This window comes from Microbacterium sp. 22215, assembly GCF_052045655.1.
GTDB lineage: Bacteria > Actinomycetota > Actinomycetes > Actinomycetales > Microbacteriaceae > Microbacterium > Microbacterium phyllosphaerae.
Window position 1 is genome coordinate 1 of record NZ_JBQEPC010000014.1, and the last position, 55,067, is coordinate 55,067.

Consider the following 55,067-nt stretch of genomic DNA (forward strand, 5'->3'; position numbering starts at 1 on the left):
ACCGAGACCTCGGTGTTCGCCGGCCATCCCGTGCCCGTGACAGGGAGGCTGGTGCCCGCCTGCACGGTCGCTGCCGCATCGATCGCGGCCGCCGCGGTCACCTCGGTCGTGTCGATCGCGGTGACCGCCCCTGCGGTCGCCGTGACGGTGTACGCCGTGCCGGGAACCGCTGATGCCGGAACCGGATAGCTCAGTGTGAACCCACCCGATGCATCCGTCGTCGCCGTCTCAGGACCACCGACGTCCGCACCGCCACCGGGAGCGGTCAGCTGCACCGAGACCTCGGTGTTCGCGGGCCAGTTCGATCCGGAGACCGCGAGGTTCGTGCCCGCCTGCACCGTCGCCGCGGCATCGATCGCCGCGACCGGAGCATCCGTCACCTCGGTCGTATCGGTCGCCGTCTGCGTGCCGACGCTCGCCGTGACCGTGTAGCCGGTCGCGGCGGGGGTTCCGGCAGGCACCGGGTAGTCGAGCGTGAACGAACCCGAACCGTCGGTCGTCACGAGCTCGGGGCCGCCGATGTTCGCGCCGCCGCCGGGCGCCGTGAGCTGCACCGAGACCTCGGTGTTCGCGGGCCAGTCGGTTCCGGAGACGCCGAGGTCGGTGCCCGCTTGCACGGCGGGTGCCGCGTCGATCGCCGCCGCAGCGGTGACCTCGGTCGTGTCCTCCGCGTCGCTCGTGCCGTCCGTCGCCGTCACCGTGTATCCGGTTCCCGGCACCGTGGAAGCCGGAACCGGGTAGTCGAGAGTGAACCCGCCCGTTCCGTCCGTCGTCACGACCTCGGGGTCGCTCACCGGAGCACCCCCTGGCGCGGTCACCTGCACGGTGACGTCGGTGTTCGCCGGCCAGCCGGAGCCGGTCACGGGAAGACTGGTGCCCGCCTGCACGGTGGCTGCCGCATCGATCGCAGCGACGGCCGCAGCGGCCGCCTTGACAGTCGAAGACCCGAGGTCGAGCGAGACACCGCCGCCCACGGCAGGCAGCAGGTCGATGCCGAGTGCACGCACGGTGAAGCTGTCACCGGGAATGTCGCCCGGCGCGGACTGCTCGTTGATCGTGATGGTCGCCACGCCCGACAGCACACCCTGCAGCACAGGGTCGAGGGTCGAGAGCACGGGTCCCGTCAGCGCGGCGAGCGCCGGCTGCACGAGCGGGATGACACTGTTCAGCGCCGTGTTCACCAGCGGTCCGGTCGTCGTGGCGACGGCCGTCGTGACGGCACTCACCACCGGGTTGAGCAGCACGCCGATGTTGAGCCCCGCCAGTGCGATGTCGGTGGTGACGGTCGGCGCCGGGGTCTGAGTCCCCGCGAACTGCGCGAGGGTTCCAGCCACCGTGACGTCGCCCGAGACGAGGTCGATGCCCGTGAGCGGGTTGGTGAGATCCACCCCGACCGTGATCGTGACGCCGAGCGAGTCCAGCGTGGAATCGAGGATCGTCGCGACCTTGCCGTTCAGGCTGTTCGGGTGCGTCCCGGTCAGCGCCGAAGTGATGCCCTGCTGAACGGCCGCGATCGTGGTCGCGGACAGCACCGGCGTGTTCGCCGGGAGCGAGTTGAGGTCTGCGCCTGCGCCCGTCTCGACGAGGATCTTCGCGAGGTCGACCGAGATCGTCCCATCGTTCAGGTCGACGAGGACCGAGCCCGTGGTGTTCTCGACCGGCTCCTCGAGCAGTTCGGTGACGACCGTGTCGCCGACCGTGTCGATGCCGGCGATCGCGACCGTCCCACCGGTCGCCTCGAAGGCCGCGACGAGCGGCACGTCGGGAATCGCATTGATCGTGTTCACCAGTGTCGTGGCGAGGCCGGTGAGCGCTCCGCCCGGGCCCGCGAGGTTGCTCACGGGGGTCACCGTGCCCTGGATCGCCGACCCCAGCGTGGTCGCGAGTCCTGCGACCAGGTTGCTGTGGAGGTCGAGGGTCAGATCCGCGACGCGATACTCGGACGCGGTCGTTCCCGCGACGGAGGTGGCCCGTGACGCGAGAGCCCCGATACCGACCGACGCCTCGTCGAGCACGGCATCCGTGAGGCCGGCGACGGCGAGCTGATCGAAGAGATCGGTCAGCTCGAGGGTCGCGGGGTTCGTGCTGCCGTCGATCGCACCCGTGTCGATCGCACCACCCGAGGTGATCGTGCCCGAGGAGGCGACCGATTCGGTCTGCGACGGCGAAGAGCTGAAGCTCTGCGTGGCACCCAGGTCGCCCAGCTGCAGCAGACCGCGCGTGGTGCCATCGGTGAGCAGCGGGATGTTCAGCGTGCCGACGTCGATGCTGAGAGCCTCGAGCAGGTCCACATCCAGGCCGCCGAGCTCAGAACCCGGTGCTGCCGGATTGCTGGTGATCGTGTGGCCGAGTGCCGCGATGTCCAGCCCGCCGAGCAGAGCGGCAGGCAGCTGGATGATCTGGCCCTGCGCGACCGACGGATCGGTCGGCTCCGCCGCGTCCAGCGCGTGGGCCGCCGTCGGCACCAGCACACTTGCGAGAATCACCGCTCCGGCTGTTGCGCCGGCGATGCCCCCTCCGATGGCTCTGCGTCGCCGCAGAGTCTTCCCCCTCGTGATTTCCATTCGCCTCTCCCGTGATGCAGATGTTCCGCGTCACAAGGCCCTCCCCAGGCGTCAACACTTGTCGACCGAGCGCATGTCCAGACAGTATTGCGGGATTTCGAATGTTAAGTCCAGCGGGCGTCCAGAGATCTCTCAGGACTCGTCGCTATCTGAGACATTTTGTCACGCCAGAACTCAACCACCCCACAGGTATGCGCTGCGGGGTGGTTCCGCCGGACGAATCTGCGTCCGGACGAGTCGCGGGTGAGGCGCCACCGGAGCCCGCGGACGCACTCCCCGAAACGGCCTCCGACAAGACGCGAAAACGCCCCGCAGGTCGATGCCTGCGGGGCGTTTCGGAGCGTTGCCTGGTTGCTAGAGCGTGAGCCCGTGACCGAACCGGAAGAGCGGGTCGGCCGTGTCGAATGGGACATCGGGGCGGGACGCCTCCACTGCCGCCATCGACCGCGGAAGGTCGAACGGCAGCTTGCCCTGCGCGCTCGCGACGCCGCTGAGTACATCGAGCAGTGCGGCCGCCGACACGCCCCAGTTGACCGTGACGGCCGCAGCCGCATCCGTGATCGGCTGGAGGATCGGCGGACGATCGGCCAGCACGTCGACCACGGTCGGCACCGCACTCGCCACCTCGCTCACGTGGGCGATCACGTCGTCTGCGAAGTCGAGCGAGCCCGCGTGGAAGAAGTTCTCGAACATGGTCTCGCGCTGCTCGAACGGCGCCTGCAGCCGGATGACCGCCAGGTCGGCCTCGGCCGGAGTCGCGACCACGGTGCCGTAGGCCGCAGCTGCGTCGGCGTCGATGCCCTCCACGTAGAGCTTGAGCCCCACCGAGAAGGGAAGCGAGCCGTCGTTCGTCAGCACGGTGACGGATGCACGCTGAGCCGCCTCGCCGGCGGCACGGAACTCCGCGCGCCCGACGACCTCATCCGCGGCATCCTCGTCGACGAACGGGTTCTCGAAGAGCCCGAGTTCGAACTTCTCGCGGAGGATGCGGCGGGCGGAGACGTCGAGGCGCTCCTCCGACACCGACCCGTCCGCGACGAGCTCGAGCAGCAGCTCGGGGCAGTCCTCGCCGCCGAACTGATCCGCGCCCGCATCGATCACCTTGAGCATCCGCTCGCGCGGCGTCAGGTCCTCGACGCCCCACGCCCTGGCGGGGAAGGGCTGGCCGAAGATCTCGGCGTCGTTGATCAGGCCCCAGTCGGTGCACACGAGGCCGTCGAAGCCGTAGCGCTCGCGCAGCAGCCCGGTGATGACGGACTTGTTGAACCCGAATCCGACCTCCTCGTACTCGGTGCCGACGGGCATGCCGTAGTACGGCATCATCTGCCGGGTTCCCGCCGCGAGAGCATCCTCGAACGGCTTCAGGTGCAGTTCGAACTGCCCTCCCGGGTAGACCTGCTCACGACCGTACGGGAAGTGCGGATCCTCGCCGTCCTTCTGCGGTCCACCGCCCGGGAAGTGCTTCGTCATGGTCGAGACGGAACCGGGCCCGAAGCTCTGGCCCTGGAAGCCACGGATATATGCCGCACCGAGAATGCCCGACAGCTCGGCATCCTCTCCGAAGGTCGCGGTCTGGCGAGCCCAGCGCGATTCGGTGGCCAGATCGACCTGCGGATGCAGCGCGACGCGCAGTCCGACGGCCGTATATTCCTGGCGCGCGATATCCGCGAAACGCTCGACCAGCTCGGGGTCGCGCGTCGCGGCGAGCCCCAGCGTCTCGGGCCACTGGGAGAAGGGACCGGCGAGGATCGATGCACCCGGGTTCTCGCTGAACGAGTGGCGCGGATCGGTCGACAGCGTCACCGGGATGCCGAGCCGGGTGTCTGCGGCGAGACGCTGCAGGGCGTTCTGCCATGCGGCGATCTCGCGTCCGGTCGGAGCCGCACCCAGCAGGTTGAAGTGCGTCATGTTCTTCGCGTGCACGAAGTCACGCGCACTCGGGGTCGCGAAGATCGGGTTCGCCTCGTCGAGGTCGCCGATCGCGATCATCGTGTGGAAGAACAGCCCTGCCTTCTCCTCGATGCTCATCTCGTCGAGGAGAAGCTGCACACGGTCGTCGACGGGAAGGCTCGTGTCGAGCCACGGTCTGGCGGTGGTCACGTCTGTCATGGTCACTTGACTCCCTTGATGCGGTAGACGAGGACGGCGCCGGCGAGTGCGACGAGCGCACCGAACAGGTACCAGGTGGTGTATCCGCCGAGCGGGGTGGCCGCTCCGAGGGCGATGATGCTCGGGGCGATCGCAGGAGCGATCGACTGCGGGAGGGCGTTGGCGATGTTGAGCACGCCGAGGTCCTTCGCCACGTCGTCGGGATTGGGGAGCACCTCGGTGGCGAGAGCGAGGTCGACGGACAGGAACGACCCTGCCCCGAGGCCGATGATGGCCTGCGCGACGATGACGACCGCGATCGACGGCGCGAGGGCGAGGATCACGAGCCCGACGACCATGATCACTCCGGCGATCGCGACGAACGGGCGGCGCTTGCCGATCTTGTCGGACAGGAAGCCGCCGAGCGGGGCGGAGATCGCCATGGCGGCCATCGAGGCGAGGTTCGCGATCAGGATCGTGCCCACCGCCGCCTGCTCGTCGAGCGCGAACTTGTTGACGAGGTAGAGCGGCAGGAAGGTCGCGATGCCGGCGTAGCCGAACATGACGAAGAACTTGGTCAGCCAGGTCCAGCCGAAGTCGGGGTGCTTGCGGGGGTTGAAGACGAACGAGCCGAAGAACGTGCCGATCGTGAAGGGGGTCGCGGGCTTCGTCGTCAGACGGCGGTCCTTGAGTGTCAGCACGAACACGACGACGAGGATCAGCGCGATCGCGCCGGGCACGACGAATCGCTCGAAGTCACCGGGGAGGAAGTTCACGATGAAGCTTCCGGCGAGGATGCCGATGGGAGTCGTGATGCCGATGATGCCCGAGACCTTGCCGCGGCTGGACACGGGCACCTGGTCGGGCAGCGTCGCGTTGGCGGCGGCGAGCACGGCATTCATCGCCGCCTGCACGAGGCACCACGCCAGCATGACGACGAGCACCGAGGTCGCGGCGCCGATGATGACGAAGCCGCCGAGTCCGACGATCGCACCGCCGAGGATCCACGGGCGACGCATGCCCCACTTGGAGGTGGTGCGGTCGGAGAGGCGGCCGACCAGCGGGTTCGCGATCAGGGCGAAGGCGGCGCCGACACCCATCACGAGGCCGAGGCTGCCCTCGGTGTTCACCGGGTCGAGGCGCTGGATCTTGAACGCCATCGACACCATCACCGGCGTGAGAAGCGCCAGGTAGACGCCGAAGTTCACGGCGGCGAGTCCGGGAGTGTAGCCGCGCGGGGTCTTGAGGGGCGTGGTGCCGGGGGCTTTGAAGCCGGTGGTTCCGACGGCCGCCGCGGTGGCGGCCGATGACAGCTCTGTCATGGGGGGTCCTTTCGGGCAAAGGGTGCGCCGGTCCTCCGCGACTCGGCGTCGAGAGATGACGATACACGAATCTCGACCGTTTGGTAAGTGAATGTCTACCGATTGGTAATGAGAGAGAATGGGACGGAAGGGGGCAGCGATGACGACAGTGGCGACAGGCTCCCGTCAGGCGCGCGCGGCCGAGACCCGTCAGCGCATCGTGGACGCTGCCCGCGAGCTCTTCATCTCGAACGGCTACCGGTCGACGTCTCTGCGCGACATCGCGGCGGCGGCCTCGGTCAGCCACCCCGGCCTCCTCGGCCATTTCGCGTCGAAGGACGACCTTCTCGCCGAGGTCGTCGCGGGCTTCGAAGCCGACAACGAGAAGGACTTCGACCTGATCGCCGCGGCATCGGAGCCCGGCGGGCTGATCTTCGCAGACGTCGCGCGCCGCAACGCCCGCACACCGGGCTACCTCGAACTCTTCGCCGCGCTCACCGGTGAGGCCTCAGCCCTCGAGCATCCCGCACACGAGCGGATGCAGGCACGGTACGCACGCCTGCGGTCGCTGAGCTCCGAGGTCCTCGAGGATGCGGCGCTGCACGGTTCCGTCGACTCCGACCGCGACGTGTCGGCGGAGACGACCCGCCACATGGCCGGCTGGGACGGTCTCCAGCTGATCTCGCAGTACCTCCCCGACCGCGTCGACGTCGTGGACATGCTCGAGGAGCGCGAGTCGCTCTGGGCGATGCCGTTCGGCTGGCGCGATCCCGACCAGCCCGCTCCTGCCGCGGAGTCCGCGGGCCCGCTGCCCGCGCTCGACGGCACGACCGTCGACGGAGCCCCCGACAGCGATCCCGGTTATGCCGTCGGGCGACGACGGCGAGCGCAGATCCTCGCCGATGCGATGCGACTCTTCTCCCGCGCCGGCTACGGCGACACGAGCCTGCGCGACATCGCTGAGGCCGTCGGGGTGTCGAAGTCGACGCTGCTGCACCACTATGCCTCGAAGGAGCTGCTGCTCAGTGCCGTGCTCTCGGAGCGCGACCGGTCGATCCAGGAGCGCACGAATGCTCACGGGAAGGAGCGGGCCGCCGACGTGCTCCGCGCCGTCCACCAGGGCGCCCTCGTGAATGCCCTCGACGAACCGGGGCTGATCGAGGTCTACGCGGTGCTCTCGTGCGAGGCCGTGCCCGCGGGCCACCCCGCCCACGAGTACTTCACCGAGCGGTTCCGAAAGGTGATCGACCATTTCGCGGAGCTGTTCCGGCTCGCGCAGGTCGACGGGGACCTTCCCGATCACCGCGACCCCGAGCACGAGGCCGTCTGGCTTCTCGCGCTGTGGGACGGGCTGCAATACCAGTGGCTGTACGACCGCGATGCCGTCGACGTCGCGGCGCACCTGCGCGCGCACATCGATGACGTGCTCCCCCGAGCATGAGCGACGCCCGGGATCAGGATGCGGCGATGACTGCCAGCACGCCCTCGCCGTAGCCGTCACGCTTCTTGGCGCCGATTCCGGTGATGCCGTCGAGGTCGGCGAGTGAGGACGGACGATGCTCGGCGAGCGCGCGCAGCGTCGCGTCTCCGAAGACCATGTACGCCGGCTTCCCCTCCTCGCGAGCGGTCTCGGCGCGCCACGCGCGGAGCGCCTCGAACAGACCGCGGTCGGCCGCATCCAGAGCATCCGCCGCGCTCGCCTTGCGTGCCCGCGGGCTGGAAGCCGGTCGCCCGATCGTGTCTTTTCGCAGCGGCACGGGCGTCTCGCCCTTGAGCACCCCGGCCGACTGCTCGCCCGGGGCGAGCGTGCCGTAGTCGCCCTGCGCCACGATGATCCCACGCGCGAGGAGCTGCCTCACGACGCTGCGCCAGTCCTGATCCGAGAGGTCGGCGCCGATGCCGTAGGTCGCGATCTTCTCGTGGCCCTGCTGGCGGATGCGCTCGGTCGACGCGCCGCGGAGGATGTCGATCAGATGCCCGGCGCCGAACGACTGGTTGCGCTCGCGCTTGAGACGAACGATCGTCGAGAGCAGCTTCTGCGCGGGGACGAGTCCGTCGAAGGTCTCCGTCGTCTCGAGGCAGGTGTCGCAGTTCCCGCAGGGCTGGGAGTCCTGACCGAAGTAGCCGAGAAGGTTCTGCCTGCGGCATTCGACCGTCTCGCACAGGGCGAGCATCGCGTCGAGGTGCTGTCCCATGCGCATCTTGAAGGTGCGGTCACCGGGGCTCTGGTCGATCATGCGGCGCTGCTGCACCACGTCGCCCAGACCGTAGGCCATCCACGCGATCGACGGCTCGCCGTCACGACCCGCACGACCCGTCTCCTGGTAGTACCCCTCGACCGACTTCGGGAGGTCGATATGGGCGACGAAGCGCACGTCGGGCTTGTCGATGCCCATGCCGAAGGCGATCGTCGCGACCATCACGACACCGTCTTCTCGCAGGAAGCGCGACTGGTTCTTGGCGCGCACCTCGGCGGGGAGACCCGCGTGGTACGGCAGGGCATCGAACCCCTGCGCCGCGAGATAGGTCGCCGTCTGCTCGACGGATTTGCGGCTGAGCGCGTAGACGATGCCCACCGAGCCCTCGGGCTGCGCGCGGATGAACGCGACCAGCTGCTTGCGCGGGTCGACCTTCGGCACGATGCGGTACTGGATGTTCGGGCGGTCGAAGCTCGCGACGTAGTGCTTCGCGTCGTCGAGGCGCAGCCGCTCGGTGAGCTCCTTGTGCGTCGCCCGGGTCGCGGTCGCCGTGAGCGCCATGCGCGGCACACCCGGGAACCGCTCGCCGAGGTCGCCCAGAGCGAGGTAGTCGGGGCGGAAGTCGTGGCCCCACTGCGACACGCAGTGCGCCTCATCGATCGCGATGACGCTGAGGGTTCCCCGCTGCAGCAGTGCCGTCGTCTGCGGCGATGACAGTCGCTCGGGCGCGACGTAGATGAGATCGAGCTCGCCGGCGACATACGCACGCTCGACCTCACGCCGCTCGTCGATCGACTGCGTGGAGTTGAGGTACGCCGCACTCACGCCGTTGGCCCGCAGCGCGTCGACCTGGTCGTGCATGAGCGCGATCAGCGGGCTGATCACGAGCCCCGTGCCCTCGCGCACGAGCGCGGGCACCTGGTACGTGACGCTCTTGCCGCCACCGGTCGGCATGAGCACGACGGCATCGCCGCCGCCGATCACGTGCTCGACGATCGCGGCCTGGTCGCCGCGGAACTCGTCGTAGCCGAAGACCGTGTGCAGCGCCTCACCCGCGCTCGGGTACCGGCTGGGGGCAGCGCGCCGCACTGCGGGAGCGGACGGAGGCCGCGACGACGTCACCGGCGTGACCGGTCCAGGGCCCCAGTCGAGAGGCGGCTCGTATCCCTCACCCTGCGGCACCCAGTCCAGGGGCTCCGGCGGTTCGGAGGGCTCCCACTCGGCGCCGTCCCAGGGCTCGTCTGCGTACGGCAGATCCTCGTACGGGTCACGGGGAGTCTGCGGCATCCCTCCAGCGTAACGACCCCCGCCGACGCCGGCCGGACCTTCCACGCTTCTCGCGGGCGTAGGTTGGACGCAGACGCCCGAAGGAGCCTCCGATGACCGACATCACCGTCACCCGCAACGACGACGAGTCCCGCTACGAGATCCGCACCGACGGAACGCTCGCCGGCTTCGCGGAGTTCGACCTGCGCCCGGGCTCGATCCGCTTCATCCACACCGAGCTCGACCCCGCCTTCCAGGGTCAGGGCCTGGCGGGCATCCTCGCCGAACGCGCGCTGACGGATGCCGTGGCCTCGGGCGAGGCGATCGTGCCGCTCTGCCCGTACATCGCCAAGTACCTCACGACCCACGAGATCCCCGGGGCGGAGATCCGCTGGCCGAAGCGCCCCGGCACCGCACCGACGGAGGCGTGATGATCGGGGAACGACGCATCCTGCTCGAACCGCGCGAGGTCCCACTCGGCGGTGTGCGCGGGATGAACGTCCTGCGCGTGCTGCCGCATCGCAACCTTCCGACGATCGGAGCCTGGTGCTTCCTCGACCGGTTCGGGCCGGCGGACACCCGGATGCGGGTCGAACCGCACCCGCACATCGGGCTGCAGACGGTCACCTGGCCGCTCGTCGGCGAGATCCGCCACCGCGACTCGCTCGGCAGCGACGCCGACCTGCGACGCGGCCAGCTGAACCTGATGACGGCGGGCAACGGCATCTCGCACTCCGAGTACTCGATCGGCGACGACCCGATCCCCCTCGACGCCCTGCAGTTCTGGGTCGCGCTCCCCGAGGGCGCCCGACAGGGAGCCGGTGGTTTCGAGCGCCACACCGACCTTCCCGCCGTGTCGCTCGCGGCCGACGAGGGAGCGGATGCCACCGCCACCGTCGTGCTCGGCGAGTTCGCCGGCACCGTCTCGCCCGCGACCGTGCACACCCCGATCGTCGGCGCCGAGATCGTCGTCCCCGCCGGAACCCGCGTGAGGCTGCCGCTGCGCACGGACTGGGAGCACGCGATCATGCTCGTCGAGGGGGACGCGTCCGTCTCGACGCACGAGATGACGCAGAACGACATGCTCTACCTGGGCGATTCGAGGGATGCCGTCGAGGTGGCCAGCGCCCAGGGCGCCCTGCTCTTCGTGATCGGCGGCGAGCCGTTCGACGACGAGATCGTCATGTGGTGGAACTTCGCCGGTCGCACCCACGACGAGATCGCCGAGGCGCGCACGGAGTGGGAGGCGGCATCCGCTCGTTTCGGTGTCGTCGAGGGGCACGACGTGCGGATCCCCGCGCCACCGCTGCCCGACGTGCGCCTGATGCCACGCGGCCGCCGGATCTGACCCGCACCCGCACCCGCATCCGCACCAGCACCCGCGGACGGAGCGGCGCCCCGCGCTCNAAGAGCACGGGGCGCCGCCCCTGATCCCTACTCTGCGTCGACCGTGACGATCGTGCGCACCTGCGACTCGCCGTACTGCACGAGTCCGAGGTAGCGGGTGCCGGCGGTGAGGTCGGTCCAGCTGAGGTCGTAGCTCGTCGCCTGGCCTCGCACCGCGTCGATCGGGTTCGGGTTCGCGGTGAACGCCCCCTCGCCCTCGGGCTGCACGTTGGCGTAGGTCATGTCCCACGTCATCGGAGCAGAGGTGGCATAGACGTTCGCGACCACCAGGTAGGTGCCGGCCGTCGGAGCAGGCAGCGTGACCTGCTCGTCGGCCGAGCCCGTCGCCGACTGCCAGCGCTCGTAGTAGCGCAGGTCGTCGGGGCTCACGACCCGGTAGACCGTGAGGTCGAGGTCGCTTCCGGTGTCGTCCGACGAATCGAGGTCGAACCGCGAGAGCGTCGTGCCCTCGGGCACATCGACGATCCACGACACGTCCTTGTTCTCGTCGCCCGAGGCCTCGTCACCCGAGTGACCGGTGACGCGACCGTCGGGGTCGTCCAGCAGCGTGAACGGCGTCAGACCCGACAGACCGAGAGCGAGCTGGCCGTCGACACCGGGCGTGATCTCGACCGTGGTCGAGCCGTCGACACCCGTGCCCTCGACCTCGGCGGGAGCATCCGCCGTGACCGGGAACACCGCGATCGGCGAACGCACCGTCTGCTTCTTGTTCGACCAGGTGAGCGAGCCGGTCGCCCACTGCTCGACCGGCGCGCTCTGGTTGTCGAACGTGACCGTGTAGGTCGCCTTCTGGCCCGCCTTGGTGAACTTCAGTGTCGACGGCTTCACCGTCACCTTGACGCCGGGCAGATCGACGGATGCCGTGAACGTGCCCTTCTCGGTCGCGGTGACCGTGCGGGTGACCGTCTGCGCGCTGGCCAGCGATCCGATCGAGAACGATGCGACGTTGAGGTCGCTGCCGTCGATCGGCTCGACGCCGTCGAACTCCGCGAGCCCCTTGCCCTCGAGGAACGCCGCCCAGTCGGGCACGTCGTTCAGATAGAGCAGACCAGGGTTGAAGTAGCGCTTCGGGTCGACCTGACCCGCGCCCTGCTGGAACGGGTCCTTGTTCTTCGAGCCGTCGGCGTTCACGGTGTCGTACGCCGTCGTCATCATCGCGGACTTGATCTCGGCGGGCTTCGCCTTCGGGCGCTCACCGAGGTAGAGCGCTGCGAGGCCGGCGATGTGCGGTGATGCCATCGACGTGCCCGACAGGATGCCGAACGTCGGCTTCTCACCCGGGGCGTTGTTCGTCGCGGCGAGGATCGCCACACCCGGAGCCGCGATGTCGGGCTTCATGATGTCGCTGCCGTCGGCGAGCATCGGCCCGCGGCTCGAGAATCCGGCGATCTGGGGCACGGGAGTCACCACACCGGTCGTGTTCTTGCCGACGAGCGTGATCGGACGATCGGTGCCGCCCTTGACGTACGCCAGCACGGCGGCGCGGTATGCCGACGCGAGGTGCACGGTCGGCACGGCGTGGAAGTCGTTGTCGAGAGAGTCGGCGCCTCCGGGGACGTTCACGAGGACGACCCCCTTGCCGCCGGCATCCTTCACGACCTGGGACTTCTCGGCGCGGGCGTTGCCGCCGCGGTCGCAGACCACGATGTGGCCGGTGACCTTCGCCGGGTCGATGCTGCCGGGCAGGCACAGCGCCGCGTCCGCGGCAGTCTTGCCCGCGGCCGGTGCGTCGCCCGCGTAGATCGAAGGCCCGGTGACGGTCGTGCCGAACGGCACGCTCACCGATGCTCCGGCCTGCGCGAAGCCCGGGAACTGCACGGTTCCCTCCCAGGTCGGGATCGTGGATGCCGCGACCGTGGTGTACCACGGGGAGGCGTGGTCGGCGGTGACCGGGTCGGGTCCGTCGTTGCCGGCGCTGGCCGCCACGAAGACGCCTGCGGCTGCCGCGTTGAAGAACGCGATGTCCTCGGGGGCGAGGACGGTCGACGCCGCTCCACCGCCGATCGAGTAGTTGATCACGTCGACCCCGTCGGCGACGGCCTGGTCGATCGCAGCGATCAGGTCGCTGCCCGCGCAGATGTCGTCGGTGGTGACGGTCTCGTCGGGTCCGACGTAGCAGGCCTTGTAGGCCGCGACCTTGGCGCCGGGCGCGACGCCCGAGACCTTGCCGAAGTCGACGTTCTCGATCGACGCCTTCACGCCGAAGTTGCCCGCCGCGGTGCTCGCGGTGTGCGAGCCGTGGCCGTCGCCGTCACGCGGCGAGAGGTAGTCGTACTGGAAGTCGAAACCGGCAGCCGCGGCGCCGGAGGAGAAGTACTGGGCGCCGATCAGCTTGGTCGAGTAGTCGCTCTTGTCCCACTCCTGCCCTTCGACCATCGCGCCGCGGAACTGGCCGCCGTCGGACTTGTCGAAGTACACGTAGCTGCCGTCGGTGTAGGGCTGGGTGCCCTTGTGTCGCTTGTCGCTCTTCTTCTGCTTCTTGAGCTTCTTGCCCTCGAACGAGGGATGCTCGGGGGCGATACCGGTGTCGATGACACCCACCACGACACCCTCGCCCGCCTTGTCGACGCCGCCGGTCTGCTGCCAGACACCGCCGCGGCCCTTCTTGTCGTCGCCGAGTCCGAGGAAGCTGGTGGACGTCTGCGCGTCGGGGTGGCGGATGAAGTCGGGATAGACGCCGTAGACGTCCTTCGAGGCACGGAGCTTGTCGACCTGTGCGCCCGAGAGTTCGGCACTGAACCCGTTGAGGACGACCTGGTACGTGGTCTCCGGAGTGACGCCTGCCTCCTCCGCGACCGTCTGCTGCTCGGTCTCGAGGTGCTGGACGTAGCGCTGCGAATCCTTCGACTGCGTCTCGAGCTGCTCGCCCTCGGCCGGCTTCGTCGCCTTCAGACCCTTGACTTCGCCGGTGTAGCTGGCGAGCGGGTCGGACTTCAGCACGACGATGTAGTGTCCGGGCGTGCCTTCGACCGGTGTGGGGTGTGTCACCCCCTCTGCTGCATAGCCTGCGGTTGCCGTCGATGCGATGAACAGCGTGGCCAGGGTTGTGGCCGCTGCCATCCGGAGGGGTGTTCGACCCATGTGCTTCTCCCGATGATCTCCGTGCGACTGCGTTGCCGCACCGCCGCTCAAGCTACGCCCGCCTTCCGTCTACACACCAGGGTCGGGGGAGATTCCTAGACGAACGGCCAGCACAGTCGCCATTGGTCGACCCGGCGAGCGCCGACCTGTCTCAGAGTCGTTCCGGGGAGTGCACGCGGGCGAGGAACCGCGAGGTGCGCGGCGAGGGTCCCCGCGGATCGAGCAGCGACACGATCACGGTGACGGCGGCCGCGAGCGGGATGGTCCAGGCTGCCGGCTGCGCGAGATAGGGAGCGGCGACGCCGACTCCTCCGATCGCCCCGTGGATCAGCAGCGCCAGCCCCGCGGCGAGTCCGCCTGCCGCCATGCCGGCCACCGCACCGCGTGCGGTGAGGCCTCGCCACCAGACGCCCAGCAGCACCACCGGGGAGAGGGTGGATGCCGCGACCACGAAGACGACTCCCACGCTCGACACGAGTCCGGCCGGCGCCGTCATGAGCGCGACCGCGAGGGGCACCAGGGCGCAGAGGACGGCCGACACCCGGAACGAGCGCACGGAACCGGAGAACACGTCCTGGCTGATCACCCCGGCGAGCGACACCACGAGGCCCGCCGAGGTCGCCAGGAACGCCGCGAATGCGCCGGCGACGATCAGAGCCGTCAGCAGCTCGCCGAAGACCCCGGGGAACACCCGCGACGGCAGCAGGAGCACGACGGTGTCGGCGATGCCGGGCACGGCGAGATCCGGCGCCTCGATGCGGGCGAGCAGACCCATCGCGCTCGACACCGCGTAGAAGGCGCTGACCATGGCGATCACGATCACGGTGGTCCTGCGTGCCGAGACCCCGGTCGGGCTCGTGTAGAAGCGCACCAGCACGTGCGGCAGGCCCATCGTGCCCAGCAGCAGAGCGAGCAGCAGGGATGCGGATTGGTAGGCGTCGAACCCCGAGGGCCCTGCTTCCGCCGGGAAGACGAGACCGGGGTCGAAGTCGTGCGGTCCCCCGCTGAGCGCGAAGGCGATGCAGATGACCGGCACGAGAAGAGCGGTGAGCTTCAGCCAGTACTGGAACGCCTGCACGTAGGTGATCGCGCGCATCCCTCCTGCAGCCACGGCCGCGGCCACCAGCACGGCGACCGTCACCGCGCCCACCCATTCGGGCAGCCCCGCGACCACGACGAGCGTGATGCCGGCTCCGTGCAGCTGCGGCACGATGTAGAGCCATCCGATGATCAGCACGGCCAGGCTCGTGACCCGACGGGCGGATGTCGATTCGAGCCGCGCCTCGATGAAGTCGGGGATCGTGTACGCGCCGCTTCGACGCAGAGGGGCGGCGACGAACACCAGCACGAGCAGGTAGCCCGCCGCGTAGCCGATGGGGAACCAGAAGCCCCGGGCGCCGTCGAGCAGCACGAGACCGGACAGACCGAGGAAGGTTCCTGCCGAGAGGTACTCGCCGCTGATCGCCGAGGCGTTCCACACGGGGCGGACGGTGCGCGAGGCCACGAAGAAGTCGCCGGTGGTGCGCGAGACCCTGAGCCCGTACACGCCGATCAGCAGCGTCGCCAGAATGACCAGGGCGACACCGACGAGGTTGGCGACCGCGTTCACTCGCGGTCCCTGAGTGCGCGATAGCGACGCTCGTTGCGGCCGGCGGTGCGCGCGTAGAGCAGGGCGAAGACGAGGATGATCGGATAGAACGCGAAGGCCTGCAGCAGCCATGACAGCGGCACGCCCCACAGGGTGACGCTCTCCATGCCGGGAATCAGCGCCACGGCCAGGGCGAGCACCACCACGACGACGACGAACCCGGCGACGGTGCCGAGCGCCAGGCGCAGCTGGCTGCGCATGAGAGCACGCGCGTAGACCGCATCGGCCTCATCGACGGGGGATCCTGGGAGCGCGATGCCCCGGGTGAGGGTCTGCGGGCGTCGGGGCGGCAGGTCGGCCGTGACGCGCACCCTCTTGGGGGTCTCCGCCCTCTTGGGGGTCTCGGTCATGGCCCGACCTCGCCGCGCAACAGCGCCTCACGCACCGTGGGCACGAGGCGTCTGCTCACCGACAGCGAGACGCCGTCGATCACGAGCGACGGATCGGAGCCCGACAGCCGCGCCTCGGTGACCGCCGAGATCCGCACGAGCACCGAACGATGGATGCGCAGGAACCCGGCATCGGCCCATCTGCTCTCGAGCTCGGAGATCGGGATGCGCACCAGATGGCCGGTGCCGTCGTCGGTGTGCAGGCGCGAGTAGTCGCCCTGGGCCTGCGCCCAGACGACGCTCTTGCGATGCACGAAGCGGACGGCGGATCCGACCGTCACCGGGATCACCTCGTCATCGCCGGATGCCGCGCTCTCGCCGAGCTCGAGCACGCGATCGACGGCTCGACGCAGCCGCTCGGTGCGGACCGGTTTGAGCAGGTAGTCGGCGGCGCGGAGCTCGAACGCCTCGACGGCGCGTGCCTCGTCGGCCGTCACGAACACGACGGCCGGCGGATCGGCGAGGGCGAGGAAGGCGCGGGCGAGCTCGGTGCCGAGCAGCCCCGGCATGTGGATGTCGAGGAACGCGATCCGCACGGCTCGCTCCGAGAGCTGACGCAGTGCGTCGGCACCGGTGCGCGCGGTGAGGATCTCGCCGATCCGGTCGTCGGTGCGCAGGAGATGCACGAGCTCATCGAGCGCGGGCTGCTCGTCGTCGGCGACGAGGACGTCGATCATGAGCGCACCTCAGTCGTTGTCCGGATCGTGGAGCGGTTGCGACTTGGGCACCCGCATCCGCACCAGGGTACCCGCGCCGGTGTTGGTCTCGACCACGAGTCCGCCGTCGGTGCCGTACAGCTGGCGAAGACGCGTATCGACGTTGCGCAGACCGATGTGCAGCCCTTCGGCTCCGTCGGTGAGCAGCTCGCGAAGCGCCTCCGGGTCCATCCCGATCCCGTCGTCTTCGACCGTGATCTCGGTGTGCGTGCCGTCATCCCTCGACGCGATGCGGATCTCGCCGCCTCCCTCCCCCGGTTCGAGGCCGTGACGCACGGCGTTCTCGACCAGAGGCTGCACCGAGAGGAAGGGGATGACGGTGGCGAGAGTCTCGGGGGCGATCTGCAGTGTGACCCTCAGTCGGTCGCCGAACCGGGCACGCTCGAGCTCGAGATACGAGTGGATGCTGCCGAGTTCCTCCGCCAGCGTCGTGAACTCGCCCTGCCTGCGGAACGAGTATCGGGTGAAGTCGGCGAACTCCAGCACGAGGTCGCGCGCGCGCACCGGGTCGGTGTGGATGAAGGAGGCGATGGCCGTGAGCGCGTTGTAGATGAAGTGCGGTGAGATCTGGGCCCGGAGCGATCGCAGCTCTGCCTCGGCCAGCTGCGTGCGCGAGCTGTCGAGGTCACCCAGTTCGACCTGGGCGGCGCACCAGTCGGCGACCTCTTCGGCCGCGCGGACGAGCGAGGCCCGCACCGGTGCGGCGAACGCGACCACTGCTCCGATCACCCGGCCGTCGACGAGGATCGGCGCACCGACCCCTTCCAGGTCGTCATCGGCACCCGGCGAGGGGAACACCTGTCGACGCCCCGGCGCCGTGACCTGCTCGGCGATGCGCACCGCGGCCGATTCCAGCCCGTCCGAGGGGCCGTCGAACGACAGGGTGCCGTCGGCATCGACGATCGCGACCGCCGCGCTGCCGAGCAGCACCCGAAGGTGGCGGGCAGCCTTGACCACGTCGGGGCCGGCGAGGCCCGCGCGCAGGTGCGGCGCCGCCAGACTCGCGTGGTGCAGGGCGGTGAGCGCCGCCCGCTCGGCATCGCTGCCGAGGTCGGCCGCCCCGCGCGCGAGCCGACGGGCGAGCAGCAGCAGCACCGTGAGCACGACGCCGCCGAGCACGCCGAGCACCGCTGCGAGAACGACGTCGGTCATGCTCTCAGCCTAGGCACTCGGCGGTCGGCGACGACCGCGCCTCAGCAGCACCGTGCGCCCGGATTCCGATCCTGATCGTCCATCCGCTGCCGCCAGAACTGCCGCTCGGTCATCGGCTCCTCATTCGGATGCTGCCGCCGGTGATGCGCGACGTAGGTCGCGTAGGCGCTGTCGCCCATCAGGGTGGTGATGTACCAGCGGATGCCGCGACCCACCCGTCCCGCGCCGCTGAGAAGCGTGCGCAGGAGGGTGGTCGCGGCATCCGCGCGGTTCACGATGTCGGCCATCTCAGTGGGTCGATGCCTTGCGCTCGTCGGCGAGGATCGGCTCCCACTCCTTCTCGAGCTCGCGCTCGGCGGGGCTCGGCAGGAACCCGGCCGGGGCGAACCGCCGGGAGGCGACCGGAGTCTCCTCGGTGTTCTCGCCGCCCCGGTTGCGGATCGCCTTGATCGTCACGACGACCGCGGCGACCATCACGATGATGGCGAGCGTCACGAAGATGATCGACAGGGTGCCCTGCACGGCCGTGTTGCGGATGACCGCGTCGAGCACCTCGGGCGCTCCGAGCGAGGTGTCGCCGCTGTCGCGGGCCTCGACGTAGCGGAAGTGGTTCGCCCAGTAGCCGATGGCCGGCACGGGCGAGGCGATCTTGTACAGCGACGCGGTGATCGTGACGACCGCCGTGAACGCGAGCGGCAGACCGATGATCCACAGCCACTTGACGTAGCTGCGTCCTCTCTTGGCCACGATCGCCATGACCACGGCGAGCGCGATCGCCGCGAGCAGCTGGTTCGCGATGCCGAACAGCGGGAAGAAGGTGTTGATGCCGCCGAGCGGGTCGGTGACGCCGAGGATGAGGATCGCTCCCCAGCCGGCCACCATGATCGCGGTGCAGATCCACACGCCGGGGCGCCACGAGACGTCACGGAACTTGGGGTACCAGGCGCCGATCGAGTCCTGCAGCATGAAGCGGGCGACGCGGGTGCCCGCATCCACCGCGGTGAGGATGAACAGGGCCTCGAACATGATCGCGAAGTGGTACCAGAACGCCATGAGCGCCTGCCCGCCGAGGGCCTGCTGCATGATGTGCGCGAGACCCAGGGCCAGCGTCGGCGCACCGCCGGTGCGGGAGACGATCGACTCCTCGCCGACGGCCTGCGCTGTGCCGGTGAGTATCTCAGGCGTCAGATTCACCCCCGTCAGCCCCAGCGAGTTCACGAAGGCGACGGCCCCTTCGACCGTGCCCCCTGTCGCCGCCGTCGGCGCATTCATGGCGAAGTAGATGCCCTGGTCGATCGAGATCGCGGCGACGAGCGCCATGATCGCGACGAACGACTCCATGAGCATGCCGCCGTAGCCGATGAAGCGCGTCTGGCGCTCCTTCTCGATGAGCTTCGGCGTGGTGCCCGACGCGATCAGGGCATGGAACCCCGACAGCGCGCCGCACGCGATCGTCACGAACAGGAACGGGAAGAGGGGACCCGCAAACACCGGTCCCATCCCGTTCTCGCCGAAGATGCTGACCGCGGGAACCGTGATCTCCGGGCGCACGAGGATGATCGCACCGGCGAGCATGACGATCACGCCGATCTTCATGAAGGTCGACAGGTAGTCGCGCGGGGCGAGCAGCAGCCAGACAGGCAGCACCGCGGCGATGAAACCGTAGATGATGATGCCCCATGCGATCGTGGTGCGGTCGAGGTGGAAGATCGCCTGGCCCCAGTCGGTGCCGGCCACCCAGCCGCCGCCGATGATCGCGGCCATCAGCAGCACGAAGCCGATGATCGAGACCTCGGTGACCTTTCCGGGGCGCAGGAACCGCAGGTAGATGCCCATGAAGATCGCGATCGGGATGGTCATCGCGACCGAGAACACGCCCCAGGGGCTCTCCCCGAGAGCGTTGACCACGACGAGGGCGAGGATCGCGACGATGATCAGCATGATGAGCAGCGAGGCGACGATCGCCGCCGTGCCGCCGATGCGTCCGAGTTCCTGACGCGCCATCTGGCCGATCGTGCGGCCGCCGCGGCGCATGGAGAAGAAGAGCACCGTGTAGTCCTGCACAGCGCCGGCGAGCACGACGCCGACGATGATCCAGATCGTTCCGGGCAGGTACCCCATCTGCGCGGCGAGCACCGGGCCGACGAGCGGTCCGGCACCGGCGATGGCGGCGAAGTGGTGGCCGTAGAGCACGCGGCGGTCGGTGGGGACGTAGTCCTTGCCGTCCTGCTTGACCTCGGCCGGGGTCGCGCGGCGGTCGTCGGGGCGGGTGATGTACTTCTCGATCACCTTGGAGTAGAACCGGTAGCCGATCAGATACGTGCAGACGGCGGCGAACACGAACCAGATCGCGTTCACGGTCTCGCCCCGCACGATCGCGAGCATCGTCCAGGCGACGGCACCCAGCAGGGCGATCGCCGACCAGATGAGGATCTTCGGCCAGGTCCAGCGGTTCGCCTTCTCATGGTGCTCGTCGCTCAGGGCGACGGGGGGAAGAGAGGGGTCGGTGGTGATCACCGGTTCGTCGAGTCCGGTGCGATCGCGGCCGGTCCCGTCGCGGCGATGCGACGAAGGTGCAGTCATGGGGGTCTCCTCGGGGTGCGCGTCTTTGCGTTCACCCACGCTAGAAAGCATCCGAGTGACCCGCGGGCGCATCTCGGGATGGATGCGACGAACGGCGCAGACCACGCGACGAACGGATGCCGGAGAGGCCTTTTGCACGGCGACCGACCGCATCCCGTCGACCGGTGCGCAAGTAGGCTGGAAGGGTGGCATCCTCCCCCGTCCTGACGACTCGCGTGCTGCTCGTCTGCGCCGCGATCGGCGTCGCCACCGGCATCCTCGGGGGGATCGCCGGGCTCATCACGCCGGGTGTGCTGCTGCTCACTCCCTATCTCTACGGGCTCGTGCTCGGCTCGCACGTGCTGCCGGGGATCATCGCGCAGGAGGTGCTGCGCCGACCGCTCGTCGCGCTCGTCACGCACGTCATCGCCGCCCTCATCTCGAGCGCGTTCAATCCGGCGTGGGCGCTGCGCTTCATCGGCACCGCACTGCTGTTCGGCGCCATCCAGGAGGGCATCGCCGCGCTCACCCGCTACCGGTCGTGGGGTGCCTGGCGTTTCTTCATCTCCGCCGGCGTGATCGGTGTGATCGTGGCGGTCGTCGTGTTCTTCGCCGCCCACCTGGCGGTGCTGCCCCTGTGGGCGCAGATCGCGTACCTGGTGATCTCGGTGCTCGGCCCCATCGCCTGGACCGCCGTGGGCCTCGCGATCGGCTCGGCACTCAGCCGCGCCGGCGTCGCCCGGCGCTGATCCGGCGCCCATCCCGCCCCGATCCTGCGCCGATCCCGCCCCGATCCCGCGAATGCGGATCAGGTAAGGCTCAGCTAAGTTAGAGCTGTACCGATCCGCCGAAACCCGGGGTTATGCCGTGCGCTCATCTGCGCCTCTCCTCCGCGTGCGTGACCTCTCGATCACGCACGCCGATGCCGCGCACCCCTCCCCCGACGACGTCACCTTCGACATCCGTCCCGGCGAGGTCGTGCTGCTGCTGGGTCCGTCGGGTTCGGGCAAATCGACCCTGACGCTCGCGCTCAACGGACTCATCCCGCACGCCGTGCCGGCGACCATGACGGGGTCGGTCGAGGCCGGCGGGCTCGACACCGCCGACACTCCCACCGCGTCGCTGAGCACGCACGTCGCGATGGTGTTCCAAGACCCGGATGCGCAGATCGTCACCGGCACGGTCTACGACGAGGTGGCGTTCGGCCCCGAGAATCTGCTGCTGCCGCTCGACGAGGTGCGCACGCGCACCGAAGACGCACTGCGTCGAGTCGCGCTGTGGGAGCGACGCGACGAGAACCCCGACCGGCTCTCGGGCGGTGGCCGCCAGCGCCTCGCGATCGCCTGCGCCCTGGCCATGGGCTCACCCCTGATCGTGCTCGACGAGCCGACCGCCAACCTCGACCCGCAGGGCATCGACGACGTCTACGCGGCACTGACCGACGTCATCGCCGCGGGCGACCGCGCCATCCTGCTGGTGGAGCATAACCTCGACGCGGCGATGGGGTTCCTCACCCGCACGATCGTGCTCGACCGCGCGGGGCACGTGGCGTTCGACGGTCCGCCCGCCGAGATCATCCGCACGCACGCCGCCGACCTCGTGGCGATGGGCGTCTGGCTGCCGGGCGCGACCCTGGCCGCACTGCGGATGCAGGATGCGGGTACGCACTTCGCCGAGCTGCCCCTCACGCCGGACGAGCTCGCCGCGGCGCTGGCCGCAGCCACGAGTCACCACGTTTCGACTCGCTCGGCTCTCTCTACGACCGAGGAGCGCGCCGACGACGGCACTCGCTCGACGCCCGACGGCGGCCGCCGCTCGCTGAGCGAGGAGCGCAGCGACGAGCGCAGCGACGAGACGAAACGCTCCGGCACCTCGATCATCACCGCTCGCGGCCTGACTGTTCGCCGCCACCGCACCGAGATCCTGCACGGCATCGACCTCGACATCGCCCCCGGCTCCCTCACCGCGATCGTCGGCACGAACGGCGCGGGCAAGACCACGCTGCTGCAGGCGCTCGCCGGCGTCGTTCCGCCACCGAAGCGGCAGGTCACGGTCGACGGCATCGATCCGGGGTCGGCGTCACCCAAGGAGCTTGCGAGCCGCATCGGCTTCGTGTTCCAGAACCCCGAGCACCAGTTCATCGCCCACACGGTCTTCGATGAGCTGGCGCACGGGCTGCGGCTGCGGCACATCCCGGATGCCGAGATCACTGAACGCGTCGATGCGATGCTCACCCGGTTCGGGCTCGAGGCCAAGGCCGAGGTGCATCCGTTCCTGCTCTCCGGCGGCGAGAAGCGCCGCCTCTCGGTCGGCACGGCACTGATCACGCGACCGCGGGTGCTCGCGCTCGACGAGCCGACGTTCGGGCAGGACCGCGCCCGCGCATCCGAGCTCCTCGCGCTGCTGCACGACCTGCGCGACGAGGGCACCACGATCCTCATCGTGACCCACGACCTGCAGCTGGTCGCCGAGCACGCCTCGCACACCGTGATCCTCGCCGACGGCCGTGTGCACGCCGCCGGGCGCACCGAGGCGCTGTTGCGTGATGAGACGCCCTTCGTCGAGGCCGGGCTGCGGCTTCCGGCGCTCCAGCGCGTGCTCGCCGCGGCAGGACGTGCGATCGCATGACCGCGCAGACGTTCGATCCGTACGCGACGGTCGTGGCATCCTCTCGGCGTCAGTTCCTCCACGCCCTGAACCCGCTCGCGAAGGTCGCGGGCGTCGCGCCCGCCATGGTGGTGCTGATCTTCGTGCGCGACCTCGCGACCCCCGCCGCCTTCCTGGTGCTGTCGCTCGTGCTGATCGTCGTGGGGGCGCGACTCACTGTCCGCTCCGCCGCGCTGCTGTTCCTCGCGCTGCCGGTGGGCATGCTCGCGATCGGTCTCGGGTTCTCGCTGTGGGTCGATGCCGCGCACGTCGGCGACACCCCGCCCGCGGTGCAGCTCGGCGACTGGACGCTGTACCAGGGCGCTCTCGCGATCGGCTTCGCCACCGCCCTCCGTCTCGGCGCGATCATCTCCCTGGCGCTCATCGGCGGACTCACGACCACCGGCCCCGATCTCGTGCGCGCCAGCGTGCAGCAGCTGCGGGTGCCGTACCGCATCGGCTACACGGCGCTCGCGGCCTTCCGATTCGTGCCGCGGTTCGGGCACGAGCTGTCGGTGATCCGCGCCGCACATCGGGTGCGCGGCCACCACGGTGGCAGCGGACCGTTCGCGCGGATCGCCCGCGGGTGGGGCTACATCGTGCCGCTGCTCGCCGGAGCGATCCGTCACGCCGAGCGCGTCGCCCTCGCCATGGACTCCCGCGCCTTCGGCGCCCACCCCACACGCACCGAACGTCATCTCGTGCCGTTCCGCGTGCGCGACACCGTCTTCATCGTCGCCGCGATCGTCGCATCCGCCGTGATCTTCGCGGTCTTCTTCCCCTGGCAGCTGCCCTGAAAGGCGCCCGCATGGCATTCAGCAAACTGGTCAAGCCCGAGTCGTCCGAGCTCATCCACCTCAGCGTGCTCCGCACGGAACGGCTCTCCGAGCACTGGATGCGGGTCACGCTCGGCGGAGGCGAGATCGAGAGGTTCCGCCCGATGGGCTTCGACCAGTGGTTCCGGCTGTTCCTGCCGATCGGCGGGGACGCCGGACTCGAGCGGGTGCCGGCGAAGGCGAACAAGATGTTCGGGTACCTCAGGTTCCTCCGCATCCCCGACGGCGAGCGCCCGGTCATGCGCAACTACAGCGTGCGAGCCCATCGCCCCGCGAACGCCGAGACCGGCGCCGAGATCGACGTCGACTTCGTGCTGCACGGGTCGGCGGCCGACGGCACGGCCGGCCCCGCGTCACGGTGGGCCGAGACGTGCGAGCCCGGCGAGCACGTGCTGATCATCGATGAGGGACTCACCTTCAACCCGCAGCGTGGCACCGACCGGGTCCTGCTCGTGGGCGACGAGACGGCGCTGCCGGCGATCGCTTCGATCTGCGCCTCTCTGCCTGCGAACGCCACGGGCACCGCGCTCATCGAAGTGCCCACCGAGGAGGATGCGCTGGAATTCCCGCATCCCGCCGGCGTCGACGTCGTCTGGCTCGTGCGTCCCCATGAGTTCCCGCCGGGTTCATTCGCCCTCGCGCGACTGCGCGACCTCGCTCTTCCCGAGGCGCCGTTCCACGCGTACGCGGCGGGTGAGCAGTCGCTCGCCTCGGGCGCCCGCAAGCACCTCGTCGGCGAGCGCGGTGTCGACAAGAACGCCGTCAGCTTCTGCGGCTACTGGAAGATCGGCGCCTCCTCTCCGTCATCGAAGGCCGCCCGCGACGCCGCGACGGAGCCCCTCGCATGAGCGGGGCGGATGCCGTGAGCCGGAACCCCTACGCGGAGTCATCTCCTCACACGGTCTCATCGGCCGGTGCGGGGCCAGGACCGCATCCCGCGACCGGTGCGGGGTCAGAAACGCATCCGACATCGCCTCGTGAGATGCACAATCGACCACGCACCGGCGGCGGACGCTCGCGCTTCCGATTCCCGACGGCGATCCTCCTGACCTGTGCCGCGCTCGGCGTCGCCGGCGGCATCCTGCTGGCACCCGCCAACTGGATCTCGACGCTCCTGTTCCTCGGCCTGCCGTTCGTCAGTGTGGGCCTGGCCGGGCTGTGGCTGCTGCCCTCGGTGATCGCGCTGCGGCTGCTGCGACGCCCCCTGGTCGGCCTGCTGGTGGGACTCCTCGCCGGACTCGTGATCGTCCCGTTCTCGGGCTACGGCTTCAGCAGCGTGGCCACCAATCTCTGGTGGGCGGCGTTCACCGAACTGCCGTTCCTGTTCGTCCTCTGGCGCTACTGGGGAACCTGGTTGCACTACCTCGGTGCGGCGATCGTCGGCGTCGTCTACCCGATCCTCGCCTGGACGTCGTTCAACCTCGGCACGTTCGACCTGAGCCTGCAGATCACGTTCTTCGCGATCACGCTCGCGAGCTGCCTCGGCGGCACCGCCCTCGGCATCCTGATCGCCGATCGCCTGCGCCGCGCCGGTGTCGGTGGCCGTCTGCCTCGCTGACCGGCGCAGGACCGGCCCTGACTCGCGCCCTGCTGTCTCTCAGAGGGAGAGGTGCAGGCGAAGGGCTTCATCGACCGCCGCGACGAGTTCGGCCGGAGCCCAACCGACCGGACGCACGATCCGACTGACGGCGATGGTGCGCACCTGCTCGGCCTGAGCCTTCGAATCGTGATCGAGGCCGGTCGCGTCAGCGGGAAGCAGTACTTGGAAGGGCAACACCCGTGCGATGTTGGACGTGACCGGCACCACAGTCACCGTGGCTCGCGGTGATCGCATCGCCGCGGCATTCGCCGCATTGTTGCTCACGAGCATGGCGGGCCTGGTCTTGCCCGCTTCGGAACCGACCGCAGGATCCAACGAGGCGAGCACGATCTGTCCTCGGCGCAGGAGCGGGATGGACGAGTCAGTCATGCGGATGCGAGGCCATCGGCGTCAGCGGCATCCCACGCGTCGTCGTACCCCTCGGCGAACGCTTCTGCATAGGCATCGGCGAGCCGGCTCTCGCGCAGAAGTCGGACGGCATCCTGCACCGCGGCAGAGCGAGAGGCGTACCTGCCGCTCAGCGTCTCGAGGTCGAGGAACGCGACATCACCTTCACTCAAGCTCAGACTGACTTTGGTGTGTGTCATACATCGATGCTACTCGAGTAGCAAGGCCTATCCTACTGTCGGCACAGCGAGAAGGGCCCCGGATGCCGGCATCCGGGGCCCTTCTCACAGCTCATGCGTCAGCGCTTGCCGACGATCTGGCGACCGACGAGGTCGCGCATGATCTCGTTCGTGCCGCCGTAGATGCGGTGCACCCGGGCATCGGTGAAGGCGCGGGCGATCGGGTACTCCATGATGTAGCCGTACCCGCCGTGCAGCTGCACGCCCGTGTCGAGCACCTCCCACTCGCGCTCGGTCGCCCAGAACTTGACCTTCGCGGCATCCTCGGCGGTGAGCGTGCTGTTCTTGTAGGCGAGCAGCGCGCGGTCGATGTACGCCCACATCGCGTCGGTGGTGGCCGCCATGTCGGCGAGGCGGAAGCGGGTGTTCTGGAAGTCGGCGATGCGCTCGCCGAACGCCTCGCGGTCCTTCGTGTAGGCGACGGTCCAGTCGAGGGCGGCCTGAGCGGCGGCGGCCGCAGCGACGCCGATCGAGAGACGCTCGAGCGGCAGGTTGAGCATCAGCTGGATGAACCCCTGACCCTCTTTGCCGCTGATGAGGTTCTCGTCGGGGATGAACACGTCGGTGAAGCTGAGCTCAGCCGTGTCCCAGCCGTGGAAGCCCATCTTGCTGAGCTTCTTGCCCTGGTCGAAGCCCTCCATGCCCTTCTCGACGAGCAGCAGGCTGAACGCGTCGGGACGATTGCCCTCGCCGGTCTTGACGAAGGTCACGACGACGTCGGCCGTCGTGCCCGACGAGATGAACGTCTTCGCGCCGTTGAGGATGTACCCGCCGTCGACCTTCTTGGCGTTGGTCTTGATGCCGCGAAGGTCAGACCCCGCACCGGGGTCGGTCATGGCGAGCGCGCCGAGCACCTCGCCCGTCGCCATGCGCGGGAGCCACTTCTCCTTCTGCTCCTGCGTTCCCATGTGCACGAGGTACGGCACGGCCAGATCGTCCTGGATGCCGAAGGCGCCGGCGAGCGACCCCGCGCCCGAGGCGATGACCTCTTCCATCACGATGGTGCGGAAGCGATAGTCCTGCAGCATCCCCGCGCCGCCGAACTCCTCGGGGACGGAGAGCCCGATCAGGCCCGCCTCGCCGGCGGCCAGCATGGTCGCGCGGTCGATCTCGCCCGCGGCATCCCACCGCTCGATCGCCTCGTTGCTCACGTGGCGCTTGACGAAGTCCTTGACGAGGTCGCGGAATGCCTCGTGATCCTCTTCGTAGATGTCGCGTTCCATTGCGTCCTCCCGAACGTTCGTGCGTCTTTGCTCCGGCGATTCTATGCCGGGTCACCGACACGAAGACAGCCCGTTGTGAGAATGCATCCCACAATCGGTGGGACTGGGTACCGCGATTGTCGGATGCCGCAATGCGGCCGACGACGGGTGCGCCTGCCCTCGTTCAGTGCGCGCTCACTGCGTGCTCGATGCGCGGTCAGTGCGCGTAATCGGGAGCCGCCGGGAGCCCGAAGAACTCCTCGAGTGTGTGGTACCCGCCGTGGTGATACGCGGCAGCGAGATCTCGCCCGAGGTAGCGCAGATGCCAGGGCTCCGGCTTGTAGCCGGTGATCCCGGATCCGACCTGCTCGTAGCGCACGATGAATCCGTACTCCCAGGCGTTGGCGGCGATCCACTCCCCCTGGGCGGTGGCGCCGAACGACTCGATCGCTCCGCATCGCGAGTCGCACGCCACGAGATCGATCGCGAGGCCGGTCTGATGCTCGCTGTGGCCGGCGCGTGCCGACGACGCGTCCGCGTGCGCCTGCCCGCTGCTGCGCACGTGCGAGGCGTGCGTCGCGACCTGCAGGTCGTACGAGCGGTAGCCGTTGTTCGCCCCGATGCGCCCGGCCCCCTCGGCCGCAGCCGCCTCGGCCATCTCGCCCACCGCAGACGCGACATCGGCTCGCGCCTGACCAGACGAGGTGGTCATCTGCAGGGGGATGTCGGCGAGCGACCCCGGGGCGAAATCGATCGGAGCGAGCGGGCGAGCCTTGTTCACGACGACCCACACGTGAGCCGGGTCAGCGAGCGCCACGCAGGGTGCGTTTCCGGCGATGACCGCCGCGCGGAAGCTCTCGGCGCCGCCGAAGCCCGCGATGATCGCGGCGTCATCGGCGGCCGTGATCGCCTCGAGCACGCTCGGCTCGGAACAGGGGTCTGCCGCCGTGGTCGCGCCGACCTCGACAGCGGGAACGTCCTGCACCACGAGCGGCTGCGGCATCGCCAGCTCATCCCGGCCCGCATCGGCGATGGGCGCGCCCGCCAGCGAGAGCAGGATGCCGACGGCGGTTACCGCGAGCCCGAAGGGCAGCGCGGGGCCATGGATCGGGGAACGCGGCGCCGCATGCTGAGGCTGCGGCGCGAAGGACATCCTCCCATTGTCCCTTAAGTCGACTAGAACACATGTACCCTTCGGGTTGACCTCAGGGTCGTTCATATGTTCGAATATCTGTCATGAGGTGGCAGGGACAGAAGCTCGGCGATGTCGATGACTCTGCCCTGCCCGGACTCGAAGATCGCTCGAACGTCCTCCGCACGGTGACGACCCCCGAATTCGCGGGCATGACGTTCCACGAGGTGCTGTCGAAGTCCGCGCTCAACCACGTGCCGGGCGCATCGCGCATGCCGTTCGCCTGGACCATCAATCCGTACCGCGGATGCAGCCATGCCTGCCTATACTGCTTCGCTCGTGGAACGCACGAGTATCTCGACCTCGACGGCGGAGCGGACTTCGACTCGCAGATCGTCGTGAAGGTCAACGTCGTCGAAGTGCTGCAGAAGGAGCTGCGCAAGGGCAGCTGGGAGCACGAGACCGTCGCGCTGGGCACCAACACGGATCCGTATCAGCGCGCAGAGGGGCGCTACAAGCTGATGCCGGGCATCATCGACGCCCTCGCCGCATCGGGCACTCCGATGTCGATCCTCACGAAGGGCACGCTGATCAGGCGCGACATCCCCCTGCTGGTGAAGGCCGCGCAGCGGGTGCCCGTCGACATCCAGATGTCGATCGCGATGTACGACGACGAGCTGCAGAAGGCGATCGAGCCGGGAACGCCGACGACCCAGGCCCGGCTCGACACCGTGCGCGCGCTGCGAGACGCCGGGTTCCGGGTCACGGTGTTCCTGATGCCGATCATGCCTCACATGACCGACTCGGTCGAAGCGATCGACACCGCACTGCGGCGCATCAAAGAGGCCGGAGCGAATCGCGTGATCTATGGCGCTCTACACCTGCGGGCCGGCGTGAAGCCGTGGTTCATGCAGTGGCTCGGCGAGTTCCGCCCCGACCTCGTCTCGTCGTATCGGGGGCTCTACCCGGGCGTCTCGGCCGAGGCCCCGAAGGGGTATCGCCAATGGCTCGCGAAACGCGCGCGGCCGCTGATCCGACTGCACGGCCTCGACGGGCAGCACGAAGACGACTACCCCGTGCGCGGCATGCGGTCGTCCGCGCCGCACGGGCGGCCGGCACCCGCGTTCACCCCCTCGCCCGCCGCTGCGCAGCCGATGCTGTTCTGAGACTGGGCCGGGGGACGACTTGCCGTCTGACGACAGCTGAGCCACCACGACCGCACGTTCCCTCGCCTGCTGAGCACCCGCATTAGGTTGGACAGCATGTTCCGCGGATACGTCGCCCTGTTGTTCCTCGCCGGTCTCGCCGCCGCTGTCTACGGCACCCTGCTGCCCGGGGGCGGTGGCACGACGCTGGCGATGGTGGGCGCAGCATCCCTGGGCGCATCACTCGTGCTGATCGGGATCGTCCTGCTGCGCGAGGGCGAGCAGGATCTGAAGCAGGCGCGGGCGAGGTCCGACGCCGGGCGCTGACCGTCACGGCGCCCCGGCCAGGGCGCGTAGGCTCGGACGTTATGGCTATCGGCTCCACAATGCACACGTTCGAGGTCCAGCTGGCCGACATGGATCGTGGCGTGTACGACGACTTCTCGCTGCGCGTCGCACGGCATCCCTCAGAGACCAACGCATACATGCTGACCCGCGTGCTCGCATACGGACTCGAGTTCACCGAGGGCATCACGTTCGGCGGCGGCATCTCGCAGACCGACGAACCGGCCGTCCTGGTGCGCGACCTCACCGGACAGACCACCGCGTGGATCGAGATCGGAGCCCCCGACGCCGAGCGTCTGCACTACGGCAGCAGGCTCGCCGAGCGCACGGTCGTCTACACGCACCGCGACCCGGCGAAGGTCATGGCGCCGTGGGCCGACAAGAGGATCCACCGCTCCGAGGACCTCCGCGTCTACAGCTTCGACGCCGGCTTCATCGACTCGGCCGCGCCACTCATTGAGCGCCGCAACACCATGATCCTCACCGTCACCGAGCAGGTGCTGTACCTCGACCTCAACGGCACGACCCTGACCACGGCGATCCACGAGCACGAGCTCGGCTGAATCGAGCCGCCGCCCGCACGGCGAAGGCCCCGCCCCCGCGATGCAGGAACAGGGCCTTCGAGCGTGACGGATCAGGCCGTGAGGTCTGCCGCGGTCGGCACGCGACCCGCGATCTCCTCGATCAGGTCGTCGTCGATGCGGGCGTTCTCGAACGGAGCGTCGATCTCGGCGCGCTCCAGCAGCTCGGTCATGCGACGCTGACGCTGACGTGTGATCAGCGTGACGACACGGCCCGAACGACCGGCGCGGCCCGTGCGGCCCGAGCGGTGCAGGTACGTCTTGTACTCGTCGGGGGCATCGGCCTGGACGACCAGGTCGATGTCGTCGACGTGGATGCCGCGGGCGGCGACGTCCGTCGCGACGAGCACGTTGACGCGACCAGAGGTCAGACGCTCGAGGTTGCGCGTGCGCTTGGCCTGGTTGAGGTCACCGTGCAGCGAGACCGCGGGGATGCCGGCGTCGTCGAACTGCTCGGCGAGCATGTCGGCGTAGGCACGGGTGCGGGCGAAGACGAGCGTCTTGCCCTCGCGGTCGACGAGCGAGGTGAGGATGTCGGCCTTGTCACGGTGCTCGATCACGAGCACGCGGTGCTCGATGGTGCTCGAGTCCTGGTCTTCGCCGGCGACCTCGTAGACGGCCGGGTCGACGAGGAACTCGTCGACGAGAGCCGCGACCTCGCGGTCGAGCGTCGCCGAGAAGAGCAGCTTCTGGCTGCCGTCGGCGGTGTGACGCAGGATGCGCTGCACGGGCTCGACGAAGCCGAGCTCGCACATGTGGTCGGCCTCGTCGAGCACCGCGATGCGGCAGTCCGACAGGTCGAGCTTGCCCTGGTTGATGAGGTCCTCGATGCGACCGGGCGTGCCGATGACGATGTCGACGCCCTTCTTCAGCGCACCCACCTGACGACCCTGGGGCACGCCACCGTAGATCTGCGTGGTGAAGAGACCGACGCTGCGCGCGATCGGCTGGATCGTGCGGTCGATCTGCAGTGCGAGCTCGCGGGTCGGGGCGAGGATGATCGCGCGCGGCGACCGACCGAACTCACGACGCTTGCCGGCCTGCGACTGCAGCACGCGCTCGACGAGCGGAGCACCGAAGGCGATGGTCTTGCCGGAGCCGGTGCGGCCACGGGCGAGGACATCGCGTCCCTCGAGCACGGCCGGGATGCTGGCCGCCTGGATCGGGAACGGCGTCGCCGCGCCCATGCCGACGAGGGTTTCGACGATGTTGGATCCGAGACCGAGGTCGCCGAAGGTCACACCGTCGACCTCGACAGCAGCGACGGACTTGGCCTCGAGGCGCTCGTGCACGACGTCATCCGTCGGCTCGAACTTCTTGGCGGGTGCCGTGCTCGACGTGGCGTTCCAGTCGTTCCGGCTGGGGCGCTCGTTGCGCGCCGGCCGCCCGCGGGTGTCCGACGTCAGCGGGCGCGGACGCTCGGTGCGGTACGCGCCACCGGTCGAGGGACGCGAACGCTCGTCGCGGCCACCCTCGAACGAACGCTGAGTGCGGTCACGGTCGAAGGCACGACGCGCGCGGTCGGCGTCGTAGGAGCGCTCAGGACGCTCGGCGCCGCCACGGTCATCACGACGGGGGCCTGCGCCACGGTCATCACGACGGGGGCCCGCGCCACGGTCGTCGCGACGAGGACGCTCGTCACGGTCGAAGCGCGGACGCTCGGATACTGTGCGATCGAAGCGCGGACGCTCGAAGCGGTCGCCCGAGCGGGCAGGACGGTCGTCGCGGGTGAAGCGCGGACGCTCGGACGCGCCGCGGTCGTCACGCTGCGGACGGTCGTCGCGCGAGAAGCGCTGGCCGCCGCGATCGTCGCGGAAGCCACCGGAGCGCTGGTCACGGCGGTCGTCACGGCCCGGACGTCCGCCATCGCGGTGATCGTTGTCGCGGAAGCCCTGGCGCTGCGTGCCCGCACCGCGGTCGTCACGGCGCGGACGCTCGTCACGCTGGCCGCCGCGCTCATCGCGGTAGGTGCCGGGACCGGTCGGACGCTGGCCGGCGCGGTCGTTGTAGCGCGGACGATCGAAGCCCGCCGAGGAGCGCTCGTTGTAGCGCGGACGGTCGTCGCGGTTGTGCGGCGCCTCGCGGCGACCCGACTCTGCACGGTTGCGGATGCCGCGCGACTCGTCGCGACCCGCACGCTCCTGCGCGCTCCAGCGCTGCTTGGGAGCGCCCTCTTCGGCCGGACGGTATCCACGGTGACCGGCGCTGCGACTGCCGGGGCGACGGTCGAAGCCGGCCGACGCGGTGCGGCGGTCGCCGGCATCCGCGCGTCCGCCGCGAGCATCGCGGGAATCACGCGTGTCGCGACCTGCGTCGCGGCCGCCGGCGTGGCGGTCGTGGAACGAGGTCTTGTTCGCGCCGTAGCGCGGCTCGAAGTTGGCGGCGGGGCGTCCGCCGCGGGGCTTCTTGTTCTTGGGCATGGGTGTGTCCTTCTGAGTTCTCGCACGAGAACAGCGCCGCGCACACGCGCGTGCACCCTGCGCCCGATCGGATGCGATCGAGCAGGGTTCCGGACTGTCAGCGGCCGGGGCCATTCATGTGATGGTTGATCAAGCGTCGAGCGACGCTCACCATCGGCCCCTGGACTCACACTTCTTACAAAAACGTCCGCGCGCTGCGCGGGTGTCCGAAGCCGACCCATCAAGTGTAGCGGTCAGTCCTGAAAAACCGCCCAGTCCCCTTCGCACTCATCGCTCCCCATACGATTGCGGGGTGAACTCCGCATCCCCCACCGGCATCCAGGTGCACCTCCAGCTCGGCGACGTCAGCGCACAGATCGCTCAGGTCGGCGCTTCGCTCCGCTCCCTTCGCATCGGCTCCGTCGACCTGATCGCGCCCTACCCGCTGGACTCCCCGACGCCCTCGTGCTCGGGGGTGGTGCTCGCGCCCTGGCCCAACCGGGTCCGCGACGGCCGATGGGACGACGAGGGCACGGCGCGGCAACTCGCGATCACCGAGCCGAAGTTCGCCAATGCGAGCCACGGACTGCTGCGCTTCACGGCCTACGACGTCAAGGAGTCGGCCTCGGCGACGACGCTGAGCGCGACGATCTTCCCGCAGACCGGGTATCCGTACCTGATCGAGACGAGCGTGACCTACGCCCTGCGCGCCGACGGCATCGACGTCACCCACGCGCTGACCAATCGTTCGGCGACCGCAGCGCCGGTCGCGCTCGGCACCCACCCCTTCGTCACCATCGGCGATGTCGACCCGCGCGACCTCGTCCTGACCGTGCCGGCCCGCACCGCCTTCGACACGGACGAGCGGATGCTGCCCACGGGCACTCGTCCCGCCGATGCCGTTCTTCGCGACGGAGTGCGCCTGGGTGACGTGAGCCTCGACACCGGATTCACCGACCTCGATCGCGATGCCGACGGACTCGTGCGGCACTCGCTCACCGCGCCGGACGGACGCCGCCTCACACTCTGGCAGGGCGCCGGCTTCGACGTCGTGCAGGTCTACACGACCGACAAGTACCCGGGACAGTCGCTCGCCGTCGCGATCGAACCCATGACCGCGCCGGCCGACGCCCTGAACAGCGGCCTCGGCATCCGTCGCCTCGCCCCCGGCGAGACCTGGACGCTGCAGTGGGGCATCACGCTCGACTGAACCCGACGCCACTCGGCCGCGCCGGCCGCGCACACGACTCCGCACGAGACGACCGATGCCCGCCCGGGAAGCGATTCCGGGCGGGCATCGGGCACAGCCGTGCTGAATTGTGAACGCGGCGGCGGTCAGTCGCCGCGTTCGCGGAGCTCCCGGCGGGTCAGCTGCGGCGCGTGCGGCAGGTCGGAACCGGCGCCGCCGGTACCGGCACCCGCACCCGCTCCGGCGAGCACCAGCCCGTCCGCCGGCGCAGGCCCGTCCGACGGGTCAGACCCGTCGACCGGCGCGGATCCGTCGTCGCCCGATCCCGCCTTGCGGGCCCGGCGCCGCTCCTTCGCGCCCTCGACGAGGTTGTAGAGGGTCGGCAGCACGATCAGCGTCAGCACGGTCGACGAGATGAGTCCGCCGATCACGACGATCGCGAGCGGCTGCGAGATGAACCCGCCGTGTCCGGTGATGCCGAGCGCCATCGGCGTCAGCGCGAAGATCGTCGCGAGGGCCGTCATGAGGATCGGCCGCAGACGCTTCTCGCCGCCGGCCTTCACGGCGTCGATGGTCGACAGCCCCTTCTCGCGGTACTGGTTCACGAGGTCGATCAGCACGATGGCGTTCGTCACCACGATGCCGATGAGCATCAGCACACCGATCAGCGAGGCCACGCCGAGCGGAACGCCCGTGACGATCTGCAGCAGGATCGCACCGGTCGCCGCGAACGGCACCGACACGAGCAGCAGCAGCGGCTGACGCAGCGACTTGAACGTCGCCACCATCACGACGTACACGATCAGGATCGCGGCGAGCATCGCGAGGCCGAGCTGCGAGAACGAGTCGGCCTGCTGCGAGGCGACACCGCCGACCTCGGCGGACGCACCGTCGGGCAGATCGACGGCTGCGAGAGCGTCGGTGACCGACTGGGTCGCCACGGCGAGGTTGTCGGATGCCGGCGGCACGGTGACCGTCGCGGTGCGGCGCCCCTGCTCGGTGGTGATCGAGGTCGGACCGTTGCGCTCCTCGACGGTGGCGATGTCCTGCAGCTGCACGACGCCGGCCGCGGTCGGGATCGCCAGCTCGCGCAGCGCCTGCGCGGTGGTCGGCGGCTCCGGCGCCGCGAGGTACACGGTCAGCGCCGTGTCGTCGATCTCGACGGTGCCGACCTGCTCGGGTCGCATCGTGTTCGACACGATGGATCCGACGGCGACCTCGGAGAGCCCGCGCTGCGCCGCGGCGTCACGGTCGACGACCACCGCGAGGTACGGCAGAGCCGCTGCGAGGTTGTCGGTGACCTGCCCGACGCCGTCGCGGCCGTCGAGCTCATCGACCACGGCGGTGGTGGCGGTCTGGAGGTCGTCGGCGTTCGACGCCGTGATCGTGATCTCGATGTCGCTCGAGCCGAGGCCGGCGGATGCCGCGACCGACACCTCGCCCACGTCGGTGAGGTCTTCGATCGCCTTCTGCACATCGGCCCGGAGCTTCTCCTGGTCGGCGTCGGCGTCGGTGAGCACCGAGTAGGTCACGCCGGCTCCACCCGAGAACGCATCGCGCAGGGCCGACCCGCTCGATCCGATCGAGGCCTGCACAGTGGTGACGCCGTCGATGTCGAGCAGCGCGTCCTCGACGGCGACCGCCGCCTCCGACTTGGTCTCGAGGCTCGCGGTCGGGCCGAGGTCCTGGGTGACCGTCATGGTGTTCTGACCCGAATCGCTGAGGAAGTTGATCTTCATCAGCGGAGCCGCGGCGAGCGTGGCGCCGAGCACGACGACCGCGAGGATCACGGTCACGCCCGAGTGCTTGAGCGTCCACCCGAGGATCGGACGGTAGGCGCGCTGCAGCGGCGTCGGCGGAGCCGCCGGGTCCTCGGGATCGATCTGCACGCCGTTCTCATCGAGCAGCGGCTTGCCCGGTCGGAGGAACCAGTACGCGAGCACGGGCACGATGGTCAGCGACACGAGCAGTGAGGCCACCATGGCGATCGACACCGTCATCGCGAACGGCCGGAACAGCTCGCCGACCATGTCGCCGACGAACACGATCGGCAGGAACACCGCGACCGTGGTGATGGTCGACGAGGTGACCGCCATCGCCACCTCGCGCACGGCGAGACGGATCGCGTCTCCCTTGTCGGCGTCGCCGACGTAGTGCCGCTTGATGTTCTCGATCACGACGATCGAGTCGTCGACCACGCGACCGATCGCGATCGTCAGCGCACCGAGGGTGAGGATGTTGAGGGAGTACCCGAACGCCTGCAGGCCGATGAAGGTGATGAGCACGCTCGTCGGGATCGAGATGGCGGTCACCAGCGTCGAGCGGATCGACAGCAGGAAGATGAGGATGACGATCACGGCGAAGGCGAGGCCGAGCAGCCCCTCGGTCGCGAGCGTCTCGATCGACTGCTGGATGAACGGCGCCTGATCGAACACGATCGTGAAGGTCGCGTCGGGGAAGGCCTCTCCGATCGTGTCGAGCGCGGCGATCACGCCCTGCGACACCTCGACGGTGTTGGCGGCCGGCAGCTTGGTGATCGAGATCGAGAGGGCGTCCTTGCCGTCGACGCGGGAGATCGACGAGATCGGGTCGGCCTCCTGCACGACGGTGGCGACGTCGCCGACCGTCTCGTTCGTGCCGACGAGCGGGAGCGCGGCGATCTCCTCGACCGAGGTGATCTTCGCGCCGGTCTGCACCGTGAGCGTCTGGCCGTCTTCGGTGATGTCGCCGCCGGGGAACAGCGTGCCGTTCTGCTGCAGTGCGGTCTTGATCGCCTGAGAGCTCTGTCCGGCTGCGGCGAGCTTGCCGTTGTCGGGCGTGATCGTGATGCGCTGGCCGACGCCACCGATGATCTCGGCGGCGTTGACCCCGTCGACGTCCTCGAGCTCGGGGATGGCCACGCTCTGCAGTTCGGCCTGCGCGTTCTCGGCGTCATCGAAGCCGGTCACCGCGACCTGGATCACCGGGAAGTCGTCGATCGACACGGTCAGCACCTGAGGGCTGACGTCGTCGGGCAGCTGGCCCGAGATGCGGTTGATCGCCTGCTGGATCTTCTGCTCGGCGGTCGCGAGGTTCGTGCCGTACGCGAAGGTCGCCTGCACGATCGAGGCGTTGGTCGTGCTGGTGGCCGTGGTGCCCTCGAGCCCCGGAACGCCCTGGATCGCCGACTCGATGGGCGTCGAGACGTCGTTCTCGACGACCTCGGGCGACGCACCGGGGTACGTCGTCATGACCATGAGGTTGGGCAGCTCGAGCGACGGGATGAGCTCCTGCTTGAGGTTCGTCAGCGCGAGCCCGCCGAACACGGCGGCGACGATCGTGATCAGCGCGATCAGTGCGCGGTTCTTGAGACTCAGGACGGCGAGGTTCGACAAGGCGGGTTCTCTCTCGGTCGGATCAGGCGGATGCAGCGGCGGTGGATGCGGAGGGGGACGCCGGAGAGGGAGTGAGGATCCCGGCGAGGGCGTCGCGGATGAGCTCTTCGTCGAGCGGCTCGTCGTGGATCTGAGAGTGCCAGAGTACGCCGTCGATGAAGACGGCGGCCGCCCTCGCCCTGTCGAGTCCGTGCACGGGGGCGATGAACCCGACGATCTCGTCGGACCACTGCCGGGCGAAGGCGCGCACCCGGGGGTCGTGCACGGCTGCGGTGACCACGGCACGGTCGGCCTGGATCGCGCGGGCATCCGTGAGTCCCTGGTGCACGAGCTTCGCGAGCCCCGCGGGGGTCACGCCCTCGACCACGACGGCGCGCCGGGTCTCGTCGATGCGGGCCTCGACCTCGGCCGCGAGCGCGCCGATGGCGGCGTCTCGGAGATCGTCGAGAGTGGCGAAGTACTGCGTGGTCGCACCGAGCGGCACGCCCGCGCGGGCGGCCACCTTGCGGTGGGTGAGGGCATCGACGCCGATCTCGATGATGAGCTCGGCGGCCGCCGTGACGATCTCGAGACGGCGCGCTTCAGGATCGCGGCGGCGGCGTGTGCCCTCACTCATGCGGATCCCCCTGCGCAGTCATGCCTGTACGCACGTACATGTACGTTTGTACATTCTGCCTAGCGAACCTGGAGATTCGCCCGGCAGCGATGCGCGGCATCCCGCTATTCGACCTGCCCGCGCTCGAAGTAGGCGACGAGATCGGCATCAAGTTCGGGGATGCGGATGGCCGAACCGTCTCCGCGCAGCGATTCGGTCGCGAGGATGCCGGCGGCGACCGCCTCACGAGCGGCCACGGGTGACGTCTCGGTGACTCCCCCGTCGCGCACGAACCGCAGGAACTCTGCGACGAGGAGCGCGTCCGCCCCGTCGTGCCCCGCCCCTTCGCCCTCGGGGACGATGAACGTCTCGTCGGCGTCGGCCGCGCCGCGGTGACGGCGGTTCCACAGTCTGACCTCGCTGCCGGCGGTGTCACCGACGTTCTCGATGCGCCCCTCGGTGCCGATCACCGTGTAGTTGCGCCAGTAGTCGGGCGTGAAGTGGCACTGCTGGTACGACGCGAGGATGCCGCCAGACAGGCGCATGTTGACCATCGAGATGTCCTCGACGTCGATCACGGGGTTCAGCCCCGTGAGCGACGTGGGCGGCCAGTTGTCGACGCTGAACCAGTCGGGCATCCGCTCGCCGGTGCGATCACGGCGGTCGGTGATGTCGCCGTAGACGCTGAGCTCGCCCATGGCCGCGACCTGCTCGGTGTAGGCGCCCGCGAGCCAGTGGATGATGTCGATGTCGTGCGCGCCCTTCTGCAGGAGCAACCCGGTCGTGCGGCGCCGGTCGGCGTGCCAGTCCTTGAAGTAGTAGTCGCCTCCGTGCCCGACGAAGTGGCGCACCCACACGGCTTTGACGTCGCCGATCCGGCCGTCCTGGATCAGCTGGCGCATCAGGGTGATCACCGGCATGTGGCGCATGTTGTGGCCGATGTAGAGGCGGCTGCCGGTGCGGCGAGCCGTCTCGAGCATCGCGTCGGCATCGGCGAGGTCGATGGCGAGGGGCTTCTCGCAGAACACCGCGACTCCCGCCTCGAGGGCGCGGATGCTGAGCGCGGCGTGCGTGTCGTCGGGCGTCAGCACCATGACGGCGTCGATGCCCGAGGCCAGCAGCTCGTCGAGGGAGTCGGTGACGAACGCGTCGGGGAGCAGACGCCGTGCGTCGTCTCGCGCCCGCTCCGACGGATCGCAGATCGCCGTGATGCGCGAGCCGTGTCCGGGGCGATGCACCTCCTCGCGCAGTGTGGCGCGCGCGCCGAAGCCGATGATTCCGATGGTGAGGTCCACGGGTGTCCTTCTGAGAGTCGAATCGTGTGTGCGCGGACGCCTGCGTCAGCGCGCGTGAGTGGTGGGCGCGTCGAGGTCTGTCGACGCACCGGGGAACAGCGACCAGGCGAACTCGTGCAGGCGACCAGGGGAGTCGTCTGCGGCGAGCGCGCGGTCGATGATGATGCGCGCCTGCCGGTCGTAGAAGTCGGTCGGGCCGACCGTGGTCAGGGTGGGGGCGATGAGCTGCGCATCCGGGGTGTTGCCGACGCCGATCACCGCGACGTCGTGGGGCACGCGGAGTCCGAGCATGTGCGCCGCATTGATCGCCGCGATGGCCGCGAAGTCGGTGGTCGCGTAGATCGCATCCGGCCGGTCGTCGCGCGAGAGCAGCTGCACGGCCGCGGCGAAGGCGCTCGCCTGGCCTTCGGTGTACGTGACCGTCCACTCGGGGTCGACCTCGAGTCCGGCATCCGCCATCTTCTCGAGGTACGGCGTGTAGCGAGTGATCTGCGTGGGCGCGAGGCGCACGGCGCCCTCGGCCGCCAGGCATCCGATGCGCACATGCCGTTCGAGCAGGTGGTCCATCGCGAGCTCGCACCCGGGGATCGCGTCCGACCGCACGACGTCGAACCCGGCGGGTTCGAGGTGCTCCGAGAACACCACGAGCCGCTGGCCGCGCTGCACGAGGTCGGCGAGCTTGCGCTCGGCATCCTCGTCGATCCCCACGCCGTCGAGGTAGGCGACGTCGCTCTCGACCCGGTCGAGGGCCGCATGCCAGTCTCCGTCGGCGAGGATGAGCGTCGTGAGGCCGTGCCTGTTGGCCTCGACGTTCACGGCATCCGCCACCGCGAGCGACCACGGGTCGCTGAGCATGTGCAGCGAGAGCTGCACCATGCCGCTGCGACCGGTGCGGATCGTCCGCGCCGCGATGTTGGGCCGGTAGTTGAGCTCGTCGGCGGCGGCGAGCACTCGGGCGGCGGTGGCCTCGGCGACACCCGCCCCCGATGCCGCACCCGAGCGACCCGAGAACACGTACGACACCGTGGCGGTCGAGACGCCCGCGCGCTCTGCGACCATCCTCAGGGTCGGACGCCGTGAGGTCGTCGACTGCTGCCTGCGCTCTGCCATGGGTCAGCCCTTCGATCCGCTGAAGGCGATGCCTTGGATGAACTGCCGCTGCAGGATCATGAAGGTCACCAGCATCGGCAGGGTCGCGAGCAGCGCTCCGGCCATCAGCACCGGGTAGTCGGTGCCGTGGATGCCGACGAGCTGCGAGAGCCCGACCGACAGCGGCATCTTGGCGGGGTCGGTCGTCACGATCAACGGCCAGAGCAGATCGTTCCAGGACCACAGCACAGTGAACACCACGAGAGCGATGATGCCAGGCTTCGCGAGCGGAACCATGATCCGCCAGAAGGTCTGCCACGGATTCGCGCCGTCGATGCGGGCCGCCTCTTCGAGTTCGGCGGGCATCGACATGAAGAACTGACGCATCAGGAACGTGCCGAACGCACTGAAGATGCCGGGCACGATCAGGGCCTGCAGGGTGTTCAGCCAGCCCAGCGACTGGATGATCTCGTACTGCGGCAGCAGGTACAGCTGCGACGGCACCATCAGCACCGAGAGGAAGACCACGAACAGTGCGTTGCGGCCGGGGAACGGGATGCGGGCGAAGGCGTAGCCGGCCATGGTGCACAGCACGACCTGACCGACCGTGCGTCCGACCGTGAGCAGCACCGAGTTGGCGAACATCTGCGCGAACGGCATCGAGTCGAACACCTCGGCGAAGTTCGTGAACACCCACTCGCGCGGCAGCAGGCTCGGCGGCACCTGCACCGAGTCGGACAGCGTCTTGAACGACGTCAGCAGCTGCCAGATGAACGGGAAGACCATGAGGATCGCGCCGACGAGCAGCACGGCGTGGACGATCCAGATCGCCCGGTTGCGGGGCTTGCCGGGGCGGTCGGTCGAGCGGCCGGTCGGGGCACCGACGATGGCGCGCGTGTCGAGCGAGACGTCACTCATAGTGCACCCACTTCTTCTGCAGACGGAACTGCACGACCGTGAGCACGAGGATGATCACGAGCAGCAGGAAGGCGACGGCGGCCGCGTAGCCCCGGTCGTTGTCGAGGAACCCCGCCTCGTAGAACAGGTAGACGACCGTGCGGGTGTTGGGCATAGCCGGATTGCTGCGTCCGAGCATCATGTAGATGAGGTCGAACACCTGCAGGGCGCCGATCACGCTGATCACGCTGACGAAGAAGATCGACGGCGACAGCAGCGGGATCGTGATGGAGAAGAACTTGCGTACGGGTCCGGCGCCGTCGAGGTCGGCCGCCTCCATGATCGTGTCGGGGATGCCCTGGAGCCCGGCGAGGAAGATGACGATGTTGGTGCCGAGCCCCGCCCAGATGCCCACGACCGCGATGGCCACGAGCGCCGTGTTCGGATCGGTGAGCCAGCTGCGGCCCTCGATGCCGACCGCGCCGAGGGCGGCGTTGAGCACGCCGTAGTCGCCGTTGTAGATCATGCGCCAGACCAGCGCGATAGCGGCGGGCATCGTGACGACGGGGATGAAGTAGAGCGTGCGGTAGGCGCTGCGCCCCGCGAGCCCTGCGGTGTTCAGCAGAGCGGCGATGCCGACGGCGAGCGGGATGCCGATGAGGGCGATGACCGTGTAGATCGCGGTGTTGCGCAGCGCTCCGATCAGCTCGGGATCCTGGAACAGGCGGGCGTAGTTCTCGATGCCCACCCACTCGGAGCCTCCGAAGGGCCCCGACTTGGTGAACGAGATGATGAGCGTGCGCACGGTCGGCCACAGGTAGAAGACGGCGATGCCGAGGGCGGTGGGGCCGATGAAGACGAGGGCCCACCAGGGGGAGGCCCCCGGGTTGCGCCGGCGGCGGCGGATGCCGGGGCTGGGCGCCGCCGGCATCCGCTCTGCCTGCACGCGCGTGGGTGACGCGGTGACGGTCATGAGTGACTACTCCTGCTCGGCATCCAGCGCGGTCTGCATCTGCTCGGCGAGGTCCTTGAGCCCCGCGTCGGGAGCGACGGCACCCGACCAGACCTGCGAGAGCACCTCGCTCTCGATGCTCGTCCACGCCGACGTGTTCTTCGAGACCGGGTACGGCACGGCGGTGTCGAGGGCATCGATGTAGACCTGCAGGTCGTACTGCGGAAGGGCATCGACCCACGCCTGCTGGGTGCCGTTGAACGCGGGGATCACGGTGCCTGTCTCGGCCTGGATCTCTGCGGCCTCCTTGCCGCTCGCGAAGGCGGCGAACGCCTTCGCCTCGGCGACATGAGGGCTCTTCGCGTTGGCGACGTTGCCGACACCGTGGATGACGCTCTGGTTGCCCTCGGGCCCCTCGGGAAGAGGTGCCACGTTCACCGTGTCGGCGATGTCGGCGTTGTCTCCGTAGGCGATGGCGGCCCACGAGCCGTTCTGGAACATCGCGACCTTGCCCGAGAGGAAGAAGTCCTCGGGGTTGGTGTCGGTCATCTGCTGCGCCGTCGGCGACGACCCCGCCTCGATGAGGTCCGTCCACAGCTCGATGCCGGCGAGCGCCTCGGGCGAACCGTAGCCGCTCTCGGTGCCGTCGGCCGAGATGACCTCGCCGCCGGCCTGCGCGATCGAGTTGTAGAAGTTCTCCTGGCCGTACTGGCTGGCGGCGACGCCGAACTGGCCCTTGGCCGGGTCGGTGAGAGCTGCGGCCGCGGCGGTGAAGTCATCCCACGTCCAGCCGGCGGTCGGGTAGTCGACACCGGCCTCGTCGAAGAGCGCCTTGTTGTACCAGAGGGCGACCGTGTCGAAGTCCTTGGGAGCGCCGTAGAGCTTCCCGTCGAACGTGTACAGGTCGATGAGACCCTGCGGGTAGTCGGCGGCATCCACACCGGCGTCGTCGAGCGGCGCGAGCTGACCGTTCGAGGCGTACAGCTGGAAGTTCGGGCCGTTCATCCAGAACACGTCCGCCGCGGACCCTCCGGTGGCGGCGGTCTGCAGCTTGGTGAAGTACTCCTTGTAGGGCGTTACCTGGATGTCGATCGTGACGTTCGGGTTCTCCTTCTCGAACGCCGCGGCGATCTCCTCCATGGCCGGCTTCTGGTTCTCGTCCCAGATCGCGTAGCTGAGGGTGACGTCGCCTCCGGACGAGCTCTCGCCCCCGGTCGATGACGAACAGGCGCTGAGCGCCAGGACGGCTGCCGCCGAGGCGGCGAGGGCGCCGAGGGCGCGGCGGGAAGTACGGGGCATCGGTGTCTCCTTTGACGGGTGCAGGGGATCGGATCGGGCGGAATCGTGATGTTAAACGATTAGCAGTTAAACGATTAGCAAGGAGACTAACCCGACGGATGCACGCTGCGCAAGCACCGATCTGCGCGAGTGCGCGAGCATCGATCTGCGCGAGTGCGCGAGCATCGATCTGCGCGAGTGCGCGATCCGGGCTCAGCGTCGGGTCAGAGCACGGAGCCGAGCGCCAGCCCGAGGCCGGCGGCGAGCAGACCGAGCAGCAGCATCCCGACCGCGTCGAACGCGGATGCCGCGCGCTCGCCGTCCCGCCACAGGGCGACGGCGTCGAGCATGGCGGTGCTGAAGGTCGTGTATCCGCCGAGGAGTCCCGCCCCCAGCAGGAATGCCTCCGAGGGCAGAGCCGTGGTCACGAGACCCAGTGCGAACGAGCCACTGAGGTTGACGACGAGAATGCCCCACGGGAAGCGACGGCCGGCGAATCTCGCGACTCCGAGGTCGACGAGATAGCGCAGCACGGCACCCACCCCTCCGGCGAACGCGGCACCCACGAACAGCAGCGGGGTCACGAGGTGGCCTCCGCGACAGGATGCGTCGCCCGCGGTCGGCCGAGCCGCAGGCCCAGCGCCGCGGCACCGAGGCCGAGCACGAGACTGCCTGCCGCGTAGACGAACGCGAGCAGCGGAGCATCCGCCCAGAGTGCGACCGTGCCCGTCATGAAGGCGCTGTACGTCGTGAACCCGCCGAGCACGCCTGTGCCCAGGAACACCCGCAGGCCCGTGGTCTGCGGCAGCCGCGCGGCGAGGATGCCGATCAGCAGTGCCCCGAGCACGTTGACCGCGAGGGTCGCGAACGGGACGCCCCCGGCATCCGGCATCCAGAGTCCGACCGCGAGTCGCGCTGCCGTGCCGATGCTGCCGCCCGCGAAGACGAGGAGCAGGCGGCGAGCGGTCACGCCGCCACTCTATCCGCGCCGTCGCTGTGCAACCGTCGATTGTCAACCCGGTGTGAGTCGGCCGCTCCGAGGCGAAGACTGTCGCCATGAAGCCACTGTGGAAGCTCGACCGGACCCCGCCGACCGGCACGCCGTTCGACCCGGGAGCACGACACGACGTCATCATCGTCGGCGCAGGCCTCACCGGTCTGAGCACCGCGGTCATGCTCACCCGAGCCGGGCTCGACGTCGCGGTGATCGAGTCGGGTGAGGTCGCCGAGCTCGCGACCGGCGCCAACACCGGCAAGCTGACACTGCTGCAGGGCAAGCGGCTGGCCGAGATCCGCAAGCATCACCCCGCGGCGCTCGTGCAGGCGTACGTCGAGGGCAACCGCGAGGGCATGGACTGGCTGCTCGCCTTCGCCGACCATGCGGGCGTCTCGTACGAGCGGCGCGTCGACCACTCGTACGCGCAGGATCCGAGCGGTCTCGGCATGATCCGCGAGGTGCATGACGCGGCGCAGGAGGCCGGGCTGCCGACCAGGATGCTCTCGCGCGACGAGCTGTCGTCGATGGCGTTCCCCGTCTTCGGCGCCGTCGCGCTCGACGACCAGGTGACGATCGACCCGGCGCTGGTGACGCACGCGCTCGCCGGCGAGCTGCTCGCCGAGGGCGGCACCCTGCACACCGGCGTGCGGGTCACGGCGACCCATGTGCTCCCTGAGCCTCGCGTCGAGACCCCGGTCGGCCCGATGTTCGCCGAGCACATCGTCATCGCGACGGGCTCTCCGATCCTCGACCGAGGGCTGTACTTCGCCAAGATGCGGGCCTTCCGCTCGTACTGCGTCTCGTTCCGCGTCAGCGGCGACCTCCCCACGTCGACGTTCATCTCGGTCGATGGATCCACACGGTCGATCCGCCCCGTCTCCGACGCCGACGGACCGGGCGGCGATGCACGGCTCGTCGTGGGCGGCAACGGGCATCCGGTCGGGCGCTCCGACAGCGAGGCCGCCGCGGTCGACGATCTCGTCGAGTGGACGAGGCAGTACTTCCCCGATGCCGAAGAGACCCATCGCTGGTCGGCGCAGGACTACGAGTCACACAACCAGATCCCGTTCGTCGGGGCGATGCCGCGCGGACTCGGCAGCATCCGCTTCGCCACCGGCTATGCGAAGTGGGGGCTCTCGAACGCCCCTGCCGCCGCCCTGCGTCTGACCGCCGAGATCCTCGGCGCGAGCTGGCACGATCGACCGTCGTGGATGGTCAAGATCGGCACCAGACTGACCGTGCCCGCCGATCTCGCCCGAGGCGCCGTCGAGGGCGCGAAGGTCGCCGCTGCTGCGACGACCGGATGGGTGGATGCCGAGCGGACGCCGGTTCCCGTGCCGAAGCCGGCCGAGGGCGAAGGCGTCGTCGCGAACCGCAGCGGTCGCCCCGTGGCCATCTCGACCGTCGGCGGGGTCACGCGTGCCGTGTCGGCCGTGTGCCCGCATCTCGGCGGCGTGCTCGCGTGGAACGACGCCGATTGCACGTGGGACTGCCCGCTGCACGCCTCGCGCTTCGAGGCCGACGGCACCCGGATCGAGGGCCCGGCGGTCGAGGATCTGAAGGTGCTGCCCCGCAAGAGCGGAGGCTGAGCGTCAGCGCCGTGTCTGCGCCGAGGGCGGGCTGCGTCAGTCCACGTCGAGCATCGTGCAGGTCGTGAGGAAGGCCACGAGGCGGGTGCCGTCATCGGTGCGGAAGAGCTCGTCGAGCGCGACGTTGAACTCCTCCTGTCGCGCGAACGGGATGTTCACCGGCTCGAAGCCTGACCGGATCAGTGCGCCCGTCATCATGATGCGCGCTGTGCGCTTGTTCCCGTCGAAGTAGAACTGCGAACGAGTCGCCGAGGCGAAATACAGCAGCGCGCGGGCTCGCGGGTCGTCGAGCGAGCCGAGCGCGGCGAGCAGGTTGCTGTAGTCCGCCTGCAGCTGTTCGCCTCCCGGTCCGGTCGGATCGCCGTCCACAGTGCCACCGGCGGCGAGGCGCACAGAGCCGCCACCGTTGACGGCGCCTTCACCTCGGAAGCTCCCCGACTCGATCGCCTCGTGCTTCGCTACCGCTCCGTGGACCCGGTCGCTCATCTCCTTGCTCAGCGAGAACGACCGATCGCGTACGGCTCGGATCATCAGACCCATGCCTTCGCTCAGGGCGAGGATCTGCTCCGCTTCCTCGATCCTCTTCCCGCCGACGGTCACGCCGTCGAGCAGCGTCTGCACCTGGGGCAGCGTGAAGGTGTTCCCTTCGAGAGCCGCAGCGTTCCACACGAGTTCCGGCAGCGACTTCTCCAGTCGGAAGAGTGCGCGCTCCACGGTGGACGGCCTGATGAGGTCGAAGTCGACTGCCCCCGGCCGCCAGGTGATCCTCCCCGTGCGCAGCTGACGCAGAGAGTCACCACCGAAGGGGTCACGGGTGCTCGGCGCCGTCTGGTGACGCGCCCGGTTCGCGGCTGCACGCGCGGCGAATTCCGACGACGTCATGCCCCACTTCTCGTCGGGACCCTGATCCTCCCCCGGCTCGATCATCCTGAGTCACCACCCTTCCGTGATCTCGTCAGCCAATTCGGTGTACCCCAGACCGTAGAAGTCGATCGCCGCCTGAATCGGCGAGACGATCCGGTGCCGCCAGGCCGGAGGCATCGTCATGTCGACCAGGTACGGACGCATCGTCGGAGCCAGGAGCACGCCCGCCGGTTGATACTCACCGGTCTCGCGCAGTGTCGCGGCCAACCGATCCGCCACAGCATCCGTCTCGATCGACCACACCACGATCGGTCCCGGATCCGGTGCGTGGCCGAGGTAGACCCCCGCAGCGGCGACACCCGAGAGAGCTCCGCCAGCTCGTCCGATCGCACCGTCGGCCACCTCTACGAGCTGCTCCTGACTGATCCCCGGCCTCGGTGCGAAGAACCGTGCACCCTTTCGATGCTGCGGCGCCGAAGAGCGACCGGCGAGTTCCAGCAGCCTCCTCCGGTCATCCGGCGCTTGGCGCTCGAGGCGGGAGACCCACTGCGCGATGGCCGCGACCTCGTTCGAGTCGACCATCTCCCACCCCTCGAGATCCTCGATCCTCGGCGTCGCAGGATCGAGGATCACCCGAGCCGCGACCGCAGCCGCCGGATCGCTCGCAGGCACCAGGGTCAGATCGATGTCGTATCCGGCCGCCAGCGCGAGCTCGCGCAGGGTCTCCATCGTCGGCGAAGACTTCCCGTCGCGCACGCGCTGGATGGTCGAGCGTGCGAGTCCGGTCGCCCGCGCCGATGCGCTCGGGGTGCTGCCGAGTGCATCGAGGAGAGCGGGGATGTCCATGCCCACATGGTAGCGAGGATGCTACAGGTGTCGCAAGGATGCTCCACATGGAGCGGAGATGCGGCCGATCCTATTCGTCGTGAGAAGCCGCCGGCGGCGCATCCCACCCCTGTTGGGGCTGGTCGCAGTTCTCGCGGAACACGTACTGCGAGGCGAGCTTGCGCTGGTGGCTCGACCAGTCGATGGCGGGGCGGCGCTGCTCGGGCGGCAGGTAGCCGAGGCGATACACGGCCATGAGCTCGAGGTCGTCGGGCACATGGAGCAGGTCGATGATCTCCTCCCACCGCCCGGGGACCTCCATCGGGAACGAGATGAACTGGATGCCCATGCCGAGCTCGACCGTCGTCAGCCAGACGTTCTCCATCGCCGCGCCCATGCTGAAGACCGAGTAGAACGACGAGAGCTGGCCCGGCCGGTACTCGCTGCGATCGAGCATCACGCCGAGCAGCAGCGGCGAGCCGCCGACGAGCTTGTGGTTCTCCTCGCCCAGCGTCTTGGGCACACCGAACGTGTTCATCAGCTTCTGACCGCGCTTCGTGAACACCTGGCTGGTGAACGGACGCAGGGCCGCGGGGAGCTTGTCGAACAGCATCCCGCTGCGCTTCTCCTCCATCTCGGCCTGGCTGAAGCGGAAGTACGGCTTGTAGCGCTCGAAGAACGTGCCGTTCGACATCGCCTCGGTCATGCTCTCGCCCGAGATCCGCGCGATCCTGTCGATCGTGTCGCGGTTCTCGATGACCACGAACCGCCAGGGCTGGCTGTTCAGCTGCGAGGGTGCGCGGCCGGCCGCCTCGAGCAGGATGCGCTGATGCTCCTCCGACACCGGGTCGGGCAGGAACGGCCCGTTCGTGGTCTTGCGGCGGCGGATGGCGTCGAGCAGTTCCATGCGTTCACTTCCGGTCGGTGGAGAGGCGCGAGCAGATGAGGCCCGCGACGATGAAGGGGGCCGCGGCGAGCGCGACGAGCGGATGCCGTCGGCCGTGCGTGCCGAGGTACGGGATCGCGGCGAGCGGCGCGGCGGCCGGCGCCAGCGCCAGGGCGGCACGGCGGCTCGCGTGCTTCGGCCGGCCCCAGATGATCGCCGAGAACGCGGCGGCCGAGCTCACGCAGGTGGCGATGTAGATCGCGTGGTGCAGCCACCGGAAGTTGCTCGTGTCGATGAGCCTGGTCGCGACGGCAGTGCCGAGGGCGACGTTCGCACCGTAGGCGACGGCGGCTGTCGCGAAGAGCGGCGCGGCGTCGGTGCGTCTGCGGCGGGGGGCCATGACCCGACCCTACGCCCACCCCCGGCATCCGATCTCGGTCTTGCCGTGGTGTCTCGATCTGTGCAAAGCACCCCTTCGAGCAGCACCGTCGGGTGCGCTCGAAGGGGCGGATGCCGCGAAGCCGGCTACAGGTTGCCGTCCGCGTAGATGCGGAGCGCGTCGCGGACGAACTCCGCGCCCTGCGTGCCGCCGGCCGACGTCGCGTAGTTCGCGCCGAAGCGCGGGTCGGCGACGTACATCTCACCGAGTCCGATCACGTATCCCTTCACGTCACCGCCCGGAACGGCCGCGGGGGTTCCCGGGATGCCGGTGAGCCACCCGACGTGGCGACGAGCGACGTCCTGAGCCTCGTCGGATGCCGGGTCGATGCCGCTCTCGGCGGCGGCGATCCAGTCGCGACCGAGGTCGGACACCCGCTGCTGCCAGTCGGCGCGCTCGGCGTCGGTCATCCCGCGCCACCAGCGGTCGCTGTCGGCGTAGGTCTTGCGACCCCAGCGCTCTTCGACCTCCTCCTTGTACTGGGTGTGGTCGAAACCGTCGAACATGTTCTCTGCCATGAGTTCTTCACCTCCTCTCAATGCGTTGATGGTGTTCTCGACCGAAGCGATCTGCCGCGCCAGCCGGTTCTGCTCCTCGCGCAGCAGCGCAAGGTGCGTCTCGAGAGCGGACTCCTCGCTGTGCCGCGGAGTCACCGGGTCCAGCACCTCGGCGATCTGCGGCAGCCCGAGTCCGAGCTCGCGCAGCAGCAGGATGCGCTGCAGACGCACGAGGGCGGCCTCGTCGTAGTGGCGGTAGCCGTTGTGCGCGATGCGCGACGGCGTCAGCAGGCCGACGTCGTCGTAGTGACGCAGCGTTCTGCTGGTGGTGCCCGCGAGTCGGGCGATCTCCTGGATCGACCAATCACGACCGGTCATCGCGCCCTCCTTCCGTGGATCCGTTTCCTCGATAACTCCACGGTAGAAGTTGACGCTGCGTCAAGGTCAAGCAGGTCTTACCAGCCGAAGATCCCAGACACCGTGGTCCAGCAACCCATGACGACAATCGCCGATCCGACGATCAGCAGGTGGAGCGAGGCGCGTGGCACGATGAGGTGCTCAGCGACAGCCTCACCGTAGAAACGCGTCAACCCGGCGCGCATGACGCCTGGGAAGACGCGCCTTCCGGTGATCACACCCACGCCGAGAAGGATCGCGATCGGGCCGAGGATGATCTCCGGGAACATACGCTGTCTCCTCAAGACTCTGAGAGGGCTGATGGGACGTCTTGTTCTTCCGTCCGGCGGTGGCCCGTCAAGGTAAGCGTGACGCGGTTCGCGGCGAGAGCAGCGACGAGGTCGGCCGGAACCACGATCCCGGCGATGCCTTGGCTGGCGGAGAGCTCGATCGCCACCTGATCGGCACCGTCAGAGATCGCCTGGCGCACGGCCCCAATGAGCAGCACCTGCCGCCGCTCCGCGGATGCCTCGACGATCTGCGCTCGCCGTTCGACTCCGTCCCGCCGCCACTCGATCATGACGACATCGGTGCTCGGCGACACCGGAGCATCCGCATCGCGTTCAGAGTGCGAGACCTCTGCCCAGATCTCGAATTCACGCCCGCAAGCACTCAGCCAATCGCCATCGAAAACCACCGGATGCACGTTCGCCGGCTCGAACCAGATCGCGATGTCGAGGTCGATCGCCGTCTCGCCGGACAGTGCGCGCAGAACGGGCTGATCACGACGGATGATCCCGTCGAGCGCGGATCCGACATGGACTGCGCCGGTGGGAAGTGGGATGTCCACTGAGAAACGCGAATCACCGTTGGACGTTGAGCGGCGCCAATCGAAGTCGTATTCGCGTCCGATGCGATCGGCTTCTGCGCCTGCGGCAACACGCCCGAAGAGCGAGCACGTCACGCTGTTCGCGTCCATGCCATTCACCCCGTATCCGCGTCCGACCGGTGGACGAAACGCCCGGTCAGATCAGCTCCAGCCCGAACGCTATCTGAATCAGCCCCATCAGGATTGCTCCCATGCCGACGATCAGGAGGGCCTTCGAACTTTCTCCGGGGTTCATCGACGCTTCGGCGAGCGCCTTACTGAAGAGACGGTTACTCGCTCTCCTCAAGAATCGCCAATAGCGCTGGTGAACGATCGCAAGGAGGGCGCCGAGAAGCACGCACACGACGCCTGAAACCAGCACCTCAGCTCCTTTCACAGTCGAACCGCTTGCCGACACGCAGCCGCGGGCTTTCTCCCAGCTGACGACACAAGACAAGTATCAGGTAGCACGCACCACCCGTCGACTCCTCTCGCCCTCGCCCCTACCCGTCGCGACGAGCTCGTCGCCACGCGGATCCCAGCCCCGAGAGCGGCACGGTCAAACGAACTCGCTCACGAAACTGATCCTGTAGGTCCTCACGTCACTCATCGACGAGACGGTGAGGAACCTCACGCTGGCGACCTGAGGATCAAGTCGCTTCAGCACACGGAACGGAATCAGGATCAAGATCGCCCACAGGTTCTGGTCGTACCAGCAGATCGCCTGCGCGATGGACGCCTTCTGCGCCCACCAGTGGACGAGCAGCCATGATGCGGCCGCGACCGGAACGACTATCCAGAGCAAGATTCCGCGAACCAGCAGGAGCAGGAACCAGCACACACCCACGAAGAATCTCACTTATATCCTCCGATCATGCAGTCAATCAAACCGTCAGCAATCCTGGCGCGGCCTCTATTCGTATGGCGCCGCCTTCGAAATCCAGAGGACTTGATCGTCATCGGCCGCCGGATACTCATACGCCCGAGTCGACGTCGACCCCATCGACGAATGCGACGTCACGCTCGTCCGATTACCCGTGGCCATGTCATACGCATAGTCCACCCACATCGGAGCCGGACCACCCAAAGTCGCCGCAGACGCCGCATCCGCGCACGTTCGTTATTCGTCCCCGCCTCGGCGTCACGGTTTCTTACTCACCAGCCGCCTCGCATGGTCCAGCGTGCAGGTCACCGTCGGTACTCAGCCACCGCCCCGGCGCTACACCGCCGTCGGGCCAGACAAACCGCGCGGACGACACCCGATCAGGCATGTCATTGAACAAGGCGTGATATTGAGTTCCCGGCCCCGGAGTCACGTCCCTCACCAGCCCATTGATCAAGCCCCGATTCTCCCCACCGACAATCAGTGGGTCCTTCTCGGCGAGCGACCGCTCGCCAGACGCCTCCCAAACCCTTTGCGAGCTCGACTCGCCCGGTTTCCGGATGTACTCGCTCACGCTAACTTCAGTCACGCTCGCATCCTGACAACTCACCAGCAACAAGCGCTCACCATCAAACCCCACCTCGAAATCCCCACGAAGAGGGACGTTGTCGCACCCCGTTAAAGCAAGCGCTAGCACGACAACGGACACTGAAAGACATTTCCCCGAAGTGCTCAACATATGGCGTCTTCTCTCCTGCGGAGGTTATCCACTCGGCGCTAGTCCGCCGAACAGGGAGCGCTCCGTACTTCACCGTCGGGCGAGACCCAGTCGCCGTCCTCGATTCCTGCCGCGGGGATCACGAACAACGCGGATTCGTCTCCTTCTTCGGACTTACTCTCAAAGAAGTATCTCGCGCCGGGAATCACGGTGAACGACTTGCGGAGTTCATTTTTCAAACCCGCATTGTCTCCGCCGACGACGAGCACATCGCCGGCTCGCATCCCACTGCGACCACCAACCTCCCACACGTGCCTACGCCCGCGGTTCCCCGGAGCGTCTGGACGCTCTTCAAGGTAGGCAGACTCCAGGAGCAGGTTCTCGCATGACGTGATGAGCACCTGATCTCCGTCAGTCCCCAGGGCGAACGGGCCGTAGTGATAGAAGTTCTCGCAGCTGACCAAGGCAACCGATAGCGAGGCTGCGGCGATCATCACGCCTGACGCACGCAGCACACGCCTCTTGCGTTCCGTGTTACTCAGCACTTCTCGTACCCACCTCACGTGGCGGCAGAACGAGCAACAACAGCAAGAAGGCGATCGAGGCCACAGCCCCCGCGAACAAAGGGAAACCGAAGAGCAGCACCCACGACGACCAGGTCATCAGCGACACCGCCAGGCCGGTGAACAGGGCCCCAACGATCTTTCCTAGCATCCCCGCCTTGCGCAGGTACGCTACGAAGGCGCCTACGGAGCCCACCAAGATGATGACAGTCATCATGACCCCAGTCTTCAGCATGGCTTCAGCGCTCAGCTGGAATGCTTCACCCAAAACGCTCCGCAGAAGAAGCAACTGATAGATGGCCCCCAACACCATCCCCAGGACGCCGCTCAGCAAGGCAGCGCGAGAAATGTACGCACTCACATCAAGCCTTTTAGCCTGATCCACCTATCAACATCCTCTCGAGGTCACGGTACTGCTGCACCGTCACACCCGTCACCGCATCCGTCTGCGCATCCACCGTGCCCTCCAGATTCGTGAACAACCACGTCACCACACTGCCCACAGTCCCCGACTTCGCCGACCGCTGCGTCACCGGCTCACCCTCCGCACCAGAATACGTCCCAAGGCTCGACGCAAATCGTGGGAGCGGCCCGGTGCCCGCTGAGGCTAACGCGAAAGCTCTACGAGGCGACTCGCAGAATCGTCTTCTGGATCCGCGCCCAGCCAATCCTGGATCACCAAATCGCCCGCGACCAGCCAGACCTCGAATGAGAGCGCCCCGGGGCATTCGCCACCGTCCGAGAACAAGCTCAGACTGTACTCGTACCCGTCCGGGCCGAGTTGCCACACGCCGCTGAAGTCCCGACCGTCACCCCAAGCGACGTCCTCGACATACTCGGCTTTCGGCGCAGCACATCCTAGATTCGAAGGCCAGTTTTGCATCTCGAAAGCCCTGTCGCCATGAATCACGAGCGTCACCTCCTCCGTTTGGCCAGCAATACGCCACTCTCCTTCCAAGTCTTCAGCAGTTACGTCGCTTGCTGGAACGCTCTCACTCGAAGCGCACCCGACAAGCATTGCGATAATGGACAACACAATAGCCGACCCGCCTCGCCTAAAGCGCATCATGGAATTGTCTCCGTCCACTGATATGTCTGCGAAACGTTCGACATGGGGCCAGAGTCTCCAGGAAGACTATTTAACAGCTCTCGCCATTGATCATTCGGGCCTATGGCGGACCCCAGGTTCATGTCGTTTGTGATAGTGAATTGAACAACGACGGATCCGTCGTTGTTGCTGGTTACGGCTTTAGCTTGCATGTAAAACGACCCTACAGTCGCAAGAGACCGATCAACATTGGACGCATTGGACCAGTCGGCCATTGCCGCCATATCGCGAAGGAAGTTCGAATTGCTCAGGCTCGGCTTTCCTGCCCGGTACCGACCATCTTCAATAGGCCCACCGGCCCGAAGCGCAGCGAGAACGTCATTGCGATATACGCCGATCTGAGGGCTATCCATCAAGCCTTGCGTAATCATTGACTGCGGACCGAATCTGACGCTATTCGGCGACGTTCCGTTCATCCACGCCCAAACAAAGGCACCCTGTTCGCTCTTGAGGATTTCCCCCAGATTTCTCTGAGCGTACCCTCGCCCCCAGGTCTCGAGGTCGGATTGCACCTGGCGCGGAGTAACCGTAAACGGGTTCCGCATCGGTACGCTATTCATCGTCTTCTGACCCTTATCAATCAGGCGGGCTCCAAGCTTGCTAGTGCTGGCATAGGACGGAGGTGCCGCGTAAGTCTTGGTGCAGTTAGCGCCCCACCCGCATCCCTGGTCCAGGCGGAGCCCGGTCGGGTCGGTGTACGTGGTCGGGTTGTTGCCCGCGTACGCGTACCCCGTGTTCTGCTGCGGCAGATTCGTATCGATCACCGGATCCACGGACAGGAACTTCCCGATCGACGGGTCATACGTCCGCGCCCCCACATTCGTCAGCGCGGTCGCTTCCGCGACCTGCTTGTTCATATACCCCGCACCATCAGCCCACGC

At 68.4% G+C, this 55,067-nt stretch carries 51 protein-coding genes; 13 read left to right on the plus strand and 38 right to left on the minus strand.

Annotation, left to right across the window (positions count from 1 at the left end; translation table 11 throughout):
- The 3 genes from ACTJKH_RS17265 to ACTJKH_RS17275 all read right to left on the minus strand — a co-directional run.
- Positions 1-2,486 (minus strand): choice-of-anchor G family protein (locus ACTJKH_RS17265; RefSeq protein ID WP_440737929.1); only part of this gene is annotated, 2,486 nt, incomplete at its 3' end.
- A gap of 432 nt (positions 2,487-2,918) precedes the next feature.
- Positions 2,919-4,673 (minus strand): glycoside hydrolase family 3 protein, encoded by a 1,755-nt coding sequence (locus ACTJKH_RS17270; protein WP_440737974.1) that lies wholly within the window; start codon positions 4,671-4,673, stop codon positions 2,919-2,921.
- Positions 4,674-4,675: 2 nt separating this feature from the next.
- On the minus strand, positions 4,676-5,974 hold the full coding sequence (locus ACTJKH_RS17275) for an MFS transporter (RefSeq protein ID WP_440737930.1): 1,299 nt from the start codon (positions 5,972-5,974) through the stop codon (positions 4,676-4,678).
- A 139-nt stretch (positions 5,975-6,113) separates the two neighbouring features.
- Here ACTJKH_RS17275 and ACTJKH_RS17280 point away from each other — a divergent pair, with 139 nt between their 5' ends.
- Positions 6,114-7,394: a TetR/AcrR family transcriptional regulator gene (locus tag ACTJKH_RS17280; RefSeq protein WP_440737931.1), complete on the plus strand. Its 1,281-nt coding sequence runs from the start codon at positions 6,114-6,116 to the stop codon at positions 7,392-7,394.
- 13 nt (positions 7,395-7,407) lie between these two features.
- Here ACTJKH_RS17280 and recQ read toward each other — a convergent pair whose 3' ends face one another.
- Positions 7,408-9,438: a DNA helicase RecQ gene (gene recQ / locus ACTJKH_RS17285; protein WP_440737932.1), complete on the minus strand. Its 2,031-nt coding sequence runs from the start codon at positions 9,436-9,438 to the stop codon at positions 7,408-7,410.
- Positions 9,439-9,530: 92 nt separating this feature from the next.
- On the opposite strand from recQ, the gene ACTJKH_RS17290 reads away from it, so the two are divergent.
- Both ACTJKH_RS17290 and ACTJKH_RS17295 read left to right on the plus strand, forming a co-directional pair.
- Entirely contained in the window at positions 9,531-9,848 is a 318-nt protein-coding gene (locus ACTJKH_RS17290; RefSeq protein ID WP_259160574.1) for a GNAT family N-acetyltransferase, read from the plus strand.
- Complete coding sequence (locus ACTJKH_RS17295; RefSeq protein WP_440737933.1) at positions 9,848-10,765, plus strand: pirin family protein; 918 nt, start codon at positions 9,848-9,850, stop codon at positions 10,763-10,765. The genes ACTJKH_RS17290 and ACTJKH_RS17295 overlap by 1 nt, the downstream gene beginning before the upstream one ends.
- A gap of 86 nt (positions 10,766-10,851) precedes the next feature.
- Here the strand turns inward: ACTJKH_RS17295 and ACTJKH_RS17300 are convergent, their stop codons facing one another.
- The 7 genes from ACTJKH_RS17300 to ACTJKH_RS17330 form a co-directional block, all read right to left on the minus strand.
- Positions 10,852-13,812: a S8 family serine peptidase gene (locus ACTJKH_RS17300; RefSeq protein WP_440737934.1), complete on the minus strand. Its 2,961-nt coding sequence runs from the start codon at positions 13,810-13,812 to the stop codon at positions 10,852-10,854.
- A gap of 244 nt (positions 13,813-14,056) precedes the next feature.
- Positions 14,057-15,514, minus strand: coding sequence for a sodium/solute symporter (locus ACTJKH_RS17305; RefSeq protein ID WP_440737935.1), 1,458 nt, complete (start codon positions 15,512-15,514; stop codon positions 14,057-14,059).
- A complete protein-coding gene (locus ACTJKH_RS17310) occupies positions 15,511-15,903 on the minus strand; it encodes a heavy metal transporter (protein WP_440737936.1) in 393 nt (130 codons plus the stop codon). Before ACTJKH_RS17310 ends, ACTJKH_RS17305 begins: the two co-directional genes overlap by 4 nt.
- A complete protein-coding gene (locus ACTJKH_RS17315) occupies positions 15,900-16,619 on the minus strand; it encodes a LytR/AlgR family response regulator transcription factor (RefSeq protein ID WP_440737937.1) in 720 nt (239 codons plus the stop codon). Before ACTJKH_RS17315 ends, ACTJKH_RS17310 begins: the two co-directional genes overlap by 4 nt.
- A 9-nt stretch (positions 16,620-16,628) precedes the next feature.
- Positions 16,629-17,810: a sensor histidine kinase gene (locus ACTJKH_RS17320; RefSeq protein ID WP_440737938.1), complete on the minus strand. Its 1,182-nt coding sequence runs from the start codon at positions 17,808-17,810 to the stop codon at positions 16,629-16,631.
- Positions 17,811-17,851: 41 nt separating this feature from the next.
- Positions 17,852-18,097, minus strand: coding sequence for a YbdD/YjiX family protein (locus tag ACTJKH_RS17325; RefSeq protein WP_440737939.1), 246 nt, complete (start codon positions 18,095-18,097; stop codon positions 17,852-17,854).
- Between the two features lies 1 nt (position 18,098).
- Positions 18,099-20,393, minus strand: coding sequence for a carbon starvation CstA family protein (locus ACTJKH_RS17330; protein ID WP_440737940.1), 2,295 nt, complete (start codon positions 20,391-20,393; stop codon positions 18,099-18,101).
- Positions 20,394-20,578: 185 nt separating this feature from the next.
- On the opposite strand from ACTJKH_RS17330, the gene ACTJKH_RS17335 reads away from it, so the two are divergent.
- The 5 genes from ACTJKH_RS17335 to ACTJKH_RS17355 all read left to right on the plus strand — a co-directional run bounded on the left by ACTJKH_RS17335 (position 20,579) and on the right by ACTJKH_RS17355 (position 25,412).
- Entirely contained in the window at positions 20,579-21,121 is a 543-nt protein-coding gene (locus tag ACTJKH_RS17335; protein WP_440737941.1) for an ECF transporter S component, read from the plus strand.
- Positions 21,122-21,239: 118 nt separating this feature from the next.
- Positions 21,240-23,000, plus strand: coding sequence for an ABC transporter ATP-binding protein (locus tag ACTJKH_RS17340; RefSeq protein WP_440737942.1), 1,761 nt, complete (start codon positions 21,240-21,242; stop codon positions 22,998-23,000).
- Entirely contained in the window at positions 22,997-23,815 is an 819-nt protein-coding gene (locus ACTJKH_RS17345) for an energy-coupling factor transporter transmembrane component T (RefSeq protein ID WP_440737943.1), read from the plus strand. Before ACTJKH_RS17340 ends, ACTJKH_RS17345 begins: the two co-directional genes overlap by 4 nt.
- Before the next feature lie 11 nt (positions 23,816-23,826).
- Positions 23,827-24,702: a siderophore-interacting protein gene (locus ACTJKH_RS17350; protein WP_440737944.1), complete on the plus strand. Its 876-nt coding sequence runs from the start codon at positions 23,827-23,829 to the stop codon at positions 24,700-24,702.
- 134 nt (positions 24,703-24,836) lie between these two features.
- Positions 24,837-25,412: an ECF transporter S component gene (locus ACTJKH_RS17355; protein WP_440737945.1), complete on the plus strand. Its 576-nt coding sequence runs from the start codon at positions 24,837-24,839 to the stop codon at positions 25,410-25,412.
- Between the two features lie 39 nt (positions 25,413-25,451).
- On the opposite strand, the gene ACTJKH_RS17360 is transcribed toward ACTJKH_RS17355, so the two are convergent.
- The 4 genes from ACTJKH_RS17360 to ACTJKH_RS17375 form a co-directional block, all read right to left on the minus strand.
- On the minus strand, positions 25,452-25,823 hold the full coding sequence (locus tag ACTJKH_RS17360) for a type II toxin-antitoxin system PemK/MazF family toxin (RefSeq protein ID WP_440737946.1): 372 nt from the start codon (positions 25,821-25,823) through the stop codon (positions 25,452-25,454).
- Positions 25,820-26,041 (minus strand): ribbon-helix-helix domain-containing protein, encoded by a 222-nt coding sequence (locus tag ACTJKH_RS17365; protein ID WP_440737947.1) that lies wholly within the window; start codon positions 26,039-26,041, stop codon positions 25,820-25,822. The genes ACTJKH_RS17360 and ACTJKH_RS17365 overlap by 4 nt, the downstream gene beginning before the upstream one ends.
- Positions 26,042-26,139: 98 nt before the next feature.
- The gene (locus tag ACTJKH_RS17370; protein WP_210096868.1) at positions 26,140-27,303 is read right to left on the minus strand and encodes an acyl-CoA dehydrogenase family protein; all 1,164 of its coding nucleotides are present in this window, start codon (positions 27,301-27,303) and stop codon (positions 26,140-26,142) included.
- Positions 27,304-27,499: 196 nt separating this feature from the next.
- Entirely contained in the window at positions 27,500-28,435 is a 936-nt protein-coding gene (locus ACTJKH_RS17375; RefSeq protein WP_440737948.1) for a M15 family metallopeptidase, read from the minus strand.
- Between the two features lie 83 nt (positions 28,436-28,518).
- On the opposite strand from ACTJKH_RS17375, the gene ACTJKH_RS17380 reads away from it, so the two are divergent.
- From ACTJKH_RS17380 to ACTJKH_RS17390, 3 genes are all read left to right on the plus strand, one after another.
- Complete coding sequence (locus ACTJKH_RS17380; RefSeq protein ID WP_440737949.1) at positions 28,519-29,580, plus strand: Rv2578c family radical SAM protein; 1,062 nt, start codon at positions 28,519-28,521, stop codon at positions 29,578-29,580.
- Between the two features lie 96 nt (positions 29,581-29,676).
- Complete coding sequence (locus ACTJKH_RS17385) at positions 29,677-29,886, plus strand: hypothetical protein (RefSeq protein ID WP_210096865.1); 210 nt, start codon at positions 29,677-29,679, stop codon at positions 29,884-29,886.
- 41 nt (positions 29,887-29,927) lie between these two features.
- The gene (locus tag ACTJKH_RS17390; RefSeq protein WP_440737950.1) at positions 29,928-30,467 is read left to right on the plus strand and encodes a YaeQ family protein; all 540 of its coding nucleotides are present in this window, start codon (positions 29,928-29,930) and stop codon (positions 30,465-30,467) included.
- A 71-nt stretch (positions 30,468-30,538) separates the two neighbouring features.
- Here the strand turns inward: ACTJKH_RS17390 and ACTJKH_RS17395 are convergent, their stop codons facing one another.
- Entirely contained in the window at positions 30,539-32,905 is a 2,367-nt protein-coding gene (locus tag ACTJKH_RS17395) for a DEAD/DEAH box helicase (protein WP_440737951.1), read from the minus strand.
- A 292-nt stretch (positions 32,906-33,197) separates the two neighbouring features.
- Between ACTJKH_RS17395 and ACTJKH_RS17400 the strand changes: the two genes are divergently transcribed.
- On the plus strand, positions 33,198-34,094 hold the full coding sequence (locus tag ACTJKH_RS17400; protein WP_440737952.1) for an aldose 1-epimerase family protein: 897 nt from the start codon (positions 33,198-33,200) through the stop codon (positions 34,092-34,094).
- Positions 34,095-34,219: 125 nt separating this feature from the next.
- On the opposite strand, the gene ACTJKH_RS17405 is transcribed toward ACTJKH_RS17400, so the two are convergent.
- The 9 genes from ACTJKH_RS17405 to ACTJKH_RS17445 all read right to left on the minus strand — a co-directional run bounded on the left by ACTJKH_RS17405 (position 34,220) and on the right by ACTJKH_RS17445 (position 44,523).
- On the minus strand, positions 34,220-37,447 hold the full coding sequence (locus ACTJKH_RS17405) for an efflux RND transporter permease subunit (protein WP_440737953.1): 3,228 nt from the start codon (positions 37,445-37,447) through the stop codon (positions 34,220-34,222).
- A 22-nt stretch (positions 37,448-37,469) separates the two neighbouring features.
- On the minus strand, positions 37,470-38,063 hold the full coding sequence (locus tag ACTJKH_RS17410; protein WP_259160594.1) for a TetR/AcrR family transcriptional regulator: 594 nt from the start codon (positions 38,061-38,063) through the stop codon (positions 37,470-37,472).
- A gap of 104 nt (positions 38,064-38,167) precedes the next feature.
- Entirely contained in the window at positions 38,168-39,337 is a 1,170-nt protein-coding gene (locus tag ACTJKH_RS17415) for a Gfo/Idh/MocA family protein (protein ID WP_440737954.1), read from the minus strand.
- 45 nt (positions 39,338-39,382) lie between these two features.
- Positions 39,383-40,447 carry a LacI family DNA-binding transcriptional regulator gene (locus tag ACTJKH_RS17420; RefSeq protein ID WP_259160596.1) on the minus strand — a complete coding sequence of 355 codons (1,065 nt, stop codon included), beginning with the start codon at positions 40,445-40,447 and terminating at the stop codon, positions 39,383-39,385.
- 3 nt (positions 40,448-40,450) lie between these two features.
- Positions 40,451-41,344, minus strand: coding sequence for a carbohydrate ABC transporter permease (locus ACTJKH_RS17425; protein WP_440737955.1), 894 nt, complete (start codon positions 41,342-41,344; stop codon positions 40,451-40,453).
- Positions 41,337-42,296: a carbohydrate ABC transporter permease gene (locus ACTJKH_RS17430; protein WP_440737956.1), complete on the minus strand. Its 960-nt coding sequence runs from the start codon at positions 42,294-42,296 to the stop codon at positions 41,337-41,339. The genes ACTJKH_RS17425 and ACTJKH_RS17430 overlap by 8 nt, the downstream gene beginning before the upstream one ends.
- Positions 42,297-42,302: 6 nt before the next feature.
- Positions 42,303-43,574, minus strand: a complete 1,272-nt coding sequence (locus ACTJKH_RS17435) for an ABC transporter substrate-binding protein (RefSeq protein ID WP_440737957.1) — start codon at positions 43,572-43,574, stop codon at positions 42,303-42,305.
- A gap of 203 nt (positions 43,575-43,777) precedes the next feature.
- Positions 43,778-44,137, minus strand: a complete 360-nt coding sequence (locus ACTJKH_RS17440; protein ID WP_440737958.1) for a fluoride efflux transporter FluC — start codon at positions 44,135-44,137, stop codon at positions 43,778-43,780.
- On the minus strand, positions 44,134-44,523 hold the full coding sequence (locus ACTJKH_RS17445) for a fluoride efflux transporter FluC (protein ID WP_440737959.1): 390 nt from the start codon (positions 44,521-44,523) through the stop codon (positions 44,134-44,136). The genes ACTJKH_RS17440 and ACTJKH_RS17445 overlap by 4 nt, the downstream gene beginning before the upstream one ends.
- A gap of 86 nt (positions 44,524-44,609) precedes the next feature.
- Between ACTJKH_RS17445 and ACTJKH_RS17450 the strand changes: the two genes are divergently transcribed.
- Positions 44,610-46,139 (plus strand): FAD-dependent oxidoreductase, encoded by a 1,530-nt coding sequence (locus ACTJKH_RS17450; RefSeq protein WP_440737960.1) that lies wholly within the window; start codon positions 44,610-44,612, stop codon positions 46,137-46,139.
- Between the two features lie 36 nt (positions 46,140-46,175).
- Here the strand turns inward: ACTJKH_RS17450 and ACTJKH_RS17455 are convergent, their stop codons facing one another.
- The 13 genes from ACTJKH_RS17455 to ACTJKH_RS17515 all read right to left on the minus strand — a co-directional run.
- On the minus strand, positions 46,176-47,021 hold the full coding sequence (locus ACTJKH_RS17455) for a hypothetical protein (RefSeq protein WP_440737961.1): 846 nt from the start codon (positions 47,019-47,021) through the stop codon (positions 46,176-46,178).
- A gap of 51 nt (positions 47,022-47,072) precedes the next feature.
- The gene (locus tag ACTJKH_RS17460) at positions 47,073-47,849 is read right to left on the minus strand and encodes a helix-turn-helix domain-containing protein (RefSeq protein ID WP_440737962.1); all 777 of its coding nucleotides are present in this window, start codon (positions 47,847-47,849) and stop codon (positions 47,073-47,075) included.
- Between the two features lie 70 nt (positions 47,850-47,919).
- Entirely contained in the window at positions 47,920-48,735 is an 816-nt protein-coding gene (locus tag ACTJKH_RS17465; RefSeq protein WP_440737963.1) for a nitroreductase family protein, read from the minus strand.
- A 4-nt stretch (positions 48,736-48,739) separates the two neighbouring features.
- On the minus strand, positions 48,740-49,114 hold the full coding sequence (locus ACTJKH_RS17470) for a hypothetical protein (protein ID WP_440737964.1): 375 nt from the start codon (positions 49,112-49,114) through the stop codon (positions 48,740-48,742).
- 125 nt (positions 49,115-49,239) lie between these two features.
- Complete coding sequence (locus ACTJKH_RS17475; protein ID WP_440737965.1) at positions 49,240-50,028, minus strand: MerR family transcriptional regulator; 789 nt, start codon at positions 50,026-50,028, stop codon at positions 49,240-49,242.
- Between the two features lie 77 nt (positions 50,029-50,105).
- Positions 50,106-50,336, minus strand: coding sequence for a hypothetical protein (locus tag ACTJKH_RS17480; RefSeq protein WP_440737966.1), 231 nt, complete (start codon positions 50,334-50,336; stop codon positions 50,106-50,108).
- 11 nt (positions 50,337-50,347) lie between these two features.
- A complete protein-coding gene (locus ACTJKH_RS17485; protein WP_440737967.1) occupies positions 50,348-50,896 on the minus strand; it encodes a hypothetical protein in 549 nt (182 codons plus the stop codon).
- Positions 50,897-51,071: 175 nt separating this feature from the next.
- Positions 51,072-51,296: a hypothetical protein gene (locus ACTJKH_RS17490; RefSeq protein WP_440737968.1), complete on the minus strand. Its 225-nt coding sequence runs from the start codon at positions 51,294-51,296 to the stop codon at positions 51,072-51,074.
- A gap of 177 nt (positions 51,297-51,473) precedes the next feature.
- Positions 51,474-51,755 (minus strand): hypothetical protein, encoded by a 282-nt coding sequence (locus ACTJKH_RS17495; RefSeq protein WP_440737969.1) that lies wholly within the window; start codon positions 51,753-51,755, stop codon positions 51,474-51,476.
- Positions 51,756-52,574: 819 nt separating this feature from the next.
- Positions 52,575-53,009: a hypothetical protein gene (locus tag ACTJKH_RS17500; protein ID WP_440737970.1), complete on the minus strand. Its 435-nt coding sequence runs from the start codon at positions 53,007-53,009 to the stop codon at positions 52,575-52,577.
- Between the two features lie 40 nt (positions 53,010-53,049).
- Positions 53,050-53,463: a hypothetical protein gene (locus ACTJKH_RS17505; protein WP_440737971.1), complete on the minus strand. Its 414-nt coding sequence runs from the start codon at positions 53,461-53,463 to the stop codon at positions 53,050-53,052.
- Positions 53,450-53,611, minus strand: a complete 162-nt coding sequence (locus tag ACTJKH_RS17510; protein ID WP_440737972.1) for a hypothetical protein — start codon at positions 53,609-53,611, stop codon at positions 53,450-53,452. The genes ACTJKH_RS17505 and ACTJKH_RS17510 overlap by 14 nt, the downstream gene beginning before the upstream one ends.
- A gap of 532 nt (positions 53,612-54,143) precedes the next feature.
- The coding region (locus ACTJKH_RS17515; protein WP_440737973.1) for an RHS repeat-associated core domain-containing protein at positions 54,144-55,067 on the minus strand (924 nt) is incomplete at its 5' end.

Bases quoted from the DNA above. Each gene is read 5' to 3' on its own strand.
- ACTJKH_RS17390 (WP_440737950.1), top strand. From the start codon at position 29,928: ATGGCTATCGGCTCCACAATGCACACGTTCGAGGTCCAGCTGGCCGAC.
- ACTJKH_RS17410 (WP_259160594.1), bottom strand. From the start codon at position 38,063: ATGAGTGAGGGCACACGCCGCCGCCGCGATCCTGAAGCGCGCCGTCTC.
- ACTJKH_RS17290 (WP_259160574.1), top strand. From the start codon at position 9,531: ATGACCGACATCACCGTCACCCGCAACGACGACGAGTCCCGCTACGAG.
- ACTJKH_RS17475 (WP_440737965.1), bottom strand. From the start codon at position 50,028: ATGACCGGTCGTGATTGGTCGATCCAGGAGATCGCCCGACTCGCGGGC.
- ACTJKH_RS17325 (WP_440737939.1), bottom strand. From the start codon at position 18,097: ATGGCCGACATCGTGAACCGCGCGGATGCCGCGACCACCCTCCTGCGC.
- ACTJKH_RS17385 (WP_210096865.1), top strand. From the start codon at position 29,677: ATGTTCCGCGGATACGTCGCCCTGTTGTTCCTCGCCGGTCTCGCCGCC.
- ACTJKH_RS17455 (WP_440737961.1), bottom strand. From the start codon at position 47,021: ATGACGTCGTCGGAATTCGCCGCGCGTGCAGCCGCGAACCGGGCGCGT.
- ACTJKH_RS17370 (WP_210096868.1), bottom strand. From the start codon at position 27,303: ATGGAACGCGACATCTACGAAGAGGATCACGAGGCATTCCGCGACCTC.
- ACTJKH_RS17275 (WP_440737930.1), bottom strand. From the start codon at position 5,974: ATGACAGAGCTGTCATCGGCCGCCACCGCGGCGGCCGTCGGAACCACC.
- ACTJKH_RS17320 (WP_440737938.1), bottom strand. From the start codon at position 17,810: ATGACCGACGTCGTTCTCGCAGCGGTGCTCGGCGTGCTCGGCGGCGTC.
- ACTJKH_RS17355 (WP_440737945.1), top strand. From the start codon at position 24,837: ATGCACAATCGACCACGCACCGGCGGCGGACGCTCGCGCTTCCGATTC.
- ACTJKH_RS17280 (WP_440737931.1), top strand. From the start codon at position 6,114: ATGACGACAGTGGCGACAGGCTCCCGTCAGGCGCGCGCGGCCGAGACC.
- ACTJKH_RS17330 (WP_440737940.1), bottom strand. From the start codon at position 20,393: ATGACTGCACCTTCGTCGCATCGCCGCGACGGGACCGGCCGCGATCGC.
- ACTJKH_RS17460 (WP_440737962.1), bottom strand. From the start codon at position 47,849: ATGGACATCCCCGCTCTCCTCGATGCACTCGGCAGCACCCCGAGCGCA.
- ACTJKH_RS17295 (WP_440737933.1), top strand. From the start codon at position 9,848: ATGATCGGGGAACGACGCATCCTGCTCGAACCGCGCGAGGTCCCACTC.
- ACTJKH_RS17450 (WP_440737960.1), top strand. From the start codon at position 44,610: ATGAAGCCACTGTGGAAGCTCGACCGGACCCCGCCGACCGGCACGCCG.
- ACTJKH_RS17425 (WP_440737955.1), bottom strand. From the start codon at position 41,344: ATGAGTGACGTCTCGCTCGACACGCGCGCCATCGTCGGTGCCCCGACC.
- ACTJKH_RS17375 (WP_440737948.1), bottom strand. From the start codon at position 28,435: ATGTCCTTCGCGCCGCAGCCTCAGCATGCGGCGCCGCGTTCCCCGATC.
- ACTJKH_RS17420 (WP_259160596.1), bottom strand. From the start codon at position 40,447: ATGGCAGAGCGCAGGCAGCAGTCGACGACCTCACGGCGTCCGACCCTG.
- recQ (WP_440737932.1), bottom strand. From the start codon at position 9,438: ATGCCGCAGACTCCCCGTGACCCGTACGAGGATCTGCCGTACGCAGAC.
- ACTJKH_RS17380 (WP_440737949.1), top strand. From the start codon at position 28,519: ATGAGGTGGCAGGGACAGAAGCTCGGCGATGTCGATGACTCTGCCCTG.
- ACTJKH_RS17270 (WP_440737974.1), bottom strand. From the start codon at position 4,673: ATGACAGACGTGACCACCGCCAGACCGTGGCTCGACACGAGCCTTCCC.
- ACTJKH_RS17465 (WP_440737963.1), bottom strand. From the start codon at position 48,735: ATGGAACTGCTCGACGCCATCCGCCGCCGCAAGACCACGAACGGGCCG.
- ACTJKH_RS17345 (WP_440737943.1), top strand. From the start codon at position 22,997: ATGACCGCGCAGACGTTCGATCCGTACGCGACGGTCGTGGCATCCTCT.
- ACTJKH_RS17470 (WP_440737964.1), bottom strand. From the start codon at position 49,114: ATGGCCCCCCGCCGCAGACGCACCGACGCCGCGCCGCTCTTCGCGACA.
- ACTJKH_RS17395 (WP_440737951.1), bottom strand. From the start codon at position 32,905: ATGCCCAAGAACAAGAAGCCCCGCGGCGGACGCCCCGCCGCCAACTTC.
- ACTJKH_RS17350 (WP_440737944.1), top strand. From the start codon at position 23,827: ATGGCATTCAGCAAACTGGTCAAGCCCGAGTCGTCCGAGCTCATCCAC.
- ACTJKH_RS17480 (WP_440737966.1), bottom strand. From the start codon at position 50,336: ATGTTCCCGGAGATCATCCTCGGCCCGATCGCGATCCTTCTCGGCGTG.
- ACTJKH_RS17430 (WP_440737956.1), bottom strand. From the start codon at position 42,296: ATGACCGTCACCGCGTCACCCACGCGCGTGCAGGCAGAGCGGATGCCG.
- ACTJKH_RS17360 (WP_440737946.1), bottom strand. From the start codon at position 25,823: ATGACTGACTCGTCCATCCCGCTCCTGCGCCGAGGACAGATCGTGCTC.
- ACTJKH_RS17365 (WP_440737947.1), bottom strand. From the start codon at position 26,041: ATGACACACACCAAAGTCAGTCTGAGCTTGAGTGAAGGTGATGTCGCG.
- ACTJKH_RS17310 (WP_440737936.1), bottom strand. From the start codon at position 15,903: ATGACCGAGACCCCCAAGAGGGCGGAGACCCCCAAGAGGGTGCGCGTC.
- ACTJKH_RS17500 (WP_440737970.1), bottom strand. From the start codon at position 53,009: ATGATCGCCGCAGCCTCGCTATCGGTTGCCTTGGTCAGCTGCGAGAAC.
- ACTJKH_RS17435 (WP_440737957.1), bottom strand. From the start codon at position 43,574: ATGCCCCGTACTTCCCGCCGCGCCCTCGGCGCCCTCGCCGCCTCGGCG.
- ACTJKH_RS17315 (WP_440737937.1), bottom strand. From the start codon at position 16,619: ATGATCGACGTCCTCGTCGCCGACGACGAGCAGCCCGCGCTCGATGAG.